This window comes from Yonghaparkia sp. Soil809, assembly GCF_001429705.1.
Lineage (GTDB): Bacteria > Actinomycetota > Actinomycetes > Actinomycetales > Microbacteriaceae > Microcella.
Genome location: NZ_LMSV01000002.1, coordinates 916713 through 970253, shown reverse-complemented (window position 1 = coordinate 970253; position 53541 = coordinate 916713). Strand labels below are relative to the sequence as shown.

The 53541-nt window shown below is 71.4% G+C and carries 59 protein-coding genes and 2 pseudogenes (2 of these 61 running past the window's edge); 31 read left to right on the top strand and 30 right to left on the bottom strand.

The window, feature by feature from the left end; genetic code table 11:
- The 6 genes from ASG83_RS12110 to gdhA form a co-directional block, all read left to right on the top strand.
- A protein-coding gene (locus ASG83_RS12110; protein ID WP_055861820.1) for a hypothetical protein crosses the window boundary here: on the top strand, nucleotides 1-593 show its 3' portion. The gene continues 163 nt to the left of window position 1, outside the view; 593 of the gene's 756 nt are visible here — the last part of the coding sequence; the start codon falls outside the window, past its left edge; it ends in the stop codon at nucleotides 591-593.
- A gap of 146 nt (nucleotides 594-739) precedes the next feature.
- Nucleotides 740-1888, top strand: coding sequence for a hypothetical protein (locus ASG83_RS12105; RefSeq protein ID WP_156711099.1), 1149 nt, complete (start codon nucleotides 740-742; stop codon nucleotides 1886-1888).
- Nucleotides 1885-2712, top strand: coding sequence for a TatD family hydrolase (locus tag ASG83_RS12535; RefSeq protein ID WP_082599225.1), 828 nt, complete (start codon nucleotides 1885-1887; stop codon nucleotides 2710-2712). Before ASG83_RS12105 ends, ASG83_RS12535 begins: the two co-directional genes overlap by 4 nt.
- Nucleotides 2709-2900, top strand: a complete 192-nt coding sequence (locus tag ASG83_RS12100) for a hypothetical protein (RefSeq protein ID WP_055861815.1) — start codon at nucleotides 2709-2711, stop codon at nucleotides 2898-2900. The genes ASG83_RS12535 and ASG83_RS12100 overlap by 4 nt, the downstream gene beginning before the upstream one ends.
- Nucleotides 2901-3003: 103 nt before the next feature.
- Nucleotides 3004-4032, top strand: coding sequence for an SDR family oxidoreductase (locus tag ASG83_RS12095; protein ID WP_055861812.1), 1029 nt, complete (start codon nucleotides 3004-3006; stop codon nucleotides 4030-4032).
- A 122-nt stretch (nucleotides 4033-4154) separates the two neighbouring features.
- Entirely contained in the window at nucleotides 4155-5504 is a 1350-nt protein-coding gene (gene gdhA / locus ASG83_RS12090) for an NADP-specific glutamate dehydrogenase (RefSeq protein WP_055861809.1), read from the top strand.
- A 304-nt stretch (nucleotides 5505-5808) separates the two neighbouring features.
- Here gdhA and ASG83_RS12080 read toward each other — a convergent pair whose 3' ends face one another.
- The 4 genes from ASG83_RS12080 to ASG83_RS12065 form a co-directional block, all read right to left on the bottom strand.
- Nucleotides 5809-6417, bottom strand: coding sequence for a response regulator transcription factor (locus ASG83_RS12080; RefSeq protein WP_235451472.1), 609 nt, complete (start codon nucleotides 6415-6417; stop codon nucleotides 5809-5811).
- Between the two features lie 62 nt (nucleotides 6418-6479).
- Nucleotides 6480-7526 (bottom strand): sensor histidine kinase, encoded by a 1047-nt coding sequence (locus ASG83_RS12075; protein ID WP_055861798.1) that lies wholly within the window; start codon nucleotides 7524-7526, stop codon nucleotides 6480-6482.
- A 236-nt stretch (nucleotides 7527-7762) separates the two neighbouring features.
- Nucleotides 7763-8608 carry an ABC transporter permease gene (locus tag ASG83_RS12070; RefSeq protein WP_055861795.1) on the bottom strand — a complete coding sequence of 282 codons (846 nt, stop codon included), beginning with the start codon at nucleotides 8606-8608 and terminating at the stop codon, nucleotides 7763-7765.
- Entirely contained in the window at nucleotides 8605-9540 is a 936-nt protein-coding gene (locus ASG83_RS12065; protein ID WP_055861792.1) for an ABC transporter ATP-binding protein, read from the bottom strand. The genes ASG83_RS12070 and ASG83_RS12065 overlap by 4 nt, the downstream gene beginning before the upstream one ends.
- Nucleotides 9541-9561: 21 nt before the next feature.
- Between ASG83_RS12065 and ASG83_RS13280 the strand changes: the two are divergent.
- Together ASG83_RS13280 and ASG83_RS13275 are read left to right on the top strand one after the other, a co-directional pair.
- A pseudogene (locus ASG83_RS13280) lies at nucleotides 9562-10423 on the top strand (hypothetical protein); the annotation flags it as partial.
- A 1-nt stretch (nucleotide 10424) separates the two neighbouring features.
- Nucleotides 10425-10875 (top strand): annotated as a pseudogene (locus ASG83_RS13275) (lipase); the annotation flags it as partial.
- Between the two features lie 35 nt (nucleotides 10876-10910).
- On the opposite strand, the gene ASG83_RS12055 reads toward ASG83_RS13275, so the two are convergent.
- The 4 genes from ASG83_RS12055 to ASG83_RS12040 form a co-directional block, all read right to left on the bottom strand.
- Entirely contained in the window at nucleotides 10911-11675 is a 765-nt protein-coding gene (locus ASG83_RS12055) for a MerR family transcriptional regulator (protein ID WP_055861786.1), read from the bottom strand.
- On the bottom strand, nucleotides 11675-12619 hold the full coding sequence (bla, locus tag ASG83_RS12050; protein ID WP_055861783.1) for a class A beta-lactamase: 945 nt from the start codon (nucleotides 12617-12619) through the stop codon (nucleotides 11675-11677). The genes ASG83_RS12055 and bla overlap by 1 nt, the downstream gene beginning before the upstream one ends.
- A 44-nt stretch (nucleotides 12620-12663) precedes the next feature.
- Nucleotides 12664-13377 (bottom strand): CPBP family intramembrane glutamic endopeptidase, encoded by a 714-nt coding sequence (locus ASG83_RS12045; protein WP_055861780.1) that lies wholly within the window; start codon nucleotides 13375-13377, stop codon nucleotides 12664-12666.
- A 101-nt stretch (nucleotides 13378-13478) separates the two neighbouring features.
- Nucleotides 13479-14036 (bottom strand): LysR family substrate-binding domain-containing protein, encoded by a 558-nt coding sequence (locus ASG83_RS12040; protein WP_055861777.1) that lies wholly within the window; start codon nucleotides 14034-14036, stop codon nucleotides 13479-13481.
- 54 nt (nucleotides 14037-14090) lie between these two features.
- Here ASG83_RS12040 and ASG83_RS12035 point away from each other — a divergent pair, with 54 nt between their 5' ends.
- The 3 genes from ASG83_RS12035 (at nucleotide 14091) to ASG83_RS12025 (ending at nucleotide 16290) form a co-directional block, all read left to right on the top strand.
- A complete protein-coding gene (locus ASG83_RS12035; protein ID WP_055861774.1) occupies nucleotides 14091-14555 on the top strand; it encodes a DUF5997 family protein in 465 nt (154 codons plus the stop codon).
- A gap of 100 nt (nucleotides 14556-14655) precedes the next feature.
- Nucleotides 14656-14991 (top strand): YciI family protein, encoded by a 336-nt coding sequence (locus ASG83_RS12030; RefSeq protein ID WP_055861770.1) that lies wholly within the window; start codon nucleotides 14656-14658, stop codon nucleotides 14989-14991.
- A gap of 15 nt (nucleotides 14992-15006) precedes the next feature.
- On the top strand, nucleotides 15007-16290 hold the full coding sequence (locus tag ASG83_RS12025) for an RNA polymerase sigma factor (RefSeq protein ID WP_055861767.1): 1284 nt from the start codon (nucleotides 15007-15009) through the stop codon (nucleotides 16288-16290).
- Nucleotides 16291-16301: 11 nt separating this feature from the next.
- Here the strand turns inward: ASG83_RS12025 and ASG83_RS12020 are convergent, their stop codons facing one another.
- From ASG83_RS12020 to ASG83_RS12530, 3 genes are read right to left on the bottom strand one after another with little or no spacing between them, the layout of a single operon-like run.
- On the bottom strand, nucleotides 16302-17684 hold the full coding sequence (locus ASG83_RS12020) for a DUF2130 domain-containing protein (protein ID WP_055861764.1): 1383 nt from the start codon (nucleotides 17682-17684) through the stop codon (nucleotides 16302-16304).
- Nucleotides 17685-17735: 51 nt separating this feature from the next.
- Nucleotides 17736-18701, bottom strand: coding sequence for a serine hydrolase (locus tag ASG83_RS12015; protein WP_055861761.1), 966 nt, complete (start codon nucleotides 18699-18701; stop codon nucleotides 17736-17738).
- A 23-nt stretch (nucleotides 18702-18724) separates the two neighbouring features.
- Nucleotides 18725-19711 carry a bifunctional methionine sulfoxide reductase B/A protein gene (locus ASG83_RS12530; protein WP_369813397.1) on the bottom strand — a complete coding sequence of 329 codons (987 nt, stop codon included), beginning with the start codon at nucleotides 19709-19711 and terminating at the stop codon, nucleotides 18725-18727.
- Nucleotides 19712-19898: 187 nt separating this feature from the next.
- Here ASG83_RS12530 and ASG83_RS12005 point away from each other — a divergent pair, with 187 nt between their 5' ends.
- The 3 genes from ASG83_RS12005 to ASG83_RS11995 are packed head-to-tail and all read left to right on the top strand — an operon-like array spanning nucleotide 19899 to nucleotide 21141.
- Entirely contained in the window at nucleotides 19899-20315 is a 417-nt protein-coding gene (locus ASG83_RS12005) for a DUF1801 domain-containing protein (RefSeq protein ID WP_055861759.1), read from the top strand.
- Nucleotides 20312-20869, top strand: coding sequence for a DUF1697 domain-containing protein (locus ASG83_RS12000; protein ID WP_156376830.1), 558 nt, complete (start codon nucleotides 20312-20314; stop codon nucleotides 20867-20869). The genes ASG83_RS12005 and ASG83_RS12000 overlap by 4 nt, the downstream gene beginning before the upstream one ends.
- Nucleotides 20866-21141, top strand: a complete 276-nt coding sequence (locus ASG83_RS11995; RefSeq protein ID WP_055861753.1) for a hypothetical protein — start codon at nucleotides 20866-20868, stop codon at nucleotides 21139-21141. The genes ASG83_RS12000 and ASG83_RS11995 overlap by 4 nt, the downstream gene beginning before the upstream one ends.
- Here ASG83_RS11995 and ASG83_RS11990 read toward each other — a convergent pair.
- Nucleotides 21138-22136 (bottom strand): DMT family transporter, encoded by a 999-nt coding sequence (locus tag ASG83_RS11990; protein ID WP_055861751.1) that lies wholly within the window; start codon nucleotides 22134-22136, stop codon nucleotides 21138-21140. The genes ASG83_RS11995 and ASG83_RS11990 overlap by 4 nt on opposite strands.
- 73 nt (nucleotides 22137-22209) lie before the next feature.
- Between ASG83_RS11990 and ASG83_RS11985 the strand changes: the two genes are divergently transcribed.
- A complete protein-coding gene (locus tag ASG83_RS11985; RefSeq protein ID WP_055899284.1) occupies nucleotides 22210-23775 on the top strand; it encodes a flotillin family protein in 1566 nt (521 codons plus the stop codon).
- Between the two features lie 61 nt (nucleotides 23776-23836).
- Here the strand turns inward: ASG83_RS11985 and ASG83_RS11980 are convergent, their stop codons facing one another.
- Nucleotides 23837-24694, bottom strand: a complete 858-nt coding sequence (locus tag ASG83_RS11980) for an AraC family transcriptional regulator (protein ID WP_055861745.1) — start codon at nucleotides 24692-24694, stop codon at nucleotides 23837-23839.
- 182 nt (nucleotides 24695-24876) lie between these two features.
- Here ASG83_RS11980 and ASG83_RS11975 point away from each other — a divergent pair, with 182 nt between their 5' ends.
- On the top strand, nucleotides 24877-25338 hold the full coding sequence (locus ASG83_RS11975; RefSeq protein ID WP_055861742.1) for a VOC family protein: 462 nt from the start codon (nucleotides 24877-24879) through the stop codon (nucleotides 25336-25338).
- A gap of 23 nt (nucleotides 25339-25361) precedes the next feature.
- Here the strand turns inward: ASG83_RS11975 and ASG83_RS11970 are convergent, their stop codons facing one another.
- Nucleotides 25362-25958, bottom strand: coding sequence for a GNAT family N-acetyltransferase (locus tag ASG83_RS11970; RefSeq protein WP_055861739.1), 597 nt, complete (start codon nucleotides 25956-25958; stop codon nucleotides 25362-25364).
- 36 nt (nucleotides 25959-25994) lie between these two features.
- Nucleotides 25995-26153 carry an LPXTG cell wall anchor domain-containing protein gene (locus ASG83_RS12730; protein ID WP_156376828.1) on the bottom strand — a complete coding sequence of 53 codons (159 nt, stop codon included), beginning with the start codon at nucleotides 26151-26153 and terminating at the stop codon, nucleotides 25995-25997.
- 139 nt (nucleotides 26154-26292) lie between these two features.
- Between ASG83_RS12730 and argG the strand changes: the two genes are divergently transcribed.
- Complete coding sequence (gene argG / locus ASG83_RS11965) at nucleotides 26293-27735, top strand: argininosuccinate synthase (protein WP_055861734.1); 1443 nt, start codon at nucleotides 26293-26295, stop codon at nucleotides 27733-27735.
- Between the two features lie 31 nt (nucleotides 27736-27766).
- On the opposite strand, the gene ASG83_RS11960 is transcribed toward argG, so the two are convergent.
- Nucleotides 27767-28294, bottom strand: a complete 528-nt coding sequence (locus ASG83_RS11960; protein WP_162242511.1) for a helix-turn-helix domain-containing protein — start codon at nucleotides 28292-28294, stop codon at nucleotides 27767-27769.
- 105 nt (nucleotides 28295-28399) lie between these two features.
- Here ASG83_RS11960 and ASG83_RS12820 point away from each other — a divergent pair, with 105 nt between their 5' ends.
- Both ASG83_RS12820 and ASG83_RS11950 read left to right on the top strand, forming a co-directional pair.
- Nucleotides 28400-28765 (top strand): hypothetical protein, encoded by a 366-nt coding sequence (locus tag ASG83_RS12820; RefSeq protein ID WP_055861731.1) that lies wholly within the window; start codon nucleotides 28400-28402, stop codon nucleotides 28763-28765.
- A complete protein-coding gene (locus tag ASG83_RS11950) occupies nucleotides 28762-29676 on the top strand; it encodes an alpha/beta hydrolase (RefSeq protein ID WP_055861728.1) in 915 nt (304 codons plus the stop codon). Before ASG83_RS12820 ends, ASG83_RS11950 begins: the two co-directional genes overlap by 4 nt.
- Before the next feature lie 36 nt (nucleotides 29677-29712).
- Here the strand turns inward: ASG83_RS11950 and ASG83_RS11945 are convergent, their stop codons facing one another.
- From ASG83_RS11945 to ASG83_RS11940, 3 genes are all read right to left on the bottom strand, one after another.
- A complete protein-coding gene (locus tag ASG83_RS11945) occupies nucleotides 29713-29943 on the bottom strand; it encodes a hypothetical protein (protein ID WP_055861725.1) in 231 nt (76 codons plus the stop codon).
- Between the two features lie 54 nt (nucleotides 29944-29997).
- Nucleotides 29998-30168 (bottom strand): hypothetical protein, encoded by a 171-nt coding sequence (locus ASG83_RS12725; protein ID WP_156376826.1) that lies wholly within the window; start codon nucleotides 30166-30168, stop codon nucleotides 29998-30000.
- Between the two features lie 339 nt (nucleotides 30169-30507).
- Nucleotides 30508-32310, bottom strand: coding sequence for a DEAD/DEAH box helicase (locus ASG83_RS11940; RefSeq protein WP_055861722.1), 1803 nt, complete (start codon nucleotides 32308-32310; stop codon nucleotides 30508-30510).
- Between the two features lie 81 nt (nucleotides 32311-32391).
- On the opposite strand from ASG83_RS11940, the gene ASG83_RS11935 reads away from it, so the two are divergent.
- The 3 genes from ASG83_RS11935 (at nucleotide 32392) to rlmN (ending at nucleotide 34483) form a co-directional block, all read left to right on the top strand.
- Nucleotides 32392-32730 carry a helix-turn-helix transcriptional regulator gene (locus ASG83_RS11935; RefSeq protein ID WP_055861720.1) on the top strand — a complete coding sequence of 113 codons (339 nt, stop codon included), beginning with the start codon at nucleotides 32392-32394 and terminating at the stop codon, nucleotides 32728-32730.
- Between the two features lie 62 nt (nucleotides 32731-32792).
- The gene (locus ASG83_RS11930) at nucleotides 32793-33236 is read left to right on the top strand and encodes an SRPBCC domain-containing protein (protein WP_369813395.1); all 444 of its coding nucleotides are present in this window, start codon (nucleotides 32793-32795) and stop codon (nucleotides 33234-33236) included.
- A gap of 20 nt (nucleotides 33237-33256) precedes the next feature.
- Nucleotides 33257-34483, top strand: coding sequence for a 23S rRNA (adenine(2503)-C(2))-methyltransferase RlmN (rlmN, locus tag ASG83_RS11925; protein ID WP_055861715.1), 1227 nt, complete (start codon nucleotides 33257-33259; stop codon nucleotides 34481-34483).
- Nucleotides 34484-34536: 53 nt separating this feature from the next.
- Here the strand turns inward: rlmN and ASG83_RS11920 are convergent, their stop codons facing one another.
- Nucleotides 34537-34986: a YciI family protein gene (locus ASG83_RS11920; protein WP_055861712.1), complete on the bottom strand. Its 450-nt coding sequence runs from the start codon at nucleotides 34984-34986 to the stop codon at nucleotides 34537-34539.
- 154 nt (nucleotides 34987-35140) lie between these two features.
- Between ASG83_RS11920 and ASG83_RS11915 the strand changes: the two genes are divergently transcribed.
- Both ASG83_RS11915 and ASG83_RS11910 read left to right on the top strand, forming a co-directional pair.
- Nucleotides 35141-35473 carry a hypothetical protein gene (locus tag ASG83_RS11915; protein WP_055861709.1) on the top strand — a complete coding sequence of 111 codons (333 nt, stop codon included), beginning with the start codon at nucleotides 35141-35143 and terminating at the stop codon, nucleotides 35471-35473.
- A gap of 163 nt (nucleotides 35474-35636) precedes the next feature.
- Nucleotides 35637-37094: a glyceraldehyde-3-phosphate dehydrogenase gene (locus ASG83_RS11910; RefSeq protein ID WP_055861706.1), complete on the top strand. Its 1458-nt coding sequence runs from the start codon at nucleotides 35637-35639 to the stop codon at nucleotides 37092-37094.
- 260 nt (nucleotides 37095-37354) lie between these two features.
- Here the strand turns inward: ASG83_RS11910 and ASG83_RS11905 are convergent, their stop codons facing one another.
- Entirely contained in the window at nucleotides 37355-38518 is a 1164-nt protein-coding gene (locus ASG83_RS11905; protein WP_082599222.1) for an acyl-CoA dehydrogenase family protein, read from the bottom strand.
- Nucleotides 38519-38585: 67 nt separating this feature from the next.
- Between ASG83_RS11905 and ASG83_RS11900 the strand changes: the two genes are divergently transcribed.
- Together ASG83_RS11900 and ASG83_RS11895 are read left to right on the top strand one after the other, a co-directional pair.
- A complete protein-coding gene (locus ASG83_RS11900; RefSeq protein ID WP_055861700.1) occupies nucleotides 38586-39731 on the top strand; it encodes a CaiB/BaiF CoA-transferase family protein in 1146 nt (381 codons plus the stop codon).
- A gap of 163 nt (nucleotides 39732-39894) precedes the next feature.
- Entirely contained in the window at nucleotides 39895-41265 is a 1371-nt protein-coding gene (locus ASG83_RS11895; RefSeq protein ID WP_055861690.1) for an NAD-dependent succinate-semialdehyde dehydrogenase, read from the top strand.
- On the opposite strand, the gene ASG83_RS11890 is transcribed toward ASG83_RS11895, so the two are convergent.
- A complete protein-coding gene (locus ASG83_RS11890) occupies nucleotides 41262-42131 on the bottom strand; it encodes an EI24 domain-containing protein (RefSeq protein WP_235460196.1) in 870 nt (289 codons plus the stop codon). The two genes, ASG83_RS11895 and ASG83_RS11890, sit on opposite strands and share 4 nt — an antisense overlap.
- A gap of 81 nt (nucleotides 42132-42212) precedes the next feature.
- On the opposite strand from ASG83_RS11890, the gene ASG83_RS11885 reads away from it, so the two are divergent.
- Entirely contained in the window at nucleotides 42213-42728 is a 516-nt protein-coding gene (locus ASG83_RS11885; protein ID WP_055861686.1) for a flavodoxin domain-containing protein, read from the top strand.
- A gap of 45 nt (nucleotides 42729-42773) precedes the next feature.
- Nucleotides 42774-43499: a spermidine synthase gene (locus tag ASG83_RS11880; protein ID WP_235451468.1), complete on the top strand. Its 726-nt coding sequence runs from the start codon at nucleotides 42774-42776 to the stop codon at nucleotides 43497-43499.
- A gap of 15 nt (nucleotides 43500-43514) precedes the next feature.
- On the opposite strand, the gene ASG83_RS11875 is transcribed toward ASG83_RS11880, so the two are convergent.
- Genes ASG83_RS11875 through ASG83_RS11855 form a run of 5 tightly spaced genes read right to left on the bottom strand, consistent with a single transcriptional unit; the run spans nucleotide 43515 to nucleotide 48233 of the window.
- Entirely contained in the window at nucleotides 43515-44876 is a 1362-nt protein-coding gene (locus tag ASG83_RS11875; RefSeq protein ID WP_055861681.1) for an FAD-binding oxidoreductase, read from the bottom strand.
- Complete coding sequence (locus tag ASG83_RS11870) at nucleotides 44873-45568, bottom strand: hypothetical protein (protein ID WP_055861677.1); 696 nt, start codon at nucleotides 45566-45568, stop codon at nucleotides 44873-44875. The genes ASG83_RS11875 and ASG83_RS11870 overlap by 4 nt, the downstream gene beginning before the upstream one ends.
- 9 nt (nucleotides 45569-45577) lie before the next feature.
- Entirely contained in the window at nucleotides 45578-47029 is a 1452-nt protein-coding gene (locus tag ASG83_RS11865; protein WP_055861673.1) for a glycosyltransferase family 2 protein, read from the bottom strand.
- Nucleotides 47026-47865 carry a HEAT repeat domain-containing protein gene (locus tag ASG83_RS11860; protein ID WP_055861669.1) on the bottom strand — a complete coding sequence of 280 codons (840 nt, stop codon included), beginning with the start codon at nucleotides 47863-47865 and terminating at the stop codon, nucleotides 47026-47028. Before ASG83_RS11860 ends, ASG83_RS11865 begins: the two co-directional genes overlap by 4 nt.
- Nucleotides 47862-48233 carry a response regulator transcription factor gene (locus ASG83_RS11855; RefSeq protein ID WP_055861666.1) on the bottom strand — a complete coding sequence of 124 codons (372 nt, stop codon included), beginning with the start codon at nucleotides 48231-48233 and terminating at the stop codon, nucleotides 47862-47864. Before ASG83_RS11855 ends, ASG83_RS11860 begins: the two co-directional genes overlap by 4 nt.
- Before the next feature lie 99 nt (nucleotides 48234-48332).
- On the opposite strand from ASG83_RS11855, the gene ASG83_RS11850 reads away from it, so the two are divergent.
- The 3 genes from ASG83_RS11850 (at nucleotide 48333) to ASG83_RS11840 (ending at nucleotide 51829) form a co-directional block, all read left to right on the top strand.
- Entirely contained in the window at nucleotides 48333-50363 is a 2031-nt protein-coding gene (locus tag ASG83_RS11850) for an ATP-binding protein (RefSeq protein WP_055861663.1), read from the top strand.
- A gap of 141 nt (nucleotides 50364-50504) precedes the next feature.
- The gene (locus ASG83_RS11845) at nucleotides 50505-50792 is read left to right on the top strand and encodes a hypothetical protein (RefSeq protein WP_055861660.1); all 288 of its coding nucleotides are present in this window, start codon (nucleotides 50505-50507) and stop codon (nucleotides 50790-50792) included.
- A gap of 80 nt (nucleotides 50793-50872) precedes the next feature.
- On the top strand, nucleotides 50873-51829 hold the full coding sequence (locus ASG83_RS11840) for an L-lactate dehydrogenase (protein ID WP_055861658.1): 957 nt from the start codon (nucleotides 50873-50875) through the stop codon (nucleotides 51827-51829).
- 9 nt (nucleotides 51830-51838) lie between these two features.
- Here ASG83_RS11840 and ASG83_RS11835 read toward each other — a convergent pair whose 3' ends face one another.
- The 3 genes in view from ASG83_RS11835 to ASG83_RS11825 are tightly spaced (at most 31 nt apart) and all read right to left on the bottom strand, a layout consistent with a single transcriptional unit that may run on beyond the window.
- Nucleotides 51839-52240, bottom strand: a complete 402-nt coding sequence (locus tag ASG83_RS11835) for an RNA-binding S4 domain-containing protein (protein WP_055861655.1) — start codon at nucleotides 52238-52240, stop codon at nucleotides 51839-51841.
- Between the two features lie 31 nt (nucleotides 52241-52271).
- Nucleotides 52272-53246, bottom strand: a complete 975-nt coding sequence (locus ASG83_RS11830; RefSeq protein WP_055861652.1) for a DNA topoisomerase IB — start codon at nucleotides 53244-53246, stop codon at nucleotides 52272-52274.
- A 4-nt stretch (nucleotides 53247-53250) separates the two neighbouring features.
- Nucleotides 53251-53541, bottom strand: the final stretch of a protein-coding gene (locus tag ASG83_RS11825) for a glycoside hydrolase family 15 protein (protein WP_255358252.1). 1554 nt of this gene lie beyond the right edge of the window; the window shows 291 of its 1845 coding nt (coding positions 1555-1845); the start codon falls outside the window, past its right edge — the gene reads right to left on this strand; its stop codon occupies nucleotides 53251-53253.

The window sequence follows — 53541 nt, the reverse complement described above, 5'->3', positions numbered from 1 at the left end:
CAGCAGGCGGCGGGGGCGGCGGGGCCGGCGGTAGCGGCGGGGGCACCGGCCGCAAGCAGAGCGCCCCGCGTCGTGACGCTCGCGCGTACGCCGCGACCGCGAGCCGTGCTGCCAGACTCGCGCGAGCATTCCGCGAAGGTGATCGCGAGACCCTCGCGAAGGCCGGTCTCGACTTTGATTCGCTATCCGCCCTGCCTTCCCGAGCCGAAATGGTGCGAGCCATTCTCGACGTCGTCTGCGAGGCGCAGACTTCCAGCGACATCCCCGCCGAAGAGCAGCGAGACATCGCACATCATCTTCTCGAGTGGATGCTCGACACGGATGTGAACCCATCGACTCCGGACGCCGCAGCCACAGCTGAACACGCTATCGGCGTGATGATCGCCGAGATCTTCATCTCCGAATCAGACGAGTTCACCTCGACGGACTCGGTGTCGCGCGAGAACTTCATCGATGAGGTCTACGACGCGAGCCACCAGTTGGCCGCACGCGCCAATCTCTCGGATGCGGGTGCAAGTCCGGATGCTATCGACTCGGCTATCGAGCGTGGCCTTCGTAGTCTCCGCCGCATCTTCAAAGATGGGGTCGAGTAACGGTGTTCTCCTATGAGCTCACTGTCACGCCCGTCCCCTCCACGCCGACCTCCGACGCGGATCGAACCTTCTATTGGCATGACGCCCATTCCCACCGGTACTTTCGAGCCAACTACGGACCGCTGCTCGGAGGTCTCGGCGCTGTCATGGACCGCAACATCGATCTGGTCCGCGTTGCCATAGCCGTCCTCGCAGCAGACCGCTCGTCGCTGCGCTCGGGGAGACTGTCCAATTGGAACCAGCGGGACATCTCCATTGCCGTAGACGTGCTGGCGGCAAGTCCGTGGCAGACCGTCCAGCCTGAGCTCGAGAAGCTCCTCGGCTTCCTCACCGGAGATATCTGGCGGTTCACCTTTCGCGAGAACGCCGGAGCTCCGGAACAGATCGCAACCGTTGGACTTGGTGCAACGCGCGTCGTGCTGCTGAGCGGCGGGGCAGACTCAGCGACCGGCGCCTTGCTGTCCGCTGCCGACCTCGCTTCACACGGTGAACAACAGATCCTCGTCTCGCACTGGGCGTCTCCAAACCTGTCTCCAGTTCAGACTCGAGTCGCAGATGCGATTGAGGACCTCGCGCCTGGTACGACGGCCGATCATGTGAAGGTGCTGCTGGCGCGTGGCCGTCACTCCCCGACCGGCAAGGCCTACGGCAAGGAGAACTCGACGCGGTCTCGTTCCTTCCTGTTCATTGCTTTGGGGCTCGCGGTGGCTTCGGTCCACAAGGTGCCGCTCTGGCTACCCGAGAACGGCTATGCATCGATAAACCCGCCGCTCTCTCGAAGTCGTCGAGGGAGCCTCTCCACCAAGACAACGCATCCCAAGTTCCTCGGTGACCTGATGTCCTTGCTCGCATCGGTGGGGGCGCACCATGACCTGGTCAATCCGCACGCCGCCGAGACCAAGGGAGAGATGTTCCAGCGTGTGCGGGAGCTGCTTGGAAAGGAGCGTGCCAGCGCGTTCCTCAGTGACACGTCGTCGTGCTCGCACACGGGCGCGAAGTCGTACGGGATCTCCGCCAAGATCGCGTGCGGCGTGTGCTTTGGATGTGTACTGCGTCGGGCCTCGTTCGAGGCGGCCGCGCTGGACGACAGCACGCCCTACCTCGTCCCCGAGGGCGACGAGCAATTGGCCTGGGTGAAGGAAAAGTCCGTGGTTCCAGCCATGCGTGATTTCCTTCGCGAGTCATTCGGGGAATCCGATCTTGCGAAGCTCCAGCTCCCGTCGAGCATCGCTCTAGCCGACGCTCTCGAGCTGTGTCGGCGAGGACGCGAAGAACTGCGGGGACTTGACCCATGAGGGTCCCCGCACCGCTCGATACCCATGCGCACGTCGACCCGGGCATCGATGCCTCTGAATTTCGGAAGCTCGGGGCCTTCATCTTCGCGATGACTCGGTCGCTCGACGAGTTCGAGGCAGTGCGCTCACGTTCTGATCTCAAGGCACTCTGGGGTGTCGGAGTTCACCCGGGACGTGTCCGGGCGCAGAAAGCATTCACTGTCGAGCGTTTCCGACAGCAAATTCAGGACACGCCTCTCGTGGGTGAAGTGGGCCTAGACGGCTCGAGCCGGGTGCCGATCGAGCTGCAGACGACAACGTTCCGAAACATTCTTGAGGAACTCCAGCGTCACCCGCGGATTGTGAGCGTGCACAGTTCGGGCGCGCACCTTCGCGTGCTGCGAGAGCTACACCGCACTCCGGTCGAGGGCGTCATCCTGCATTGGTGGACCGGGGGAGTTGAGGTGACCGAAGAGGCAGTCCGGCTCGGGTGCTACTTCTCGCTGCCGCCAGCCATGATGTCCTCCGAGGAGACGATTCGCGCGATCCCACCGCATCGGCTGCTCACAGAAACCGATCACCCGTATGGCGATCGGCGTACGCGAGGGGCCAAGCCCGGTCGGGTGAGCGAGGTGGAACAGAATCTTGCTGGCCTCCGCGGCATCGAATCGCGCGTGCAGCGGATCGAAGTGTGGGCCAACTTCGCCAAGCTCGTGGACGCGGTCGGGATCGAAGCAGCCCTGCCGTCTGAGTGGCGAACGACGCTCCGCGGCGGTGACCGGCGAACCGTGGCCATAAGTGCTCCTCATTCCGCTCGAACGCACCGCCGGGGCCTTGGAAGTTGACGTGGCGCGCCGGGCTCGTCGAGGCGCTGCCGCCGGTCGTCGCCGAGGTCGGCATCTGGGTGATCGTGGCCTACTCGGCGGTGGGCATCGTCATGAACGGCATCTCGCGGTCGAAGGCAGAGTGGTGCACGATGACGCCGGTGTGCGTCGTGCTTTCGGTGCTGTCGCTCGTGGTCGCGCTCGGGTAGCGAAGTCCTGAGGAGAGTTGCCTGGCCGACCCGCCTGGGCTCCCCCTGTGCATGCCGCCCCCAGGGCTAGCGACACCGGCGAACCGCTTCCTACCGTTGCCGGATGACCAAGGGACTGAAGAAGATCAAGGGCGCCACCGTCGTCATCACGGGAGCGTCGTCGGGCATCGGCCGAGCATCCGCGCTGCGCTTCGCGAAGAAGGGGGCGAACGTCGTGCTCGCCGCCCGCCGCGAGGAGGCGCTGCGGGAGGTCGCCGCCGAGTGCGAGCGGTTCGGTGCGCAGACGCTCGTCGTTCCGCTCGACGTCACCGACGCGGCGGCGGTCGACGCGCTCGCCGACCGGGTCATCGCGACGTTCGGCCGCATCGACGTGTGGGTGAACGGCGCGTCGGTCACGATGGCCGGGTCGCTCACCGAGGTTCCGCTGGAGGACTTCCGGCGCGTGCTCGACGTCAACGTCATGGGATACGTGCACGGTGCGCGGGCGGCGCTGCGGGTGTTCCGCAGCCAGAAGCGGGGCGTGCTCGTCAACGTGTCGTCGGTGCTCGGCTCGGTGCCGCAGCCGTACACGGCGGCGTACTCGATGTCGAAGACGGCGGTCACGGCGCTGTCGGCGAGCATCCGCTCAGAGCTGCGGCTCGACAAGCTCAAGCACATTCACGTCGTGACGGTCATGCCCGCCGTCATCGACACCCCGATCTTCGCGCAGGCCGCCAACTACACCGGCCGCCGCGTGCTCGCGCCGCCGCCCGTCAATGCGCCGCAGCGCGTGGCCCGCGAGATCGTGAAGAGCACGCGGAAGCCGCGCGCGGAGGTGCCGGTGGGCAGCGGAGGGCGCGCCCTGCTCGCGCAGCACCGCGCGTCGCCGGAGTCGGCCGAGAAGTCGATGGCGACCTACGTCGACCAGCTGCACCTCTCCAAGACGGAGACGGCACCGGCCACGAGCGGCAACCTGTTCGAGTCGGCGCCGCTTGAGATGGCGACCGTCGAGGGCGGTTGGGGCGGCCGGCCTCGACAGGCGGGTCGACGGATGCTCGGGGGAGCGCTGCTCGTCGGCGCCCTCGCCGTGCCCGCCATTGCGCGGTCGCGCGGCCGACGCGCACGCGGGCCAGGGCGCCGCCGCTCGCGATGAAGCGAGCGGGCGACCGCGACGACGTCCCATCCGAGCAGTGCACGACACCTGTCGGGTGACCGGTACCCTGACCGTATCCGCGCACAACTCGCGGCTTTTTTCTGCTCCACGGAGGCCTCCCCATGCTCGCTCTCGACCCCGCTCTGCAGCCCGTGTTCGACGAGGTGGTGCACCGGAATCCGGGTGACACCGAGTTCCACCAGGCCGTGCTCGAGGTGTTCGAGAGCCTCGGGCCGGTCGTGGCGAAGCACCCCGAGTACGCCGACGCCGCGATCATGCAGCGCCTCGTCGAGCCCGAGCGGCAGCTGATCTTCCGGGTTCCGTGGGTCGACGATGCGGGGAGCGTGCAGCTGAACCGCGGCTTCCGGGTGCAGTTCAACTCGGCGCTCGGCCCGTTCAAGGGCGGTCTGCGCTTCCACCCCTCGGTGAACGTCGGCATCATCAAGTTCCTCGGCTTCGAGCAGACGTTCAAGAACGCGCTCACCGGCATGCCGATCGGCGGCGGCAAGGGCGGCGCCGACTTCGACCCGAAGGGCAAGAGCGACGCCGAGGTCATGCGCTTCTGCCAGTCGTACATGACCGAGCTGCACCGCCACATCGGCGAGTACACCGACGTGCCCGCGGGCGACATCGGGGTCGGCGGCCGCGAGATCGGCTACCTCTTCGGCCAGTACAAGCGTCTGACGAACCGCTACGAGTCGGGAGTGCTCACCGGCAAGGGCATCGGCTGGGGCGGCTCGCTCGTGCGTCGCGAGGCCACCGGCTACGGCGCGGTGTTCTTCGTCGACGAGATGCTGCGACGCCACGGCGGAAGCCTCGAAGGCAAGCGCGTCGTCGTCTCGGGCTCCGGCAACGTCGCCCTCTCCGCGATCGAGAAGGCGCACCAGCTGGGCGCGACGGTGGTCGCGTGCTCCGATTCCGGGGGCTATGTGGCGGATGCCCGGGGCATCGACCTCGAACTGCTGACCGACATCAAGACGGTGCGTCGCGGTCGCATCTCCCAGTACGCCGACGAGCGAGGTGGCGAGGTCAGCTACGTCGCGGGCGGCTCGATCTGGGACGTGCCGTGCGACATCGCGCTGCCGTGCGCGACGCAGAACGAGCTCGACGACCGCGGAGCGCGGGCGCTCGCTCGCAATGGCGCGAAGGTCGTGGCCGAGGGGGCGAACATGCCGACCACGCCGGCGGGCGTGCGCGTGCTGCGGGAGGCGGGCATCCTCTTCGCCCCCGGCAAGGCGGTGAATGCGGGCGGTGTGGCGACGAGCGCGCTGGAGATGCAGCAGAACGCGTCGCGCGACTCGTGGAGCTTCGAGCACACTGAGCAGCGGCTCGCCGAGATCATGCGGCAGATCCACGACCGGTGCCTCGAGACGGCCGACGAGTACGGGGTGCCCGACGACTACGTCGCCGGCGCCAACATCGCCGGGGTCACCCAGGTCGCCGATGCGATGCTCGCGCTCGGGGTGGTGTGAGGCCCCCCCGGACCTGAAAGCGACCACGTGTCGGTGGGTGCCCGTCGCCTCGAGCGGTAGTCGTGGCGCGGGTCATCCGTAATGCGCCGGCGGACGTCATCAGCGTCAAGGTCGGCGTCAACGTCGTCGNGCGGCTGCGCAGCTTCGTGCCCGCCGTCCACGGCTTCCTCGACACCATCCGCGACGGCCACCCCGTGCTCATCGGCGCCCTCGCCGTGCCGGCCCTCCTACGGTCGAGCGGCGTCGCACCTACCCGCCGAGCGACGCGAGCTCTCAGATCTCGGTGAAGTGCTCCCATCGGCCTTTAGGCCCCCGCCATGCCGAGCTCGTGGGCGAGGATCACGGCCTGAACGCGATCGCGGAGGTCGAGTTTCAGCAGGATCCGCCCGACGTGCGTCTTGACCGTCGACTCGGTCAGCCGAAGTTCGGCGCCGATTTCTCCGTTCGTCGCTCCGCGCCCGATGAGAAGGAATACGTCGCGCTCGCGCGCGGTGAGCGGTGCGAGTGCTGCCTCTGCATCGCGCCGGATGCGATGGGCGCCGGTAGCGAGGTGCGGGGCGGCCATCTCGATGAGCTTCGCCGTGATCCGGGGCGAGACCACCGCATCCCCTCGATGAACGGCGAGGATGGCGGTCACCAGCTCGGCGGGTCGGGTGTCTTTGAGCAGAAAGCCCGACGCGCCCGCCTGGAGGGCGCCGAACGCATACTCGTCGAGGTCGAAGGTCGTGAGCGCGAGCACGCGAACGCCCGGGAGACGGGAGGTAATTCTCTCGGTCGCGGCGAGCCCGTCGATGCCGGGCATCCGGATGTCCATGAGCACGACATCGGGGCGAAGCCGGTCAGCCGCCTCGACCGCCTCCAACCCGTCAGCGGCCTCGCCGACGACCTCGAGGTGCGGATCGGCGTCGAGCATAAGCCGAAAGCCGTACCGCACGAGTTCTTGATCATCGGCAAGGAGGACTCGGACAAGCGCCGTCACGATGTGCTCCTCTCCAGGGGCAGTGTCGCGCGGACCCGCCATCCCCTGGCGGACCGCGGCCCGGCCTCGAGCTCGCCGCCGTAGAACGCCACGCGTTTGCGCATGCCGAGGATGCCGCGGCCGACGTCGCCCGTCGTCGACGGCGCGGTGGGGCCGTCGTCTTCGATGACGACCTCGACGGTCTCGGTGGTCCAGGTGAGCGACACGCTCACCGATGTCGCCTGCGGCGCGTGTCTGAGCGCGTTGGTGAGTGACTCCTGGACGAGCCGGAAGACGGTCAGTTCCAACGCCGGGTCGCGGACGGGGGAGCCGCTCATGGAGAGCGACACGGGCAGGCCGGCACGCGTGAACTCGGTCACGAGCGCCGGCAGCTCGTCGACTCCCGGCTGCGGGGCGCGAGTGACCTGCTGGTCTCCGCCGTCACCGCGAACCGACCCCAGGAGCCGTCGAACCTCAGCGAGGGTGCGCCGCCCGGTCTCGGCAGCCCGGCCCATGGCATCCTGCGCTCGTTCCGGATGCTCGGGTGCGGAGGCGCGGGCTCCCTCGGTGAGCGCGATCATGACGGACAGGCTGTGCGCGATGACGTCGTGCATCTCCCGTGCGATGCGCTCGCGTTCGTGCGCGCTCGCGATTTCCGCTTGCGCGTCACGCTCTCTGGCCAGCTGCGCGGCCCGCTCGAGGAGTGCCGCGACGTATCGCTTGCGGCTGCCGACGTTGGTGCCGATGAGGGTTGCCACGAGGAGGAAGACGATGGCCGTTGCCGTGTTGTTGAACCAGACCCCCACGAAGTCTTGGCTCGCATCCGCAGCCGCGCCCGGGAGCGCCGGCGCGCGTGCAGCCGCGACGAGGCCCGCGACGATCGCTGCCGCCGAGCCGGCTCCGAAGCTGATCCACGCAGCGCGCGTGGGGCGGTAGACGCCGACGGCGTAGATCGTGAGCAGTGGCAGCAGAATCTCCGCCGTCGAGCCGATGGCCGAGCCGATGATGATCAGCACGTTGGCAAGGGCGAACATGAGGAGGGGGTACCGGCGTCGCAGCAGCACGACGGGCGCCCCTGCAACGCCAAGTGCGATGACCGCCCACAGCGGGGGCATGTCGGGTGCGACCGCGGCGACGACGGCGAAGATCGCGGCGAACAGCAGATAGACGAGGGCGACGAGGGAGTCAGTGAGCCACGGGTGTCGGTGCAGGTATCGACGGATGGTGCCAGGCGGGCGGGGGAGCGCGAGATCATCCGGCGCCCCCGAGGAGGCGCCGGATGATCCGTTCGTGGCGTGCGTCAGGCGTCCCTCCGGCGGAGTGCGATGGCACCCAGGGTAAGGGAGACGAGAGTCCACGCAAGGACGACCAGACCGCCGAGCCCGGGTTCGAGAAGGGTCTGGCCGATTGATTCTTCGACGGACTCCGTGGAGGGCAGGCGAGCCATGGCGACTCCGGCATTCGAGAAGATGTACGGCGCGACCTCATCGGCCCAGTCGACGGCGAGCGAGAGGAGGGGGAGCACCGTCGGGATAACCAGGATCACACCGAGCGACGCCGCGATTCCGCCGGCGGAGGAGCGCAGCAGTGTGCCGAGGCCCAGGGCGAACACGGCCGTCAACCCGAGGTACACAGCGGCGCCAGCGAGTGCGGGCGCGAGCCCGGGCTCGGCCAGTCCGACGGCAAGGCCCTGCGCGTCGAGCACCGGGTAGGTGGCGGCCCACGATCCGAACATGGTGATCGCGCCGACGGCGGAGACGAGCAGGAAGAGCACCAGCGACTTGGCGGCCAGCACGGGCAGTCGAGCAGGCACGGCCGCGAGGGTCGAGCGGATCATCCCGGTCGAATACTCGCCGGTGACCATCAGGACGCCGAGAACGGCCGCGATCAGCTGACCGAACGACACGCCGATCGTTGCCGTCGTCACCACTGCGCCGGGGTCAGGTGCCGATGCGCCCTCCATGCCGAAGCCCAGGGATGCGACGAGGAAGCTCAGTCCGACGCCGAGCGCGACGATGAGGCCGAGCGACCAGAGCGTCGAGCGCAGGCTCGTGAGCTTGATCCACTCCGATCGCAGGATGCGCGGGAACGTCAGTCGCGCATCCGATCGGACAGTGGGGCTGGGGGTCAGGGTTGCGGCGGTCATCGCGCAACCTCCTCAGGGGTTCGGGTGACGTGCGCGGAGCGGTACTCCACGTCGTCGGTGGTCAAGGTGAGGTAGGCGTCTTCGAGCGAGCCGCTCAGCGCTACGAGTTCGTGGATGGCGACTCCCGCGCTCGCGGCAGCGTCACCGATCTGCGTCGGCGTGAGACCGGAGACGACGGCGGCGCCGTCATCGAGCGTGGTGACGGTGACGTCGCCCGCAGCGATGGTGCGATGGAGCCTCGCCAGGTCGGGAGTGCGCACTCTCACCGAGGATCCCGTGGCCCGGGCGATCACCTCGTCCACCGTGGCGTCGGCGACGACCCGCCCCCGACCGAGCACGATGAGGTGGTCCGCCGTCTGCGCCATCTCGCTCATGAGGTGCGAGGACAGCAGAACTGTGCGCCCTTCCGCCGCGAGACCCCGGACGAGCGTCCGCACCCAGCGCACGCCTTCGGGGTCGAGCCCGTTGACCGGCTCGTCGAGGATCACGGTCGCCGGGTCGCCCAGGAGCGCTGCGGCGATACCCAGTCGCTGACCCATGCCGAGGGAGAAACCGCCGACCCGCTTATGGGCGACGGACTCGAGGCCCGCGAGCTCGATGACCTCGCGCACGCGTGATGCGCCGATGCCGTGGGTCGCGGCCATGGCGAGAAGGTGTCGGTAGGCGGTGCGGCCGGTGTGCACGGCTTTCGCGTCGAGCAGGATGCCCACTTCGCGGAGGGGCGCCCGGTGCTCGCGGTAGTGGCGCCCGTTGACCGTCACCTCGCCCGAGGTCGGGCGGTCGAGCCCCGCGATCATGCGCATGGTCGTCGACTTGCCGGCGCCGTTCGGGCCGAGGAACCCCGTGACCTGACCGGGCTGAACCCGGAAGTCGATGCCGTCCACGGCTGTCCGCTTGCCGAACTTTTTTGTGAGTGCGCGTGCTTCTATCATCCAAATGGCCTTTCGTATCGTGTGTCGCGAACCACGCTACGAATCACGGCGACGCGGGTCATCGGTCTGCAGGCCGATCTTGATCCGGACCTCGTGGTACCGAGGTACGACGGCGCGGCGGTGCCGTCGCCCACGTTGACGGAACGCATCCGGCACCCGCACGACCATGAAGGAGGCATCGTGATCACCATCCCCCTCACCCCGGATCTGATCCTGGGAGCGACGGAGCTGGAACGAACAGAGCGAGGCGTTCGCCCGCACCGTCTGCCGCGATCCGTGCGCGAACGCGACGCTGATCCGCAGCTGGCGATGATGGAGGCGCAACCCTCGGGTGTGCGGGTCCGATTCGCGACGAGCGCCACCTCGATCACCCTCGAGCTGCACGCCACGCGCGTCTTCTATCGCGGGTTCTCCCGCCCGCGCGGCGTCGTCGACGTCGTCGTGGACGGCGAGCTCGTGGCCTCGCACGAGCTGCAGGCGGGCGACGCCGTCGAGCTCGACCTGCAGACGGGCGGCCGGGAGCTGACGCCGGGGGAGCCCGATCGCATCGAGGTGTCGCTGCCCGGGGCGGGCGAGCGGGTCGTCGAACTGTGGCTGCCCCACAACGAGAAGGTCGACGTGGTGGCGCTGCACGCCCGTGCCCCGGTGTCGCCCGCTCCGCCTGTCGGCCCGGTGTGGGTGCACCACGGCAGCTCGATCAGTCACGGTTCGAACGCCGCCACCCCGACCGGCATCTGGCCCGTCGTGGCGGCCCGAAGCGCCGGTGTGCAGCTGCGCAATCTCGGGTTCGGCGGCAGTGCGCTCGTCGACCCGTTCATGGCGCGCGTCATCCGGGATGCTCCGGCCGACGTCATCAGCGTCAAGCTCGGCATCAATGTCGTCANGCGGCTGCGCAGCTTCGTGCCCGCCGTCCACGGCTTCCTCGACACCATCCGCGACGGCCACCCGGATACCCCGCTGCTGCTCGTGTCGCCGATCTTCTGCGGCATCCACGAAGACACGCCGGGGCCGGGGGCAGTCGACCCGACCGGTTTCGCGGCCGGCGAGATGCGGTTCATCGCGACGGGTTCGCCCGGCGACACCGCTGCCGGCCGACTGACGCTCACCGTCATCCGCGACGCGATGGAGCAGCTCGTCGCCGCACGCGACGACGCGAACCTCGGCTACATCGACGGCCTGTCGCTCTACGGCCCCGACGACGCCGAGCGGCTGCCGCTGCCGGACGGGCTCCACCCGAGCGCAGAGGCGCACGCGCTCATCGGCTCGCGGTTCGCCGCGCGGGCGTTCGGGGCGGCCGGCTCCCTGCGCCCGGCAGCGACCGCGCGCCTCGCCTAAAGCGGCAGTCTCGAGCGGCCTGCCCACCGCGCGGCTCAGTCAGCGACGTCTGAAGGGGGCTGCTCGCCGGCGGTGCGCATCTCCTCGGCGAGCTCGAGCGCCCGCGCGTTCGCGCGCACGAAGACCTCGAGCTGCGGGCGGTTGTACAGCGCTTTCATGCTTTCGGCGAGCGCTTCGCCGGCGGATGCCCGGTCACCGGTGAGCCGTGAGCCGGGGTCGGCGAGCCAGGGGTGCTCGATGATGCTGCGCACGAGGCTCGGCGCGAGCGCGTCGGCGAGCCGAGCGACGGTGGCCTCGTCAGCATCGGCCGGAAGACGGTCGATCTCGGCTTCGACCTCGCTGTCGCACAGCTCGACGCTCGTGCGCAGGTCGGCGAGCGCCTCCTCATCGAAGACGCGCGAGTAGAGGTGGATCATCGAGCGGTCGGCGTCCGACATCCGCGACGCCACCGATTCGAACCCGGCGGGCACGTCGGCCGGCACCTCTTCGCGGAGGATCGCCGCGATCCCCGCGCGTGCGCTCTGCAGCCGCTCGATGCTCTGCGCGAGCTCGGCGTCGACCTCGTGCAGCGCCTGGTTCGCGGCGGGCGTCGCACTGAGCTCGCGGATCTGCCCGAGCGGCACGCCGAGGTCGACGAGGCGCCGGATGCGCAGCAGCGCCATGAGGTGCGCGACCTCGTACTGCTTGTAGCCGTTGTGGCGTCGCTCCGGCTCGTCGAGCAGCCCGAGCTGGTGGTAGTGGCGCACGGTGTTCACCGTCGTTCCCGCCAGTTCGGCGAGCTCTCGCGTGCTCCACGCCATCAGCCGAGCTCCTCCAGCACGACGGCGGCGACGTCGGCGACGAGCGCGTTGTCGTACTCGGCGTCGGCGGCATCGCGCGTGGTGAGCACGGCGATGACGATGGGGTCGCCGTCGGGCGGCCACACGATGCCGAGGTCGTTGCGGGTGCCGTAGCCGCCGGCACCCGACTTGTCGGCGACGGCCCATCCCTCGGGGGCTCCGGCGCGGATGAGCGGGTCACCGGTCGCGTTGCCGCTCATCCAGTCGATGAGCGTCGCGGCCTGGGTGTCGTCGAGGAGCCCGTCGAGCGCGAAGCCGCGCAGCGTCTCGGCGAGCGCGCGCGGCGTGCTCGTGTCGCGCGTCTCACCCGGCACGGCCGTGTTGAGCTCGGTCTCGCGGCGCTCGGGCTGCGTCGTGCGGTCGCCGACGCGGGTGAGAGCGTCGGCGAACCCTGCGGGCCCGCCGAGCTCGTCCAGCAGCAGGTTGGCGGCGGAGTTGTCGCTCGTCCGCACGGTCGCCTCTGCGAGCTCGCGGATGCTCATCCCGCCATCCACGTTCTGCTCGGTGACCGGCGAGTAGTCGACGAGCTCGTCGGCCGAGTAGGTGATGACGCGGTCGAGGTCGTCGACGGTCTTCAGTACGACGGCGGCGAGCAGCGCCTTGAAGGTGGACGCGTAGGCGAAGCGCTCGTCCTCCCGGTAGGCGACGGTCTCGCCTGAGCCGGTGTCGACGGCGTAGACACCGACGCGGGCGTCGTACTCGCCCTCCAGGTCGGCGAGGTCGTCGTCGAGGTCGATGGTGGGGCTCGGTTCGGCGGCCACCGGGGCGGAGGGGCTCGGCGTCGGTGCTCCGCCGATGCCCACGGCCGAGCATCCGGACCCGACCAGCAGGACGAGGGCTGCCAGGCCCGCGGTCGTCGCGCGCACCGTCTGCGGGGCGCGTCTCGCCGTTCGGCGCGTCTGCATGCTGGACCTCGCTCGAGTCGTTCCGGGCCTCGGTTCGGCGCCCATCATGCCAGGCCCAGGTTGATCGCGAGCGGGACGAGAAAAGCGGTGGCGTTGTTGGTGGCGTGCAGCGCGACGCCCGGCCAGACCGAGCCCGACCAGCGGTACAGCAGCGCGGTGCTGACGCCGACGACGAATGCGATCGGCAGCACGGGATTGATGCCGTGCGCGACGGCGAAGACCGCGGCGCTCACGAGCACGCCGACCCACGCGCCGTGGCGGGCGATCAGGGCGTTCGCGAGCACGCCGCGGAAGAAGGCCTCCTCGCCGAGGGGAGTGATGACGGCGCCAGCGATGAGGGTGACGGCGAGCGACAGCCACCCGCCCGCCGCGGCCGCCTGGTAGCCCGCCTGCACGTTCTCGGCGTCGCCCGTGACGGTGATGTACGCGATCGCGACGAGCACGCCCAGCAGGTAGGTCGCGATGCCGAGACCGGCGCCGACGAGGATGCGGGCGGGTGTCGTGCGTCGGAATCCGAAGGCGTCGATCGATCGGATGCGCAGAAGCACGGCCGCACCGAACGCGACGAGCCCGAGCGCTCCTGAGGCGAAGAGCCCCGCGATGCCCTGCGTGGCCGGGTCGTCGATGAGGGGGAGCGTGAGCGCGATCGCGGCGAATGCGAGGAGGAAGGCCGCGCTGCCGGTGAGGATCTCGGGCCACCCAGGCGTCTTGGTGCGAGGTGGGGCGGTGGGTTCGTCGGTCGTGGACGGGGCGCTCATGGCGGCCTCCCGGAGGTCGTCGGAGTCGTGCGGGCGAACACGGTCGAGTGAACACCGTGTGGCTACCACAGGGTCAAACCCGCGGGGGTGGCCCGCGGAGGTCAGCGCGAGCTGTTCGCCGTGCGCCCGCGCACGATGCCGATGAACTCATCCGCGAGCGGGTGTGGGTCGTCGATCGGCCAGACGAGCGAAATCCCCGTGTCAGGCCCGCCAGCGAGGATGCGTGCGACGACGTCCTTGCGCGACTGCGCCCGCGCGACCGACTGCGGCATGACGGCGACGCCGACGTTCGCGGCGACGAGCGCGACGGCATCCTCGCCAGTGCCGTCGAGGAGGTCGACGGGGAGAACCGTCTCGTCCGCGAGATCCTCGAGCGTGGGCGCGGCCCGATCAGCGACGGGCGAGTCCTTGGGGGCGACGACGACCGCGGCCTCGCGGTACAGGGGGATGGCGTGCCAGTCGTCGGTCGCCGAGGTGTCGCGCAAGAGCGCCATGTGCGCGGTGCCGTCGCGGAGGGCGGTGAGAGCATCCGCCTGCGTCATGGGGGTGAGATCGATGCGACCGCGGGGGCGGCGCTCGCGCCAGATGCGCTCCCACTTGGTCGGCGTGACGCCGGGCACGAAGGCGACGCGCAGGGGCTCGGGGCGCGGTTCGGGCATGGGGTCAGGCTACCGGCGAGGCGGGCGGGCGCCGGGGTCGCCTACGCTCGGGGTATGACCGATGCGCCCCGCGAAGACCGCCGCCAGCAGCCGAAGCCCCCGAAGGAGCAGCTGCTCAGCCCGAAGACGGCCGCGAAGAAGCTCGGCGTGTTCCTGCCGGCGACGCCCGCGGAGTTCCAGGAGGCGCAGATCTCGCGCACCGCGCTGATGGAGCTGCAGGAGAACCCGCCCGAGTGGCTGACGTCGCTGCGCCGCGAGGGCCCGCACCCGCGGGATGAGGTCGCCCGCCGCCTGGGCGTGTCGAACTCGGCGCTCGCGCGCGGGGGAGTGAGCGACTCGATGACGACCGCCGAGATCAAGGCCCTGCTCGAGGAGATGCCCGAGTGGCTCGTCGTCGAGCGCGACAAGCACGCGCCGGGGACGGGCGTGAAGCCCGGCACGGCCGTCGGCGAGCGGCCCGCGTCGTCGACCTCGCGGTCGAACGATGACGTCGACGACGAGGACGACGAGCTGCTGTAGCGCCGACTTCGGGACCAACATCGCGCGGTGTGTCCTCCCGGCCCGCCCTTCTTCGTCGTCCTGGTGTAATCGACCTCGACTGCGACAGAAGGAGACGACCATGGAATACCTGCTGCTCATCATCAGCGATCCCGAAGCGCCCACGTACATCCCCGAGGAGGACAACATCGAGGAGTGGAGCGCCGACATCGAGCGCCGCGGCATCGCCCGCACCGGCAACCGCCTGCGCCCGCCGTCGGACGCCACCACGGTGACGGTCCGCGACGGCGCGACCATCCTCACCGACGGCCCCTTCGTCGAGACCAAGGAGTGGATCGCCGGCTTCGACCTCATCGACGTCGACAACCTCGACGAGGCCCTCGAGATCGCCGCCGCGCACCCGATGGCCCGCTTCGGCCGGGTCGAGGTCCGGCCCATCTGGCCGTTCGAGGGCTGAGCATCGAGACGACGGATGCCCGCATCTCGTGACGCGGCGACCGAGGCGAGCGCAGCCCTCGCCGAGGTCATCGCGTCCGAGCGCCTGCGCATCGTCGCAGCCCTGATCCGCCGCACCGGCGACTGGGATCTCGCCGAGGACTCCTTCCACGACGCCGTCACCCGAGCGCTGACGACGTGGCCCGAGCGCGGCATCCCCGACAGCCCCGGCGCCTGGCTCACGACGGTCGCGAGGAACGCGGCCACTGACGCGATCCGCAAGGAACAGACCGAGCGCCGAGCCACCGAGCGGCACGCCCGAGAGCTTGAGCCGCCGGCAGAGGAGGAGCCGACGATGCCGATCGACGACGACCGACTCCGCCTGATCTTCACGTGCTGCCACCCGGCGCTCGCGATGGAGGCCCGCGTCGCCCTCACGCTCCGCACCGTCCTGGGTCTCACGGTCGCCGAGACCGCGGGCGTCTTCCTCGTGAGCGAGCAGACGATGCAGAAGCGGCTGGTGCGCGCGCGGGCGAAGATCCGTGCCGCGAACATCCCCTACCGCGTCCCGCCGCTCCGGTTGCTGCCCGAGCGGACGGCGGGGGTTCTGGCGGTGCTGTACCTGCTCTTCTCCGAGGGCTACGCGTCCGGGAGCGGCGACGACATCGTGCGCCCGGCCCTCGCCGATGAGGCCATCCGGCTCACGCGCCTCGTGGCGTCGCTCATGCCGCAGCAGCCCGAGGTTCTCGCGCTGCTCGCCCTGCAGCTCTTCCAGCACTCGCGCACGTCGGCCCGGCTCGACGCGGATGGCGAGCTCGTGCTGCTCGACGAGCAGGACCGCACCCTCTGGGACGCGGCGGCCATCGCCGAGGCCGCCCGCATGCTCGCCGAAGCCGAGACGGCCCTCCAGGGGGTCGGCGCCGCCCCCGGCCCGTACCTGCTGCAGGCGCAGATCGCGGCCGAGCACGCGACGGCCCCGACGGCGCAGGCGACGAGGTTCGACCGCATCGCCGCCCTTTACGCGCGACTGAGCGAGGTCTCCCCGTCTCCCGTCATCGATCTGAACCGTGCGATCGCGGTGGCGCTCTCCGACGGCCCGGATGCTGGGCTCGCCCTGCTCGACACCCTCAACCTCGACGCCTTGCTCGCGGAGTACCACCTCCTCCACGCCACGCGCGCCGACCTCTGGCGCCGCCGGGGGGAGGACGCGGAGGCGCTGCCGCACTACCACCGCGCCCTGGCGCTCGCGCCGACCGCGGCCGAGCGCCGGTTCCTGCAGCGACGCATCGACGAGATCGAGGAGCGCGCAGCGCGGGCCTGAGCGGCGGTCGCTCAGTCGACCTCGGCGACCGCGACCTCGCCCTTCTCGAGCTCGGCGAACTTCGCCGCCATCGTCGGGTTGCCCCGCGTGAGCGACTTGATGGTGAGACCGTCGGCCTTGTCGTTCGCCAGCCGCAGGTTGTTCGCCGACTTCATGAGGGCATCCTTGACCCTCTCGAGGTCCTTGATCGCCTCGTCGATGCGCTTCACCGCCTCGCCGAACTGGTCCGATGCGAGCGAGTAGTTGCGGGCGAAGCCGGTCTTGAAGACCTTCAGGCGCTCCTCGAAGTTGGTGATGTCGACGTTCTGCTCGCGCACGCGGGCGAGCTCGCTCTTCACCTGCTCGGTGCTGAGGGCGGCGTTGCGCAGCAGCGTGATGATCGGCAGGAAGAACTGCGGGCGGACGACGTACATCTTCGGGTAGCGGTACGAGACGTCGACGATGCCCTCGTTGTAGAGCTCGCTGTCGGGCTCGAGCATCGAGACGAGGACGGCGTACTCGCAGCCCTTCGCCGTGCGGTCCTTGTCGAGCTTGTCGAAGAAGTCCTCGTTCTTCTTCTTCGACGCCGTCGCGTCGGCCTCGTTCTTCATCTCGAACATGATCGAGATGACCTCGACGCCCTCGTCGTTCGACTCGCGGAAGATGAAGTCGCCCTTCGTGCCGCCGCTCGCGTCGTTGTCCTTCTCGAAGTAGGCGCGCGGGAAGGCGCCGGAGCGGGCCCGGTTGAAGACGATCTCGCAGTGCTGCTCGAGCGTCTCGCCGAGCATCTTCGTCGACTGCTTGGCCTTGAAGTCCTTGTAGGTCTCGATCGTCTCCTGCAGCAGGGCGACTTCGGTGCTGTGCTGCTCCTTGAGGGAGGCCTCGAGCAGCTTCTGCTCGGTCGCCCGCAGCTCGAGGTCGCGCTTGAGGTCGTCGCGCTCCTTCTCGAGGGCGCTCGTTGCCTGGGCGAGGGCGAGCTGGCGGGCGACGTCGGCGGCCGACAGCTCGGCTTTGAGCTTCTCGACCTCGGCGTGGGTCTGCGCGACCTCCTTCTCGAGGGCGCTCTTGAGGGCATCGCGCTCGCGCTCGACGGCGGCGAGGGCCTCGCTCACGGCGAGCTTCTGCGTCGTCTCGGTCGACCGCAGCTCGGCCTTGAGGCGCTCGATCTCGGCCTGCCGCTCTGCGGCGGCGTGCTCGAGCTCGGTCTGCCTCTTGGCGGCGTCGCGCTCGAACTTCGCCGTGAGGGTCGCCTCGGCGAGGGCGATCTCGGTCTGCTTCTCTCGCGCGGCGAGCTCGAGCCGCTCGTGGAGCTCCTGCGCGAACTCGCGGTCGCGCACCTGCTTGAGGATGTCCGCGTAGCCGGCCTCGTCGACCGTGAAGGCCTTGCTGCAGTGCGGGCAGATGATCTCGTGCATCGGTGGATCCTCCGGGTCGGTCGAGCACACCCTACGTCGCTGCGGCGACGTTCATGAGGAGGGCGCGTGCTCGCCGAGCAGTCCGAAGCCGGCACGATCGACCGAGCGGGCGCACGCGGTGAGGATGGCGGCTCCGGTGCCCGAGGCGCGATCGACGCCGATCCAGCTCCGGAAGCCGCCCGTGCCGCCGTTGTGCCAGGTGAGGCTCCGCCCGTCGCGGCCGATCGTGATCCAGCCGGCGCCGATGCGTACCCCCGGCGCGTAGGCGGTGTCGGGGTCGAGCGCCGAGGTCCCGGGGGCGGAGCCGTCGAGGATGCCCTCCAGGAGCGCGCGCATGGTTCCGATGCCGGCGCGGATGCCCCCGGCCAGTGCGATCGCCTCTCCCGTCCACGCCTCCCGTGGCCGGCCGCGACGCGAGACCCCCCGAAGGCTCGAGGGTCGAAGCTCGTCTTCGGTTCGAGGCGCCCAGTCGCCCGGCCCGAACCGGCTCTGCAGCAGCTCGACGTAGCTCGTGCCCTCGGCCGCGGCGACCGCATGCCCGAGCAGCTGGAAGCCGAGATTCGAGTACCGGCCGCGCGCCGCGCCGAGCCGCACCCCGCGGCACTGCTCGAGCAGCTCGGCGAGCGAGTCGCCGTACGGGTTCTCGCCGCGCGTCCACAGGCGCCACGAGCGCCGCATCGGCTGCATGCCGGGAGGGAGGCGGGGGAGCCCCGAGCGGTGCGTCGCGAGCGCCTCGAGCGTCACGCGCTCGAGAGCGCCGTGCCCGTCGAGCGGGAGGAGCTCGGCGAGCACGGTGGTCGGGGTGACCCGGCCGCGGTCGATCGAGTCGCGGTAGAGCATCCCCGTCATCGCTTTCGAGATCGAGCCGATCTCGGAGTCGGCGCCTTCGGAGACGCCCCGCCACGCCGTCGCCGAGCCCTGCGGGGTCACGAGCGCGACGGCCGCGCGCGGGTGGCTGCTCCCGAGCAGTCGGTCGGCGGTCGCCAGGAGCGATGCGTCGCCCGACCAGCTCGTCATGGCCGCAAGGCTAGCGGGGGCGCCTAGCTCGCCGCCGCCTCGTCGCGCCGCGGCAGGGTCCAGCCCGGCCGCGGGTAGTGGCACGTGTAGCCGTTGGGGTGCTTGATCAGGTAGTCCTGGTGCTCCTCCTCGGCCTGCCAGAACGGGCCCGCCTTCTCGATCGTCGTGACGGCGGGGCCGGGCCAGCGGCGCGTGGCGTCGACGTCGGCGATGGTCTCGCGGGCGACGTGCTCCTGCTCGGGGGTGAGCGGGAAGATCGCCGAGCGGTAGCTCGAGCCGACGTCGTTGCCCTGGCGGTCCTTCGTCGACGGGTCATGGATCTGGAAGAAGAACGCCAGGATGTCGCGGTACGTCGTCGCGGTCGGGTCGAAGACGATCTCGACCGCCTCGGCGTGGCCCGGGTGGTTGCGGTAGGTGGCGTTCGCGTTCGCCCCGCCGGTGTAGCCGACGCGCGTGCTGATGACGCCGGGCTGCTTGCGGATCAGATCCTCCATGCCCCAGAAGCAGCCGCCCGCGAGGACGGCCGTCTCGGTGCCGGAGGTGCGAGTGATCTCGCCGGTGCTGAGGTCGATGGTCATGGGGTCTCCGTTCGCGGTGGTCGTGGTGCCGGCGCTGTCGTTCGTGAAGTGGGCGACGTAGTCGCCGTAGCCCTCGGCCTCGAGCTCGGCGACGGGGATGAACCGCAGCGATGCCGAGTTCATGCAGTAGCGCAGGCCTCCGGCCTCGCGCGGGCCGTCATCGAAGACGTGCCCGAGATGGCAGTCGGCGCCCGAGGAGCGCACCTCGACGCGCTTCATCCATAGCGTGCGATCGGTCTTCGTCGTCACGGCCTCGGCGCTGATCGGCTTCGTGAAGCTCGGCCAGCCGGTGCCGCTGTCGAACTTGTCGCGACTCGAGAACAGCGGCTGGCCCGAGACGATGTCGACGTAGAGGCCCTCGGCCTTGTTGTCGTGGTACTCGTTGCGGAACGCGGGCTCGGTGCCGTCGTTCTGCGTCACCTTGCGCTGCATGGGGGTGAGGCGGGCGATCGCCTCGGGGGTGGCGCGGTACTGATTCGTCATGGCGGGTCCTTCCGACGGGGCCGCGATCGGCAGCCACTGGAGACAACACTGCAGGGCTCGTCTGCGTTCCCGCCGCCGTGGGCCTGTGCGTGCGCCATGATGGCGGCACGGGTTCTCGACGCGAAGGGGCGATCAGATGACGGATGCTGCGCCGCTGCCGCCCGCGATCGAGCAGTTCCTCGGCACTGTGCCGCAGCCCGAGGCCGCGCGGGCACTCCGCACGCTGTGCGCGCTCATCCTCGCCGCGGAGCCGCGGCTCGGAGCCGCCATCAAGTGGAACGCCCCGAGCTTCACGCTCGACGGCCGCGATGTGGTGACCACCGGCGTGAACCGCGATGGGAGCATCCGCCTGGTTCTTCATCGGGGCGCCGCGAGAGCCGCACCCGGCACGCAGCGGCCGACGATGGACGACCCGGATGCCCTGCTCGAGTGGCGCGGTGTCGATCGTGCGATCGCGACGTTCGCCGACGACGGCGCGGTCCGGGGGAACGCGGATGCCGTGCGCGCCCTCGTCCGGCAGTGGGTCTCGACTGCGGAGCCGACGACGGCATGAGGCACGTCCTCCTCATCCGGAACGTCAATGTCGGCCAGCGCGGTCAGCCGAGCACGGCCGACCTGCTCGACGGCGTCGCCGCGGCGGGCGCGGTCGACGCGGTGAGCGTGCAGAGCAACGGCACGGTGGTGGTCGAGTCGGGCGACCCGTCGGCGCTCGCCGAGGCGGTGGAGGATGCGCTCGGGAGCGCGACGGGCATCCGCCGCGAGGTCTTCGCTCTGCCGATGGAGGTGATCGAGGCGATCGCCGACGACCACGGCGACCGGCCGGACGCCTCGCGCCGCGAGCTGACGGTGCACGCCGCGCCCGCCGTCGACCCCTCGACCGCGGCGGCGGAGTCCGCGCAGCGTCTCGGGGGCTGCTGCATCGTGGCGACGGGCGAGCATGCCGGGAGCGCCTGGGCGGTCGTGCTCAACGACGTCGAACGGCAGAGCAACGGCACCCCCGTGATCGAGAGGGTCGCAGTGACGCCGGCGACGTCCCGCAGCCTCGCGACTCTGCGGCGCGTCGTGGAGCGCTTCGGCGACGGCGGCTCCGTACTGTCACCGACATGACGAATGTTTATCTGCGGTGGCTCGGTGCCATCGCGATCGTGCTCCCGTCCATCGCGGCGTTCCTGTGGGTCGTGGGCATCGCGCGCGACGCCCAGGAGTTCGGCGCGGGGGCGCTCGACTTCGCGATCGCCGGCTCCCTGCTCCAGTGGGGTGTGCTGTCGCTTCTGCTCTGGCTGGTCGGCCGCGGCATCACTGCACATCTTCCGCCGTTGACCACCGGGGCCGGCGCGGAGGATATCCCCGACGTCGCATCGGCCCCGGAGCCGGCCTAGCGGACGATCGGCTCCGTCGGCGGCATCGCCTCGTCGAGCACCTCGTCGAGCGACGGATGCTCGGGCTGGGTCGCGGGGGAGGCCTCGGCATCAGCATCCATCGCCTGATCGCCGGTGCCGGCGGCCGCTCGCCCTCGAGGGTCGGGCCGCGTCACGAGCGCGCAGCCCGCGAGGATCGTGACGAAGCCCACGAGCGTCCAGATCGTGATCGCCTCGCCGAGGAAGAGCGCGCCCGCGAGCACCGCGACCGCCGGGTTCACGTAGGTGATCGCCGACATGCGAATGGGGCCGACCTCCGCGACGAGCGCGAACATCAGCAGGAAGGCGACGGCGCTGCACAGCACGGCGAGGACCACGACGGACACGATCGTCATCGTCGACGGCACTTCGGTCGGCCACCCGCCGGTGAGCGCCACGATCGGGAGGTAGGCGAGCGCGCTGAGTCCGAGCGCGACGGCGATGACGCCGACGCCGGGCAGGTCGTGCATCCAGCGGGCGAGGATGGCCGGGCCGATCGCGTAGCCGATGACGGCGACGGCGAGCTGGGCGACGGCTCCGAGGTCGGAGCCGCCCACGTCGAGGCCGACGATCGCGGCGACGCCGAGCATCCCGAGCGCGACCCCGACCCCGTTGACCGCCGTCAGCCGGTCGCGGCGGCCCATCCCGAACGCGACGACGATCGCCACGAGGGGGATGCTCGCCAGCAGCAGCCCGACCGTCGAGCTCGGCAGCGTCTGCTCGGCGGCGTTGATGAAGTACCAGGCGAGAACGATCTCGAACAGGGTGAAGGCGAGGAGCGGCCTCCAGCGGCGCAGCACGGGGCGGATCGCGCGGTGGCGGGCCGCGATGGGCAGCAGCAGGGCGGCGGCGAGGGTCGTGCGGGCGAGGACGAGGAACTCGGGGCTCAGCTCGGCGATCGCGATCTTGATGAACAGGTACGGGATGCCCCAGATGACGCCGAGGGAGGCGAAGAGGATGAGGCCGCGGCGTGTCATGTGCTCATTCTGGCGCGCCGCGCGGAGCGGACGGATCCTCGTCTTCAGCCCGCTCCTCGGCCATACTGGCGCCATGCCCCCAGCACTCTCCAGCGAAGCCCTGTCCACCGCGATCGGCATCGGAGCCGTCGTCCTCCTGCTCGCGATCGTCACGATCGTCCTCCTGCGCGGCATCAAGGTCGCCAAGCCCGACGAGGCGATCATCGTCACGTCGCGCCAGAAGGCGACCACCGAGCGCCCGCAGAACAACGAGTTCGACAACGTCGGCCAGAAGGTCGTCTTCGGCTCGCGCGTGTTCGTGAAGCCCATCATCGAGGCGTACTTCAAGCTCAGCCTCCGCAGCCGCCAGCTCAACGTGCAGGCGACCGCGCAGACGAAGGACGCCATCACGATCAAGGTCAACGCCGTCGCCGTCGTCAAGGTCGGCGGCAGCGAGACCATGGTCCGCGCCGCCGCGCAGCGATTCCTCAACCAGCAGGACCAGATCGAGTCGTCGACCGAGGAGGTCCTGAGCGGCTCGGTGCGCTCGATCGTCGGCCAGCTCACCGTGACCGAGATCATCACCAACCGCTCGGCCCTGCAGGAGCAGGTGCTCGAGGCCGTGCGCGAGGCGCTCGACATCCAGGGACTGCAGATCGACACTCTGCAGATCAAGGAGATCGACGACGACAACAACTACATCCGCGACCTCGGTCGCGCCGAGGCGGCGCGCGTCAAGCAGGTCGCCGAGGTCGCCGAGGCGATCGCGCAGCAGGCGTCGGAGGAGGCCCGCATCGCCGCGGCCCAGGCGATCGCCGAGCAGCAGCGCAAGCTCGATCTGCGGAACGCCGAGATCCAGAAGGAGACCGACAAGGCCCGCGCCGAGGCCTCGGCCGCGAAGCCGCTCGCCGAAGCGATCGCCCAGCAGGAGGTCGTCGCGCAGCAGGAGGTCACGGCCGCCAAGCGCGTCGGCCTGCGCAAGCAGGAGCTCGACGCCGAGGTGCGCGCCGTCGCCGACGCGCAGGCGTACGCCCTCGAGAAGGAGGCGAGCGCAGCCGCCGCGGCGGCCGTCGCGAGCGCCGGCGCCGACAGGGATGCCCGTCGTGCGGCCGCCGAAGCCATCGAGTCGGAGGGCGTGGCCGAGCGCAATCGCCGCCGCAGCGCCGCGGAGGCCGTCGAAGCCGAGGGCATCGCGGAGAAGAACCGCCGCATCGCCGCCGCCGAGGCGCTCGCCGCGGAGGGCGAGGCCGAGGCCGGAGCCATCCGTCTCAAGGGAACGGCCGAGGCCGACTCGACGCGGGCCCAGGCCGAGGCGCTCGCCGAGCGCGCCGAGGCGCTGCTGCGTCAGCGCATCATCGACCAGCTGCCCGCGATCGTGCGCGCGGCCTCCGAGCCGCTCTCGGCGATCTCGTCGATGACGGTCATCTCAAGCGACGGCAAGGGCGCCGGGCAGATCGGCGACTCGGTCGCCGGACAGCTCGCGACCTCCACGAAGCTCATCAAGGAGCTCGTCGGCATCGACATCGCCGAGATCATCCAGGGACGCGCCTCCGGCGAGGCCGCGGGCGAGGCCATCGGCGCGGCGCTCGCGGGCAGCGGCGCGCGCGGCTCGGGCTCGCGCGGCAAGCGCGCGAGCGGCTCCTCCACCCCGGCCGAGTAGCGAGGGGCGGATGCTCGGCGCTGGTCGAGCATCCGCCCCTCGTGCCGATGGGCCGAGACGGTCAGCTCGCGGGCTCGACCGGTAGCCACAGCTCGCCGCGCGCGCGTCCGTGTTCGAGGGGTTCGACCGACAGCAGCTCGGGGCCGGGGCGGAGCCGGTAGGGGTTCGCGGGGAGCCACTCGGCATACGCGCGCGCCCACAGCTGCTGGATCGCTTCGGGCGCCTGCCCCTCGCCCTCGATGACGAGCCAGGAGCCCGCGGCAACTGCGACGACGTCGTCCTCCGGCGACGGCTCGGCCATCGTCGCGACGCCGACGGTGTAGCGCAGCATCGAGCCCTCGACGCGCTCGTCGGCGAACTCGTCGCAGACCGACAGGACGCCCGTCGGCTCGCGGTCGGAGAGCGCGGCGAGGCGCGCCCGCTCCGTCGCGCTGACCGATCGCTCAAAGGACTCGATCGCCGGGTTCGGGCCCGAGAAGACGATCGGCGCGCGCGTGCTGCGCCCGACGATGCGGAACTCCTCGGTCGTGACGATGCGGTACTCCATGTCGGTGCTCCCTTCGATCGTGAGGTGGAATGACAATCGCGGCTGCGAGCGCAGCACCGCGCCGGGTCGACGGGCCTGCTCGGGCCCGATTCCATGCACTGCGCTGAACGCGCGCGAGAACGAGTCGGCGGAGCCGTAGCCGAAGCGCACGGCGATGTCGCTGAGGCTCTCGCGCCCGTCGCGTACCGCAGCGGCGGCGACGGTGAGCCGCCGTCGGCGGATGTACTCCGACAGCGGCATACCGGCGAGCGTCGAGAACATGCGCCGGAAGTGGTACTCGCTCGTGAGCGCGACGCGCGCGAGCTCGGCGGCGTCGATGTCGCCGCCGAGGCGCTCATCGATCAGCTCGATCGCGCGATTCCAGCCCTCCATGCGCACTCCTCACCTCGGTCGTCGACCGCGCGGTGTCGCGTCGGTCGTGATCCACGCTAGGCGCGCAGCGCGGCCCGTGCCCGATGATCGGTGCCCGGGTCGGCCGGGCCGCGCCGCCGCAGCGCCTGCGCCGAGCATCCGCCCCTTGTCGGCGGAGCGCGCCGGGCGTAGCGTCGCGCTCCATGAGTGTCGTGCCGTGCCTGTGGTTCGAGTCGGAGGCGGCGGAGGCCGCCGAGTTCTACGTCGGGCTGCTGCCCGGCTCGCGCCTCACCGGGCGCATGGACGGGCCGCCGGGGCAGCCGCCGGTGAGCGTCGACTTCGAGCTCCAGGGGCAGCGGATGCTCGCGCTCAACGGGCGCTCCGCCGGGCAGCCGGGCTTCACCGATGCGCTCTCGCTGCAGATCGAGGCGGACTCGCAGGAGGAGATCGATCGGCTGTGGGATGCCCTCATCGCCAACGGGGGAGCGCCCGGCCGCTGCGGCTGGCTCCGCGATCGCTTCGGGGTGTCGTGGCAGGTCGTGCCCGCCCGCTGGGCGGAGCTGCTCCAGCAGCCGGATCCGCAGGCGGCGAAGCGGGTCATGGAGGCGATGATGCGGATGGACCGGCTCGTGATCGCCGAGCTCGAGGCGGCGGCCGCGGGCTGACCCGTCGGCGAGCGAGCTGCCGCTCAGGCGTCGAAGTCGAGCCGCATGACGCGGCGGCGCTTCGTCGGCCGCGAGACCTCGGTGAAGCCCGCCGCGAGGAACGGCCCCACGGGGCCGACGCTCAGCTCGTCCCACGTCACCTCGGCGCCGCCCGTGACCATCGGATAGCCCTCGACGGCGCGCGCTCCCTGCGCGCGCGCGTGCTCGGCGGCGGCCGCGACGAGCGGGTAGGTCAGGCCCTGATGCCGGAACCCGTGGCGCACGACGAGGCACGCGATCGCCCAGACACCCTCGTCGTCCTTGTCCTCGAGGCGACCGGCCCACGGCACGGGGGAGTTGCGCAGGCGGCGGTAGGCGGGGCGGGCATCCACCGCGACCCAGCCGGCCGGCTCGTCGTCGACCCACGCGACGAGGCCGACCGTGCGCGTGGCCCTCGGGTCGTCGCAGCCGGCCGCCTCGCGGAGGATCGCCGCGCGCTGCTCGACGGGGGCCGCGTACCAGTCGTGGTCGCCGAGCCGCTGGCGCGTGCACTGGCAGCGGCCGGCGGTGCCCGTGAGGATCAGCTGCAGCTCGACCCAGCTCGCCTCGTTCGCCGGGGCGATGCGCAGCGGTGCGGTCATGCGCCGAGCGTACTCAGCCCGCCCCGCCGCCGTCGGTCAGTCGCGCGTCGCGCGGCGCCGGAACCAGCCCCACACCGCGGTCGCGACGAGCAGGACGAGGCCGAGGAACGCGAGCCAGAGCAGCCCCTCGATCACGAAGCCGATGACCGCGAAGGCGGCCCAGATGACGAGCAGGACGACGATGAGCTTGAGCATCCGAGCGACGATAGCCGAGGGCTGCGGATGCCCGCCAGCGGGCTGCACGGGCGATGCCCAGCCGCGCCCGCGCATCCGTCGCCCGCTCGTGCCGCACGGCGGCACCGGGCCGGCCCGGCCGCCGATAGAATCGGGGATCGTGTCCAAGGTCCTGACTTCCCTGCCCGTCGGCGAGCGCGTCGGCATCGCCTTCTCCGGGGGCCTCGACACCTCCGTCGCCGTCGCGTGGATGCGCGACAAGGGCGCGATCCCCTGCACCTACACGGGCGACCTCGGTCAGCCGGACGAGCCCGACGTCGAGGCCGTGCCCGGCCGCGCCAAGGAGTACGGCGCCGAGATCGCCCGCCTCGTCGACGCGAAGGCCGCCCTCGTCGAGGAGGGCCTCGTCGCCCTCGCGTGCGGCGCCTTCCACATCCGCAGCGGCGGCAAGGCCTACTTCAACACCACGCCCCTCGGGCGCGCCGTGACCGGCACCCTGCTCGTGCGCGCCATGAAGGACGACGGCGTCGAGATCTGGGGCGACGGCAGCACCTACAAGGGCAACGACATCGAGCGCTTCTACCGCTACGGCCTGCTCGCCAACCCCCGCCTGCGCATCTACAAGCCGTGGCTCGACGCCGACTTCGTCACCGAGCTCGGCGGCCGCCAGGAGATGAGCGAGTGGCTCGTCGCGCACGGGTTCCCGTACCGCGACTCGGCCGAGAAGGCCTACTCGACCGACGCCAACATCTGGGGCGCCACGCACGAGGCGAAGACGCTCGAGCACCTGGACGTCTCGCTCGAGACGGTCGAGCCGATCATGGGCGTGCGCTTCTGGGATGAGTCGGTGCAGATCGAGACCGAGGATGTCCGCATCGCGTTCGTCGAGGGCCGCCCGACCGCGATCAACGGCGTCGAGTTCGCCGACGCGGTCGAGCTCGTGCTCGAGGCGAACCGCATCGGCGGCCGCCACGGCCTCGGCATGAGCGACCAGATCGAGAACCGCATCATCGAGGCCAAGAGCCGCGGCATCTACGAGGCGCCGGGCATGGCGCTGCTGCACATCGCGTACGAGCGGCTGCTCAACGGCGTCCACAACGAGGACACGATCGCGAACTACCACGCCGAGGGTCGCCGCCTGGGCCGCCTCATGTACGAGGGCCGGTGGCTCGACCCGCAGTCGCTCATGCTGCGCGAGAGCATCCAGAAGTGGGTCGGATCGGCCGTGACCGGCGAGGTGTCGCTGCGACTGCGCCGCGGCGACGACTACACGATCCTCGACACGACCGGCCCCGGCCTGTCGTACTCGCCCGAGAAGCTCTCGATGGAGCGCGTCGGCGACGCCGCCTTCGGCCCCACCGACCGCATCGGCCAGCTCACGATGCGCAACCTCGACATCGCCGACTCGCGCGCCCGCCTCGAGCAGTACGCGGCGCAGGGCATCATCGGCGGCGCGACCGCGCAGCTCGTGGGCCGCATCACGGCCGGCCACGCGGACGAGGTCACCGAGTCGGCCGCCCCGTCGTCGTCGGCGGATGCGGCGCTCGCTCACGCGGTTGACGCGGCGAACGAGGCCTCGGCCTTCGATTCCGGCACCGACTAGCTCGCGGTGAGCGCCTGCGGCTCCCGTCGAGTCAGTCGACCGGGAGGCTGACGGTTCCAAGGATGCGGCGACGCGCGCCGTCGGGCGCCTCCGAACGCTCGATGAGGGGGAGCAGGGCATCCCGGATCGTCGCGGCGACCGCCCGCCACTCGTCGTCCGTGGCGACCACGGCGACCTGTCGGAAGCCGACGAGATCCTCCTCCAGGGTGGACCGAGGCGCGGCGAGGTAGTCGTCGAAGGCCGCGGCGAGCGACGCCAGGTAGGCGAGGAAGCCGGCGCGTGCGCGTTCGTCGTCCGCGAGCCCCTCGTCGTGGGGGTCGACGCTCGCCCTCGAGAGGTTGAGTCTCAGGGCGCGCTCGCTGGCTCCGCGCACGCGCGTTTCGGAGACGACCTCGATCACGCCGCCGTCGACGAGCGCGGCGACATGACGGTAGAGGGTCGCCGGGGCGACATCGCCGAGCCGCTCGGCCAGCTCACGCGTCGTGATCTGCTCGCGACCGAGCATCGCCTGCACGATGCGCAGGCGGACGGGGTGCAGGAGGAGCGTCGAGGTGGTCACAGGGTCCTTCCCGCAGTGCGGAGGTCGAGTGCGGCCCACTGTATCAATTTCAGGAATGTTATCAACGCTGATAACATTGTGATCGACGACTCCCGAGGAGGATGCATGCCGACCACCATCCACGCCGACCCCAGCGGATTGACACTGAGACTGGGGTGGCTCGACCGCGTGCTCGCGCTCCGCGGCGATGTCAGGATCCATGCTTCCGACATCGACGTGATCGCTGTCGTCCCCGATGGGCTGGCCTCGGTCGCCGGCATCCGTGCTCCCGGGCTGGGGATCCCGGGGGCGCGGAAGATCGGCACCTGGCGCCGGCGTCAGGGGGCGACCGTCGCTGTCGTTCGCGGGCGGGGGCCTGCTCTGTCGATCACAGCGACCGGCGGTCCCGTGCGCAGGATCGTGCTCTCGGCTCCCGATGCCGCGGAGCGCGCAGCAGCTCTGCAGGCTGCGCTCGCAGGGGAGCGCTCGTGACGACGTCGGCCGTCGAGCAGCCGTTCGAGCATCACGGCGCCGTCCGGCTGGTCGGGGTGCGGCGACGGGTCGAGACGCCGAGCGCCGTCGCCGTGCTGCTTCCCGGCAGCGGACCGACCGATCGCGACGGCGATGCGCGCGGCCTCGCACTGGGCATCCAGCGTCAGCTCGCCGAAGGGCTCGCCGAGCGCGGCCTCGAGAGCGTCCGATGGGACAAGCGGGGCGTCGGCGAGTCGGAGGGGGAGTTCCTCACGACGGGCTTCGACGACCTCCTCGACGATGCACTCGCCATCGTCGACGATGTGCTCGAGAGCGAGCTCCCCGTGATCGTCATCGGCCACAGCGAGGGGGCATTCGTCGCGGCTCGCATCGCCGCGCGTCGGCCCGTCATCGCCGGATTCGTCATGCTGAGCGGCTCCGCGCGCTCGGGTCTCGAGGTCCTGCGGTGGCAGTCGCGCGCCATCGCGGCCGACGTGCCCGGTCTCGTGCGCGGCCTGCTGCGACTGCTGCGCACCGACGTCGAGCAACAGACCGAGAAGAACCGGCAGCGCCTGCTGCGCACGACCGGCGATGTCGCGCGTATCGGCGGGGCTCGCGTGAACGCGCGCTGGTTCCGCGAGTTCATGGCCTACGACCCGCGCGCCGACCTCGACGCGGCGCCCTCGCCGCTGCTCGCGATCACCGGCACGTTCGATCTGCAGTCGCCGCCGGAGGATCTCGCCGTGATCGCGGCCCGCACGGGAGGCCCGACCCGCACGATCGCGCTCGAGGGCGTCAGCCACATCCTGCGCACGCAGTCTCGGCCGACGCTGCGCACCTATCGAGCGGATGCCCGGCGCCCGATCGACGAGCGCGTCGTAGCCATCATCGCCGCGTGGTGGAACGAGCTCAGTGAGGCCGCTTCGCGATAGAGCGTCTCGAGACTCGGCCTTCGACTCCGGCGCCGACTAGACGTCGGGAGCCGTCGCGCGCGCGGCGCCTGCGCGCGCTGCATCGCGCCGGGCGCGTTCGCGCCTGGTGACGAGTCGCAGCACCACCGCGCCGATGGCCAGCACCGCGACGACTCCCGCGATGAGCGGCAGCCACGCATTGAGGGGCGAGTTGAGGATCTCCACCGTGTCGTCGCAGTACACGGTCGGATCGACGCACGAGGCGAGCAGCTCGGTCCACCGGCTCATGCGGTCAGGCTACGCGCGCGAGCGCGGATCGGGAGTGACGATCGCGTCACGATATCAGCGGCGGGAGCGGCGCCGCAGAACCCGCTCGATGAGCAACGTGAGCACGACGACCACGGCCACGAGGGCGGCGCCGATGAGGATCAGGTCGAGCTGATTGCCGAAGAGGTCGGCTGTGTCATCGCAGCGCGGGTCGCCCATGGCGCAGGCCTCGAGTATCGCTCGCATCCTCGCACTCTACGGCTCGGAGTAGCCGGTTGGCCGCGGCGCGTGCACCAACTCAGGAATCCCGGCGCGCCCGCCGCGCTGGGCCCCGTCTCGTGCGGGGAGCGCAGCCGGATCTCCGGAGAACGTGCACGCCGGGCTCCTGCGCAGACGTGGGCTGGACGAGCGACTCGCTCGTGAGCGCATTCGTGACGGCGTGCGGGTCACGCCGCGCGTCTATCGGTCACTCGTTGCGCCGCCCACTGGGCCTCACCCCAACAACTGACCGATAGACGAGCTCGCGTACGTGACGGGCGCACGCCTTACCGGCACCGCCGCCCACGGCTCGCGCAGCGGCGCGGCTCAGTGGCGCGGCTTGCGCGCCGGGCGGTCGTCGCGGTCGCCGCCTCGGCCACCGCCGCGCTCGTCGCGCGAGGCGCCGCGGCGCGGGCCGCGATCAGGCTTGAGCTCGATGAGCCGGCCGCTGATGCGGGTGGACTCGAGCTTGCGCAGCGTCGCCGGGGGCAGCTCTGCGGGCAGCTCGACGACCGAGAAGTCGGGCATGATCCTGATCGCTCCGAAGTCGTCGCGCGACAGCCCGCCCTCGTTCGCGAGGGCGCCGACGATCTGGCGCGGCTCGACGCGGTGGCGCTTGCCGACCTCGATCCGGTAGGGGGCGAGGGCCGGGCCGCCCTCGCGGCGCGGGCGACGCTCGCCGCGATCGGAGCCGGCACCGCCGCCGGACGCGCCGCCGGCCGAACCGCGAGCGTCGGCATCCCGGCTGAACTTGGGCGGGCGGATGTCCTCCTCCGTCAGCAGGAGCGGCGAACCGCCCTGCGCGACGACCGCGAGCGCGGCCGCGACGTCGGCTTCGGGCACGTCATGGTGCTCGACGTAGTGGCCGATGATGTCGCGGAAGACCTCCATGAGGGAGGAGTTCGAGAGCGCCTCGCTGATGGCGTCGTCGAAGCGCGCGAGGCGCGTGGCGTTGACGTCGTCGACGCTCGGCAGCTGCATCTGCGTGAGCGGCTGGCGCGTCGCGCGCTCGATCGCGTCGAGCAGGCGGCGCTCGCGCGGGGTGATGAAGCTGATCGCGGCGCCCGAGCGCCCGGCGCGGCCGGTGCGGCCGATGCGGTGCACGTACGACTCGGTGTCGACGGGGATGTCGAAGTTGACGACGTGGCTGATGCGCTCGACGTCGAGTCCGCGCGCGGCGACGTCGGTCGCGACGAGGATGTCGAGCTTGCCGGACTTCAGCTGCTCGACCGTGCGCTCGCGCTGCACCTGGGCGACGTCGCCGTTGATCGCCTGCGCCGAGTACCCGCGGGCGCGCAGCTTCTCGGCGAGCGTCTCGGTCTCGTTCTTGGTGCGGACGAACACGATCATGCCCTCGAAGTTCTCGACCTCGAGGATGCGCGTGAGGGCGTCGACCTTCTGCTGGTACGACACGACGAGGTACCGCTGCGAGATCGTCGAGGAGGTCGTGGTCTTCGTCTTGACCGTGATCTCCTCCGGGTCGCGGAGGTACTGCTGCGAGATGCGGCGGATCGACGCGGGCATCGTCGCCGAGAACAGCGCCACCTGCTTGTCGGTCGGAGTGTCGGCGAGGATCGTCTCGACGTCCTCCGCGAAGCCCATCTTGAGCATCTCGTCGGCCTCGTCGAGCACGAGGTACTTGAGCTCGGTGAGGTCGAGCGTGCCCTTCTCGAGGTGGTCCATGATGCGGCCGGGGGTTCCGACGACGATGTGCACGCCGCGGCGCAGCGCCGACAGCTGCACGCCGTAGCCCTGCCCGCCGTAGACGGGGAGGACGTGGACGCCCTTGAGGTGGGCGGCGTACTTCTCGAACGCCTCGCACACCTGCAGGGCGAGCTCGCGCGTGGGGGCGAGGACGAGGGCCTGGGGCGACTTCTGCGACAGGTCGAGTCGCGACAGGATCGGCAGGGCGAACGCCGCGGTCTTGCCGGTGCCGGTCTGGGCGAGGCCGACGACGTCGCGACCCTGAAGCAGCGGCGGGATGGTCGCCGCCTGGATCGCCGACGGGGTCTCGTACCCGACGTCGTGGAGGGCCTTCATGACGGCGTCGCTGAGACCCAGAGACGAGAAGGGGATGCTCGGGGGCGCGCTGTCGGCCTCGGTCGCGGTGGTCGAATCAGCAGAGGTCATGGCTTAACGGTATGCCCCGAACGCTTCGCACGCTCACCCGGGCCTTGACGGGGCGGGGGAGCGAGCGTAACGTGCAACCAAATGGTTGTAGATACGCTCTCTCCTGACGAGGTCGATCGCCTGTTCCAGGCGCTCGCCGACGGCACGCGCCGCGACATCCTCACGCGCGCGCTCACCGGCGAGCACTCGGTCACCGCGCTCGCCGCGCGCTACGAGATGAGCTTCGCGGCCGTGCAGAAGCACGTCGCGGTGCTCGAGCGGGCATCCCTCATCGCCAAGGCGCGGCACGGGCGCGAGCAGCTCGTGCGGGCGAACCCCGCCGCGATCGAGCGCGCCCGAGCCCTGCTGCAGTCGTACGAGGCGCTGTGGCGGCACCGCTCCGCCACGATGGACGCCATCCTCGCCGCCGATCGTCCCTGACCCGTCCGGAGGACAGACCCATGCCCGTGATCAGTGCTCGCACCGACCTCGACGCTCTCAGCATGACGTTCGTCACGGAGCACGACGCTCCCGTGGACCGCGTCTGGCAGCTGTGGGCGGACCCTCGGCAGCTCGAGCGCTGGTGGGGCCCGCCCGAGTGGCCCGCGACCTTCACCCGCCACGACTTCGTGCCAGGGGGATGGTCGACGTACGTCATGACGGGGCCGAGCGGCGAGAGGGCACCGGGGTGGTGGATCGCGACGCGCGTCTCCGCGCCGCACCGGTTCGAGTTCGACGACGGCTTCGAGGGGCAGGACGGCGAGCCCGACCCCGCGATGCCCGCGATCTCCTGCACCGTCGAGCTCGACGACGTCGGCGGCGGTCGGACGCGCATGACCTTCACCTCCCGATTCCCGACTCCGGGGGATCAGGCGATGCTGAACGGCATGGGCATCGAGGAGGGCACGCGAGCCGCGCTCGGCCAGATCGACGAGCTGCTCGCCTAGACCCCCGTACCCTGGAGGGCATGGCAGGCATCCGCAACAACGGCACGACACGACCGGTGGCGGACGCCCGGCCGCAGGTCCGCCCCGCGACCGAGGGCTGGCAGCAGAAGCTCGACGGGGAGGGCCGCCCGCTCCTGCAGTTCGCGTCGCCCAAGCGCGGCAAGCCCCCGGTGCACTGGGCGGACCTCGACCTCGAAGGCCGCGTCGCCGCGGTGCGCGAGCGCGGGCTGCCCGCCTTCCGCGCCAAGCAGATCTCGACGCACTACTTCACGCACTACACCTCCGACCCCGCGGCGATGACCGACCTACCCGCGGCGGGGCGCGACGAGCTCATCGCCGGGCTTCTGCCGCCGCTGCTGACGGAGGTGCGCCGGCTCACGACCGACAACGGCGACACCATCAAGTTCCTCTGGAAGCTCCACGACGGCGCCCTCGTCGAGAGCGTGCTCATGCGCTACCCCGGCCGCATCACGCTGTGCGTGAGCTCGCAGGCCGGCTGCGGCATGAACTGCCCGTTCTGCGCGACGGGTCAGGCGGGGCTCACGCGCAACATGTCGGCCGCCGAGATCGTCGACCAGGTCGTCGCCGCCAACCGCGTGCTCGCCGAGGGCGGACTCGGCGGGCGCAGGAAGGGCGATGAGACCCCCGACCGCGTCGGCAACATCGTCTTCATGGGGATGGGCGAGCCGCTCGCGAACTATGCCCGGCTCATGAGCGCGGTGCGCACGATGGTCGCGCCGCAGCCCGACGGGCTCGGGATGAGCGCGCGCAACATCACCGTCTCCACCGTGGGCCTCGTGCCGGCGATCCGGAAGCTCGCCGACGAGCAGATCCCCGTGACGTTCGCCCTGAGCCTCCATGCGCCGGATGACACGCTGCGCGACGAGCTGATCCCGGTCAACTCGCGCTGGAAGGTCGACGAGGCGCTCGACGCCGCGCGCGAGTACTTCGACAAGACCGGTCGTCGTGTCTCGATCGAGTACGCCCTCATCAAGGACATGAACGACCACGCCTGGCGCGCCGACCTGCTGGCCGACAAGCTCCTGCAGCGCGGGCGCGGTTGGGTGCACGTCAACCCCATCCCGCTCAATCCGACGCCCGGGTCGATCTGGACGGCGTCCGACCGCGACGTGCAGAACGAGTTCGTGCGCCGCCTCAACGCGGCGGGCATCCCCACGACGCTGCGCGACACGCGCGGCAAGGAGATCGACGGCGCCTGCGGGCAGCTCGCGGCGGCCGACGCGTAGTCGGCGCGCGGGGAACCGCGGCCGGCGGGCGGCCCGTGCCGGGCATCCGTCGCCTACTGCTCGCGCTGCGCCCTCTTCTCGGAGAGCTCCGCCGCCCAGCCCTCCTCCTTCCGGATGTACTCGTTGTCGGCGAAGTCGGCGAAGTCGCTCTCGTCGGTGATGCGCCGCACCTCGATCGCGTTGCCGGGGCCCAGCGGGCACTTCTTCGCCCACTCGACGGCCTCCTCGAGCGAGGCCGTCTCGATCGCCCAGTAGCCGTTGAAGAGCGCGGCGGTCTCGCCGTAGGCGCCGTGCGCGACCTCGCTCGCGGCGCCGCTCTCGCCGAAGCGCACGACGGCGCCCTGCGCGGCATCGGCCAGGCCCGCGCCGCCGGTCATGACGCCCGCCTCCATCATCGACTCGTTGTACCTCCCCATGGCCGTGATGACCTCCTCGAAGTCGACCTCCTTCGAGGCCGCGAGCGCCTCGTCGGTCGAGCGCATGATGAGCATGAACTGGGGCATGGCGTCTCCTTCGTCGCTGCGGGGGATGCGCGGGTCGAGCCGGGCTCGCATCGCGCGCTCCCACTATGGCCCGATGCGGGCGCGGGAGGAACCGGGCATCCCCCGCTCGCAGGCCGGAGGAGTACCGTGAGGCCCCGACCGCAGAGGGGGAGCCATGACCGACCCGCACGACGAGCGCTGGGAGGTCGACCCCACGCTCGTGCGCAACCAGGGCTCGCTCACGACCTCCGAGGGCACCGTCTGGATCGCCGCCGCCTCCGTCGCGGCCGTGCTCGTCGGCGCCATGCTGCTCGCGCTGTGGTGGCGGCTCGACGCGCCCCTCGCCCTCGCCGGAGCCCTCGTCACCGCCGTCCTGCTGCTGACGATGATCATCGTGCGCTACGCCGTGCGCGCTCGCCGATCGCGCCTGGTCGCCCTCGCCGCGCTCTTCTGGCTCATGGTCCTCACCGACCTCGCCATCGTTCTCGCGGTCGCGATCGGCTCGTAGCCGGCCTCCGGGCTTTCGCGCGCGGCAAGAACGGCCATTCTTGCGGCGGATTCCCGCCCCGATCCTCGCGGGCGGGCATCCGTCGATCGCTACGATCGCCTCGACCCCCTGAACGAGCCGCGAGCGGCGCGATGACCCGCGCCCGCCGCAAGGAGTGAACGTCATGATCGACGCCGTCGCCGCCCACCGTGAGGCCTGGAAGGCCCGAGAGACCCTCGCCGAGCACCTGATCCCCCTGATCGGGCGGCTGTATCGGGAGCACGGGGTGGTGACGAGCATCCACGGCCGCCGCCTCATCAACCAGTCGGCGATCGGCGTGCTCAAGGCGCACAAGTACGCCGAGCACGTCACGGGCGAGCCGCTCGCGCTCGACGACACCGAGCGCGTGCTCGGCGCGCTTCTCGAGATCGGGCCGCGGCCCGCGTCGCTCGACATCGCGCGCCTCATCACCGGCTACGCCGAGGCGGGGGCAGGCCGCTCGCTCGTCGAGTACGTGCGCGACGAGCTCGATCTCGTGTGCGCCGACGCTGCCGCGGACGGCGAGCCCGCGGGCACCGACGTCGTGCTGTATGGCTTCGGGCGCATCGGGCGACTGCTCGCGCGCATCCTCATCGCCCACGCCGGCAACGGGGGAGGGCTGCGCCTGCGCGCGATCGTCGTGCGCCGCGGCAGCGACAACGACATCGTCAAGCGCGCGAGCCTGCTGCGCCGCGACTCGGTGCACGGGCCGTTCGAGGGCTCGATCTCGGTCGACGAGGAGGCGGGGACGATCCTCGCCAACGGCACGCTCATCAAGGTCATCTACTCGGACTCGCCGACGAGCGTCGACTACACGGCGTACGGCATCCACGACGCGATCGTCGTCGACAACACCGGCCGCTGGCGCGACGAGGAGGGGCTCGCGCAGCACCTGCAGTGCCCGGGTGTGGCGAAGGTGCTGCTCACCGCACCCGGCAAGGGCGCGCTGAAGAACATCGTGCACGGCATCAACCACGAGACGATCCGGCCCGACGACCGGATCGTGACGGCCGCGTCGTGCACCACGAACGCCGTCACGCCCGTGCTGAAGGTGATCGACGACGCCTGGGGCATCCGCCACGGGCACGTCGAGACCGTGCACTCGTACACGAACGACCAGAACCTGATCGACAACTTCCACAAGGGCGACCGCCGCGGCCGCTCCGCCGCGCTCAACATGGTCATCACCGAGACCGGCGCCGCGAAGGCCGTCGCGAAGGCGCTGCCCGAGCTCGCCGGCAGGCTCACCGGCAACGCCATCCGCGTGCCGACGCCCGACGTGTCGATGGCGATCCTCAACCTCCAGCTCGAGCGGCCGACGACGCGCGAGGAGGTCAACGAGCACATCAGGCAGATGTCGCTGCACAGCGACCTCCGCCAGCAGATCGACTACATCGAGAGCCCCGAGGTCGTCTCCAGCGACTTCATCGGCTCGCACCGCGCCGGCATCGTCGACGGGCTCGCCACCATCTGCACGGGCGACTCGGTCATCGTCTACGTCTGGTACGACAACGAGTTCGGCTACAGCTCGCAGGTGATCCGCGTGCTCGAGACGATGGCGGGGTCGCACCCGCGGGTGGTGCCGGCGCGCGTTCGGGCGTAGCGCGGCGCGAGCGCAGCATCCGCCGCCCGGCCGCGGCGTGCCCCGGGTCCGCCCCGGACGGCTGTGCGCCCGACGATGAGCGGGTTGGCGCACGAAGAGTCGGTTCGAACCCGCTCTTCCTCCGCAATCGGGCGCAGCGTCGCGGCCTCGAGCAGCGGCTCCCCGGGCCCGCAGCCCTCGTGCGCCCCGTGCGGCAGCGGCCGGGCACTCCGGGCGGCCGATGCGCGGCGCGGTGTCACGAGGCGCCGAGCCCGGGCGCCCTACCGGAACGCGGGGATGCCCGTGATCGCGCTGCCGAGGATGAGCGTGTGCACCTCGTCGGTGCCCTCGTAGGTGCGCACCGACTCGAGGTTGTTCGCATGCCGCAGCGGCGAGTGCTCGAGCGTCACACCGTTCCCGCCGAGCATCGCGCGGGCCTCGCGCGCGATGTCGATCGCGACGCGCGCGTTGTTGAGCTTGCCGACCGAGATCTGGTGCGGCTGCAGCAGCCCGGCGTCCTTGAGGCGCCCGAGCTGCAGGGCGAGCAGGAACCCCTTGTCGATCTCGAGAGCCATGTCGACGAGCTTCTGCTGCGTGAGCTGGTAGGCCGCGACGGGCTTGCCGAAGACCTCGCGCTGCTGCACGTAGTCGAGCGCCGCGCGGTAGCTGTCGAGCGCCGCCCCCATGACGCCCCACACGATGCCGTAGCGCGCCTGGTTGAGGCAGGTGAACGGCCCGCGCAGGCCCTCGGCGCCCGGCAGCTGCGCGCTCCCGGGAACGCGCACATCGTCGAGCACGATGTCGCACTGGATCGAGGCGCGCATCGAGAGCTTCTGCCCGATGGGGGTCGCGGTGAAGCCGGGCTCGTCCGTGGGCACGATGAAACCGCGGATGCCCGCATCGGTCTGCGCCCAGATGATCGCGATGTCGGCGATCGACGCGAGACCGATCCAGCGCTTCGACCCCGAGATGACCCAGTCGTCGCCCTCGCGGCGCGCGAAGGTCTGCATCGAGGCCGGGTCGCTTCCGGCGTTCGGTTCGGTGAGTCCGAAGCAACCCACGGCCTCACCAGCGGCCATGCGCGGCAACCACTCCTGCTTCTGCTCCTCCGAGCCGAAGCTGTGGATCGCGGTCATCGCGAGCGAGCCCTGCACCGAGACGAAGGTTCGCAGCCCGGAGTCGCCGGCCTCGAGCTCGGCGGCGGCGAGGCCGTACTCGACGGCCGAGCGCCCGCCGCAGCCGTAGCCCTGCAGGTGCATGCCGAGCAGCCCGAGCTCACCCATCGGGCGCACGATCTCGGTCGGGAAGACCCCGGCGTCGTACCATCCGGCGATGTGCGGCCGCAGCTCGGCGTCGACGTAGGCGCGCACACGATCGCGCGTCGCGCGCTCCTCGTCGCTGAGCAGGGAGTCGAAGCCGATGAGATCGAGGGGCGAGTCGGTCATGACGGTCCTTCCGGTCATCCTCATGCTGGCCCGTGACGCGCGATTTGTCCACCTGTACAGTTGCGGCATGATCCGCCCCCTCGACGGGATGCTCGTGGCCGACTTCAGCCGCGTGCTCGCCGGCCCGACCGCCGCCGTGCTGCTCGCCGACCTCGGCGCGCGCGTGATCAAGGTCGAGCGTCCGGGCGCGGGAGACGAGACCCGGGCGTGGGGTCCGCCGTGGGCCGGCTCCTCGAGCGCCTACTTCGAGGCCGCCAACCGGTCGAAGGAGTCGGTGGCCCTCGACTTCTCCGACCCGAGCGACCTCGCGCTCGCCCGCACGCTCGCCGATCGGGCCGACGTCGTGCTCGAGAACTACCGCACCGGCGCTCTCGAGCGCTTCGGCCTCGACGCCGCGAGCGTGCTCGAGCGCAACCCGCGCGCCGTCTACTGCTCGATCACCGGCTTCGGATCGACCGGTGAGGGCGCGACGATGCCGGGCTACGACTTCCTCGTCCAGGCGGTCGGCGGACTCATGAGCATCACGGGCGACGCCGGAGGCGAGCCGCGCAAGGTCGGCGTCGCGATGGTCGACCTGCTCGCCGCGAACCACGCCGCGATGGGCGTGCTCGCCGCGCTGCTTCACCGCGAGCGGACCGGGGTCGGGCAGCACGTCGAGGTCGCGCTCCTCTCCAGCCTCATCGCCTCGCTCGCCAACCAGGCCGCCTCGTACCTCGCGACCGGAGCCGCCCCGCGCGCACTCGGGAACCGCCACCCCTCGATCGCGCCGTACGAGACGCTGCGGTGCCGCGATGCGCTCCTCGCCGTCGCGGTGGGCAACGACGCGCAGTTCGCGGCGCTCTGCGGCGTGCTGGGGGATCCCGCGCTCGCGCGCGACCCGCGCTTCGCGACCAACCCCGCGCGGGTCGAGCACCGGGACGCCCTCCAGGCCGCGCTCGAAGGACTGCTGGCGGTCGACGACGCGGGCTCCTGGGCGACGCGGATGCTCGGGGCCGGGGTGCCCGCGGGCACCGTGAACGGCATCGACGAGGCGCTCGCCCTCGCGCGGCGGCTCGGGCTCGAGCCGACCGTCGACGTGGGGCCGGAGCATCCGCCCCAGCTCGCGCACCCCCTTCGGTACTCGGGCTTCACGCCCGCCGCGCCGACGCCGCCTCCCGCTCTCGACGAGCACGGCGACGCCGTGCGCGCGTGGCTCGCCTCGGCCGCCGACTGACGCGCGCCCCGAGCCGCCGCTGTACACACCGGCGAGACGGCTCCGAGAATCCGCCGAGGGGGAGTGCCGCGCGCAGCCTGCCGACTCATAGGGTGGGGGGAGGTGTGCAACGCTGCCGACCTCACCCGGGCGGATGCGTGCACCGCGATTCCCAAGGAGCCTCATGAGCAAGTACGCAGTGATCAACCCGGCCACGGGTGAGACGGTCAAGGAGTACGCGACCGCGACCGACGCCGAGATCTCCGCCGCCATCGACGCCGCCCACGCCGCCGCGCGGGGCTGGGCGCGGACGACCACCCGCGAGGAGCGCGCCGCCCTCGTCACGCGCGTGGCCGAGCTGCACCGCGAGCGCCGCCAGGAGCTCGCCGAGATCATCGTGCGCGAGATGGGCAAGCCCATCGGCGACGCCCTCGGCGAGGTCGACTTCTCGGCCGACATCTACCAGTACTACGCCGACAACGGCCCCGCCCTGCTCGCTGACGAGCCGGTCGACCTGGCCGAGGGCAGCGAGGGCTCGGCGTTCATCCGAAAGAGCGCCCTCGGCGTGCTGCTCGGCATCATGCCGTGGAACTTCCCGTACTACCAGGTCGCCCGCTTCGCCGGCCCGAACATGATCCTCGGCAACACGATCATCCTCAAGCACGCCGCGCAGTGCCCCGCGTCCGCCGAGGCGATCCAGAGGATCTTCCTCGACGCCGGGTTCCCCGAGGGCGCCTACGTCAACGTCTACGCGACCAACGACCAGATCGGCACGATCATCGCCGACCCCCGCGTCGCGGGCGTCTCGCTCACCGGCTCGGAGCGCGCCGGCGCGGCCGTCGCCGAGCAGGCCGGACGTCACCTCAAGAAGGTCGTGCTCGAGCTCGGCGGCAGCGACCCCTTCATCCTGCTCTCGACCGACGACCTGGATGCGACGGTCGAGATGGCCGTGAACGCGCGCGTGGACAACAGCGGCCAGTCGTGCAACGGCGCCAAGCGCTTCATCGTCGTCGAGGACCTCTACGACGCGTTCCTCGAGAGGTTCGTCGCGAAGATGGACGAGGTCGGCCCCGGCGACCCCATGGCGGGCGAGGCCGCATACGGCCCGCTGTCGTCGGCCGCCGCCGCCGAGAACCTCGAGGGCCAGGTCGCGAAGGCCGTCGAGGGCGGCGCGCAGGTCCTCACCGGCGGCACGCGCGAAGGCACGTTCTTCTCCGCGACCGTGCTCGCGAACGTGAAGCCCGGCAACCCGGCCTTCTACGAGGAGTTCTTCGGCCCCGTCGCGCAGGTGTTCAAGGTCGCGAACGAGGCGGAGGCGATCCAGCTCGCCAACGACACGCCGTTCGGCCTCGGCTCGTACCTGTTCACGACCGACACCGAGCAGGCGGCGCGCGTCGCCGACCAGATCGACGCGGGCATGGTCTACGTCAACTGCGTCCTCGCCGACAGCCCCGAGCTGCCCTTCGGCGGCATCAAGAACTCGGGCTCCGGCCGCGAGCTCGGCACGCTCGGCATCGACGAGTTCGTCAACAAGAAGATGATCCGCATCGCCTAGTCGGCTGCGGGGGAACGGCCGGGCGCGGCATCCTGCGCCCGGCCGTTCCGCGTCTCCAGCGCTCCGTCCCGCGTCCCGGCTCGCTCCATCAGCTCCCGCGCGAGCAGCGTCGAGCCCACGACCGCCGCGGGCATGACGATGATCGCGCCGCCCGGGATCAGGAACGTCAGCTGCGTCATGACCCCGAACCCGAGCTCGCGGGCGCGCGACCCGCGCAGGAGCTCGCGCCGGGCATCCCGCCCCATGCCTCTGGCCTGGAACGGACGCTGCGTGAGCTCGCGCGCGATCAGATGCCCGCCGAGGAGAGCGCCCACGACGGGGCCGGCGACCGCGCCGACGACCGGGATGAGGCCGACCGCGAGGGTCGTGAGCCCGTACCCGATCGCGCGCAGCACGAGCAGGATCGCGTCGCCGACCGACCGCCAGAAGCCGAACGGGGCGGGGGAGTGCGCGCCGAGGTCGGCCTCCGCGCGGCGCCAGATGCGCTCGTAGAACGGATCGCCGACGAGCAGGGTCAGGGTCGTGAACGTGGAGAGCGCCAGCACCAGCAGCCCCACGACGACGAGCGTGCCGGCGGCGCCGCGCACGAGCTCGCTCTCGTTCTCGCCCCACGACTCCGCGAACGGGGTGAGCCAGGCGCCGATGCCGGCGACGTTCGCGGTGAGGGCGATGACGAGGGCGATGACGACGGCGGCCACGATCGCGGCAGGCACCATGCCGAGAGCCATGACTCCCGGGCGGCGCCGCCACATCCCGAAGCCGCGCCACAGCAGGCCGGCCCCCGCGAGCAGCTCGCCCGCGATGCCGAGGCGCGCGGGGCGGGACGAGCCGGGCCTCCGGGGCGCGGCATCACGGCGGCGGATCACGCGACCACCCTAGTGAGCGGCCCTCGCACCCGGGACTTTCGCCCCTGACCCGCGCGCCCCGCCCCGCGTACGCTCGGCGCCATGACGGTGCTCGTGGTCTTCGAATCGCACTGGGGCAACACCGAGCAGATCGCCCGCTCGATCGCGGCGGGCATCGAGGACGAGGGCCCGGCCGTGCGCGTCGCGAGCGTGATGGATGCTCCCACGACGCTCGACGGCGTCGAGCTCCTCGTCGCGGGCGGTCCCACCCACGCCTTCTCGATGTCGCGCGAGTCGAGCCGGCTCAGCGCCGTGAGGCAGGGATCGACGACGGGGTCCGCGGCGATCGGCCTGCGCGAGTACCTCCAGGCCCTCGTCGATCACCACCAGCACTCGCGCATCGCGACCTTCGACACGCGGGTCCTGGCCGCGCGGCGCTTCCCGGGGTCGGCGGCCCGTGCCGCGGTGCGGCTCGTCCGCCGCGAGGGCTTCGCGGTCGACCACGAGCCCGAGAGCTTCTGGGTGCGCGACTCCTCCGGTCCGCTGGAGGAGGGCGAGCTCGATCGCGCCCGCCGGTGGGGGCATGACCTCGCCGCCGGCCTGCGCCGCCTAGGCTGAGGCCCCGGAGCGCGGTCTGTCCCGCGCTCGCGACGGGAGACGGGCGTGCAGAACTTCGAGGAGCTCGCTTTCGAGCAGACGCCTATGGGCGAGCTCACGCTGCGCCGCCGGTTCGAGCCGGCCGCCGACGCGGAGGTGTTCGAGGTGAAGCTCGGCGACGAGTACCTCATGTCGAGCCTGTTCACCGTTGCAGAGGAGGCCCTCGCCGACCTCGGCCTCGCGGCGATCGACGCCCCCCTCGCCGGCGACGAGTGGGACGTCCTGGTCGGCGGGCTCGGTCTCGGCTACACCGCCGTCGCCGCCCTGCGCGATCGCCGGGTGCGGTCGCTGAGCGTCGTGGATGCCCTGCCCGAGGTCATCCACTGGCACAGCCGTCAGCTGCTCCCCGTCTCGGCCGAGCTCGTCGACGACACCCGCACGCGCCTCGCCCACGTCGACTTCTTCGCCCTCATGCGCGGCGAGCCGGGCGCGGTGCCCGACCTGCCCGCGGTCTTCCACGCGATCCTGCTCGATGTCGACCACACGCCGAGCTTCCCGCTCGCCGAGTCGCACCGCGACCTGTACACGGTCGACGGGCTGCGCCGCATGGTGCGGCATCTCGCGCCCGGAGGCGTCTTCGCGCTGTGGAGCGACGAGGTGCCCGAGGCGGGCTTCCTCGGCACGCTCGCCGAGGTCTTCGTCGAGGTGCAGGGGCACATCGTGCCGTTCGCGAACCCCGTCACGGGCGGCACCTCGCAGAACGGCGTGTACGTCGCGCGGACGCCGCGCTGAGGGCCTGAAGAGCCCCTAGAAGACCTTCCCGGGGTTCATGATCCCGAGCGGGTCGAAGACGGCCTTGATGCGCCGCTGCAGGTCGAGCTGCGGCGCGCCGAGCTCCTCCTCGAGCCACTGCCGCTTGAGGGTTCCGACGCCGTGCTCGCCCGTGAGGGTGCCGCCGAGGCTCATGGCCGTGCGGAACAGCTCGCCCGCCGCCTCCCACACCCGCGGCGGCACCTCGTCGCCCGCGAAGAGGAAGTTGGGGTGCAGGTTGCCGTCGCCCGCGTGCGCGACGGTCGGGATCTCCAGGTCGTGCCGCGCCCCGATCTCGCGGATCGCCGCGAGCATCTCGGGCAGCGCGCTGCGCGGCACGGCGACGTCCTCGATGAGCACGTTCGCGGAGGCCGCCATGGCCGGGTGGAACGCGCGGCGCACCGCGAGCATCCGCTCGCCCTCGTCGGGGTCGGCGGTGAGGGCCGCGGCGCCGTCGTGGGCCCGGATGATCGCGAGCGCCTCCTCGGCCTCGGCGATGGCCGCGGATCCGTCGGTCTGCACGAGCAGGTAGGCGCTGCCGGGGGCGCGCTCCGGCAGGCCCAGGTGGGCGAGGATCCGCGCGAGCGCGACCTCGTCGATGAGCTCCATGACCGCGGGGCGCAGGTGGGCGGCCGTGATGGCGGCGGATGCGGCGGCCGCGTCGACGACGGACGGGAAGTACGCACCGATGGTCGCCGGCGATCCCGCCGGGAGCGGCATGAGCCGCACGGTCGCCTCGACGACCACTCCGAGCGTGCCCTCCGAGCCGATGACGAGCGCTGTCAGGTCGAGCCCCGTGACACCCTTGACCGTGCGGTGGCCGAGCTCGAGGAGGGTGCCGTCGGCGAGGACGACCTTCAGGCCCAGCATCGCCTCCCGGGTCACCCCGTACTTCGCGCACAGCAGCCCGCCGGCGTTCGTCGCGATGTTCCCGCCGATCGTCGAGATCGCGCGGCTCGCGGGGTCGGGGGCGAAGAAGAGGCCGGTCGGCTCGAGCGCGGCGTTGAGCTCCGCGTTGATGACGCCGGGCTCGACGACGGCGAGCTGGTCGGCCGGCGACACCTCGATGATGCGCGTCATGCGCGCGGTCGACAGTACGAGCTCTCCCTCGCCGCCCATCGCGCCGCCGGTCAGGCCGGTGCCGGCGCCGCGCGGCACGACAGGAAGTCGATGCTCGGTCGCGATGCGCAGCGCCGCCTGCACGTCGGCGATCGTCCGCGCATGCACGACCGCGAGCGGGGTGCCGTTCCGCCGCAGCCCCGAGTAGTCGCCGCGCGCGGCCTCGAGCGCCGCCGGCTCGGTCGAGAGCGCGTCCCCGAGCGCGTTGCGTAGCGCCGTCAGCGCCGGATGCCCGCTCACCGGTTGCGCGTGCGGTCGGTCAGCCAGAACAGCCCGGCGATCATCGCGAACGTGGCAGCGATCAGCAGCGCGGTCGTGGGCGAGGCGGTCGAGGCCTCCGGCACCGCGCCGGGCAGCACCTCGGGCCCGACGAGCACGAGCCGCAGCGTGCCGAGCGCGAGACCGACCGCGGCGACGCCGAATCCGAGCGCCATGCCGACGACCGTGATACCGCGGTCGGTTCCCGCCGCCAGCCGCTTCACCCGGGTCCGGGTCCACTGGAGGGCCGCCGCGATCCAGACGACGAACGCGGCCGTGAACGGATCGAGCAGCGTGCCGGGCACGCCCTCGCCGGTGATGAGGAGGCGCGCCGCGATCGACAGGGTGGCGGCAGCGACGGCGGCCACGAGCAGCCAGCGGAAACGCTGATCGATCGCGCGCCACCGAAGCGCGTGCATGATGATCGGGGCCGCTGCGAACCACAGCACCGGCGCGACGTCGATGAACAGCAGGACGACCTGGCCGGGCCGGTCGAACGAGGTGTCGCCGAGCCCGAGCTGGAAGGCGAGGCCGCCGATGATCGTCCCGATGAGCGCGGAGAGCAGGAGCGACTGCATGACCGAGAACGGCCGAGGCGGCCGGGTCAGGACCGGGCGACTGGTCGCCTGCGCGGTGTCGGGCCGGGCATCCGCCCGCGATGCGTCGTCGCTCACGACGCGATGCTACGCCGCCTGCCCGGTAGTCGCCCGCTGCACGAAACCGGAGCGCTGCTGGACGCCCCACTCGGACGGTGTCGAGCGGATCGCCCGGATGAGCCCGATCGTCCGCCACAGCGCGTGCGGGAGGTAGAAGAGGATCGGCTCCAGGAACGCGGTCAGGATCAGTCGCCGCATCGAGCGGCCCGTCCGGTAGTCGGGCGTCGCTCCCAGTTCGATCGCGATCGCGAGGAGCGAGGTCGCGACGGCCACGAAGTAGGAGACGACGAGCGCGAGGCCGATGGCGATCCACGGGATGAGCCCGAGAGCCCCCGAGAGCGCTGCGAGCACCATCGCGACGATGACGAGCGGGGCGCCCCACTGCTCGAACAGCCAGAAGTACGGCAGGGTCACCATGCCGAGCGCCCCGTACCGCGGCCGCAGCATCATGTCGCGCGCGCCCCGCAGGAGCTCGCCGAGCCCCTGCGACCAGCGCTTCCGCTGCCGTGACACCGCCGACCACGTCGCGGGCACCTCCGTCCAGCACACCGGGTCGGCGACGAACACGATGCGGTACGGCTCGCGCTCGGTGCGGTGGTGGCGGTGCGCGGCGACGACGAGCTCGGCGTCCTCCGCGAGGCTCTCGGCGTCGAGCCCGCCGAGCTGCACGAGGGTGTCGCGGCGGAAGACGCCGAACGCCCCGGAGATGATGAGCAGCCCCTTGATCGCCGACCAGCCGGCCCGCCCGACGAGGAAGGCGCGCAGGTACTCGAGCACCTGGATGCGCTCGATGAGCCGCGACGGAACCTCGACGCGATCGACCTCCGCCTCGATGAGGACGGCGCCGTTCGCGGGCCGCACGATACCGCCCGAGGCGACGACGGTCGGGTCGTCGATGAACGGCTGCACGACGCGCAGCAGAGCGGTCGGCGACAGGATCGAGTCGCCGTCGATCATGCACACGAGCTCGTGCCGCGCGAACTGCAGCGCCGCGTTGACGGCATCGGCGCGACGCCCGACGGACGACTTCCTGATCAGCAGCGCGTCATGGTGATCGAAGCGGTGGATGCTCTCGATGACGCCGCCCACGGGCACCGGGCTGATCGGCTCCTCGTCGGTGGGCGTCATCGGGAAGGCCGCGCGCAGCACCTCCGACGTACCGTCCGTCGATCCGTCGTCGACGACGATGATCTGCACCTGCGGGTAGTGCAGCCGCAGCAGCGATTCGACGCACGCGACCGAGCCGGCGCTCTCGTTGTGCGCTGGGACGAGCACGCTCACGCCCGGGGTCAGAGGGCTCGCGAAGGTTCCGGAGAGCAGCTCGTCCGATGCCCAGCGCCGCTCGTCGGCGATCGCCCCGATCGCGCGGATGACGATCGTCACGTAGAGCAGCTGGTACAGCGCGAAGTAGATCCCGAAGGCGATCGTGACGACGACGAGCGACGCCGCGAGCCACGCCGCGAGCTCGGCGGGGATCACGCGCCGCCTCCGAGCGCGAGTATCGCCTCGTCGACGTGGCGGCGGGCGATGGGATTGGCCTCGAGCGTCAGACGCTCGCGGAGCGGCTCGAGCGATCGGCGGGTGCCGACCCGGCGCAGCGCGTCAGCGGCGGCGATGCGCACGAGGGGGTCGTCATGGGTCAGCGCAGTGATCGCGTGCGACTGCACTCCCGCGAGCCCGGCGGCGCTCCCGGTGCTGAGAGCCACGCGGAGTCCGTCCGGGTCGCGCGTGCTCCACGCCGCGTGGAGCGATTCCACATCGAGGAGCCGGCAGCGCATGATGGCGATCGAGGCGACGAGGGGGGGCAGGCGGCGCTCGGCGCGGCACGCCGCCGCGAGCACGGGCGCGATCGCCTCCGTGCTCCCCGTGGAGCCCCACTCGAGAGCCGCGACGCCCCGCACGCGCGGATCGGGATCGTCGAGCATCCGCACCATGAGGATCGACGAGGGCTCAGTGGTCGTCCGCACGTAGAGCCGGATCGCTCGAGCCCGCTCGATCGCCCGACGGTCTCGCATTCCCTGCTTCGCGAGCGCGGTCGCGCCGTTCGCGTCAAGCCAGCGCTGCAGGGACTCCCGGTCCTCCCCGTGCACGCGCGTCACGACCGAGGCGACCGCGTGCAGCGTCGAGGGCGATCGCGGAGCGGGCGCGATGCCCTCGTCGACGAGGAGCGTGCGCAGGATCGTGGAGACCTCGGAGCGCCGATGGCGGGTTCGTGAATCCAGGCGCGCGATGCGGGCGCGCACGATGAGCACCGTCGCGAGCAGCGCGAGGCACAGGAGTGCCGCCGCCGCGGTCGCGACGAGCAGTGCGGTCATAGCGGCCGGGAGAGGAGCGTCGCGACGCGCAGGACGAGCTCGCGCGGGCTGAACGGCTTCGTGATGTACTCCTCGGCGCCGGCCGCGAAGGCGCGCTCGACGTCGACCTCCTGGGCGCGCGCCGTCAGCATGAGGATGCGCGTGCGCGCGAGCCCCGGATCCGATCGCACCTCGCGGCACACCTCGAGGCCGTTGCGGCGCGGCAGCATCCAGTCGAGCACGATGAGGTCGGGCTTGTCGGAGATCGCGCGCGAGAGCGCGTTCTCACCGTCGACGACGCTCACGACCTCGTGGCCGGCGGCCTCGAGCTTCATCGTCACCAGGTCGTTGAGATCCTGATCGTCGTCGGCGACCAGAATGCGTGCCACGTCGTCCTCGATTCCCCCCGGGCGGCGATCGCCTCGCCGTGTCACGCCCTTCGCGTGCCTGAACACGACGATAATGCAGAAGAACTGAGGAGGGCCGCCGTGGTCGGAGCGAGTCTCGCGTCGACGGCGCGCCGGTGGAGCAGGCCGCGGCGACTCGCGATGCTCGCGGTCGTGCTCCTCGCGATCCTCGGCCTCTCGATCACCGGGGGAAACGCGACCGACGTGTCGATCTCGCGCGCAACCCTCGCGCCGGCGAGCGGCGTCATCGCCGTCCTGACGCTCATCGCGCGCAGCGGCTGGCGGATCCCGGTCACGACGGCGGGCGTCGCGGCCGTCGCGATCGGCAACGTCATCACGGGGCTGCCGCTCGACTATGTCCTCCAGACCGGTTTCCTGCGAGTGCTCGAGATCCTGCTGTTCTGCGCGATCGTCGAGCGATCGGGTCGTCTCCCGCGCCTCGACTCGGTCGCCCACAGCGTCCGGCTCGTCCTCGGCGCGACGATCTCCTCGGCCTTCTTCGCGGCCGGCGTCACGGTCGTCCGGATCCTCGCGGGGATCGACCTGGGCGACGCCTTCGCGAACGACGCGTTCGTGGCGAACCTCGTCTCCTTCGTCGTCGCGACGCCGCTCGCGTTCGCGCGCGTGCGCCAGGGGGCCATCGCGTCGCGGACCGAGGTGACCGCCCAGTGGCTGCTCATGGCCACCGCGCTGGTCGTGACCTTCACGCTCTCGATCAACATCTCCGTGTCCTTCCTCCCGCTCCCGCTGTTCGCCTGGGCGGCTCTGCGCCTCTCGGCGATCGGCGTGACGCTGCAGCTCCTCCTCGTGACGTTCGGCACGACGATCGCGACGATCCTCGGCTGGGGGCCGTTCGCGATGGCCGCCGACGGAACGCGCGACGCGATCGTCGTGCTGCAGGGCGGGCTGTTCATCTTCCTCAGCTCGACGCTCGTGCTGTGGTCCAAGCGCGTGGAGGGCGAGCTCGAGGTGGAGCGCGCGCTCGCGAAGGACAGGGTGCTGCGCCGGGCCGTCGAGCAGGCCCAGACCGCCTTCCTCCTCGTCGAGCCGATCGGCGACGCCTTCATCGTCGTGCAGGCCAACGACCACGGTCTGCGGGCGCTCGGGATGGACCCCAGCAACGCCTTCTTCTCCGCCTCCTCCGAGATCAACATCGCGCTGCCCGACGACCATCCGCTCATCGAGGGCCTCTCGGTCGTCGCGGACGGCGAGCCGCGGTGGCGCGGCGAGCTCGTTCTGGAGGCTTTCGCGGGCCGGGCCGACGCGGAGGTCGCGATCGAGCGCGCCGCCGGGGACAAGTCCGGCGTCATGTCCGTCGAGCTGACCGACGTCACCGAGAAGCGCCGGGAGGATCGCCGCCTGCGCGCGCTCGTCGAACGCGAGCGCGCGCTCTCCGCCCAGTACCAGGAGCTCTCGCGGCAGAAGGACGACTTCGTCGCGAGCATCAGCCACGAGCTGCGCACCCCGCTCGCGAGCATCGTCGGCTACGCCGAGACGCTCGACGAGACCGAGCTCGACCCGATGCAGCGCCGCTTCGTGGACACGATCGTCCGCAATGCCGGCCGCCTGCAGGAGCGCGTGGAGGAGCTTCTGTCGGCCGCGAAGCGCGCGGCCGACTCGGTCGACGACCCGCACCCTCTCGCTCTCGACCGCATCATCGGCGAGGTCGCGGACGACCTGCGCGCCGTCGCCGCATCGCGGCGCGTCGAGATCGTCGTCGAGACCTCGGCGACCGCCCTGCCGGAGGCCATCGGCACGGAGGACTCCGTGTCACGGGTGCTGACCAACATCATGAGCAACGCCGTCAAGTTCTCTCCCGACGACTCGAGCGTGGTGGTGAGCGCCCTCGTGGACGATGAGGCGATCGAGCTGTTCGTCCGCGACGCCGGGCCGGGCATCCCGCTCGCCGATCAGGAGCGCGTCTTCGATCGGTTCTACCGCACGGAGGACGCGACGGCGAAGGCGACCCCCGGAACGGGACTGGGCCTCTCGATCGTGCGCACGCTCCTCGACGGGATCGGCGGATCCGTCCTCGTCGAGTCGGACGGCGAGCGCGGCAGCACGTTCATCATCCGTTTCGCGCGGGCCCACGACCTCGACGCCGCCCCCTGAGGCGACACGCCCGGGCTTCCGCAGAGTCTCCGCAGGGCCTCGTGTGAGGAGCCTGGCAAACACGACCGCGCGGTTGAGTTGCCGCCGCATTCTCGGCATCGTGGCTGGCTCGACGACCGCGAGACAGGAAGGGGCACCCCCATGCTCACACTGACGCCGACCGCCAGCACCGTGATCGAGAACCTCGTCGCCCGCGAGGCCGACCCCCAGAGCGCCGGGCTCCGCATCGACGGAGCCGCGCAGCAGAACGAGTTCGCCGTGACCGTCGAGCCGGCGCCCCTCCCCGGCGACCACGTCGTCGAGGCCGGCTCCGCCCGCGTCTTCCTCGAGCAGCACGCCTCGGTGGCGCTCGACGACAAGATCCTCGACGCCCAGGTGAGCGACGAGGGCGCTGTTCGCTTCGCGATCGGCGAGCAGCAGGGGCTCTAGCCCTTCGTATCCGCGACGGCCGCACCCCCGGTTCGGGGTGCGGCCGTCGCCATGCGCGGCGACTCTGCCAGTCTTGAGGCATGCCCGTGATCGAGAACTCCCGCCTGGCCGTCATCGGTGCCGGCGCCGTCGGAACCTCCCTCGCCTACGCCGCCCTCATCCGCGGCTCCGCGCGCGAGGTCGCCCTCTACGACATCGACGCGCGCCGCGCCGAGGCCGAGGTGCTCGACCTTGCGCACGGCACCCCGTTCACGGGCTCGAGCCGCATCGTCGGCGGCGGCGATCTCGATGTCGTCGAAGGCGCGAACATCGTCGTCGTGACCGCGGGCGCGAAGCAGCACCCGGGCCAGAGCCGCCTTGACCTCGCCGCCACGAACGTCGCGATCCTCCGCGAGCTCATGCCCGAGCTCGTCGCCCGCGCACCCGAGGCCGTGATCATGCTCGTGACGAACCCGTGCGACGTGCTGGCCGTCGCCGCTCAGCGCTTCAGCGGCCTCGACCCGGCGCGCGTGTTCTCCAGCGGCACCGTCCTCGACTCCTCGCGCCTGCGCTGGCGGCTCGCCGAGCGGGTGGGCGTCGCCGCCTCGAGCGTGCACGCGATGATCGTGGGCGAGCACGGCGACAGCGAGTTCCCGCTCTGGTCGCAGTCGCGCATCGGTCCCATCCCCGTCCGCGACTGGGTGGGCGACGACGGCGAGCGACTCGCCGTCGAGGAGCTCGACGCGATCGCCGAGGAGGTCAAGAACGCCGCGTACACGGTGATCGCGGGGAAGGGCGCGACCAACTACGCGATCGGGCTCTCGGGCGCGCGCATCGTCGAGGCGGTGCTGCGCGACGAGAAGGCGGTCCTTCCCGTCAGCAGCGTGCTCGACGACTACCACGGGGTCAGCGGCGTCGCGCTCTCCGTGCCGAGCGTCGTCGACGCGGGCGGCGTGTCGCGCGTCATCGACACGCCGTTCTCCGCGGAGGAGGAGCGTGCGCTCCACGCGAGCGCGGCCGCGGTCCGCCGCTCGCTCGACGCGCTCGAGCTCGGCTGACGCGAGCTCTCAGAACGGGGGGATGCCCTCCTCGCGTCCCCGCAGACGCTCGATCAGTCGTCGGTCGCGCTTGGTGGGCCTGCCCGCGCCGCGCTCGCGGAGCACGTCGAGCGGCCGCTCGGCCCGGGGCGGGGGCGGGGGAGTGCGATCCTCGTAGTTCTGCTGCGCGAGCGGCGCGCTCGTCCGCTTGGTGATGAGTCCCGTGACGGCGACGATCCGCTCGCCGCCGGGGGTGTAGGCGCGCACCAGGTCGCCGACCCTCACGGTCTGCGAGGGCTTCGCCGTCGCCCCGTTGACCTTGACGTGCCCGGCCTTGCAGGCCGCGGTCGCCGCCGAGCGCGTAGCGTACAGCCGGATCGCCCACACCCACGCATCGACCCGCGCGCTCGTCGGAACGGGGGCGGGGCTCATCCCCTCAGGGTAGGCCGCACCGCGGTGCGCGTCAGCCCAGCAGCTCGGCCAGCGCCGCGTCGCTCACGCGTCCCCGGCTGAGCGCGGCGGTCGTGCCGCGGCGGTAGCGCTCGAGCACGAGCGGGTCGATGTACGAGCTGCGAGCGACGGCGGGAGTGTTCCGCAGCCCCTCTGCCACGACGGCGACCGCCTCGCGGATCGCCCGCTCCTGCTCCTTCCTCGTCGCGGCCGGACCGCACCGGGCGAGGTGCTCCGCGGCGAGCCGCGAGCCGCGCAGAGTCCGCAGGTCCTTCGGCGTGATCGCGCACCCGGTCGCCGTGCGCAGGTAGTCGCTGAGCGCGGCCGAGTGCACGCGATGCAGCCCCGAGTCATCGATCCACTCGGTGACCCGCTCGGCGCTCTCGCCGCCGGGCCCGCGCGCGCTCCGGGTGAGCACGAGCGCCGCGGCGAGGTCGTCGTCCTCGTGCTCCGCCTCCCAGCGCACGCCCGACTTCGCCGGGAAGTCGAACGCGATCGTCGACCCCGAGACCTCGACGTGCTCCCAGCTGAGGGTGAGCGCGCCGATCGTGCCGCGCTCGAGGGCGTAGCGCTCCTCGCCGACCCGCACGCCGAGCGCGTCGATGATGCGCGCGGCGATCGCGAGCGCCCGGGCCTGCGGGTCATCGCCGCGCAGGTCGCGCGTCACGCGCGCGCGCATCGCCCCGGTCGCAGCGGCGAGCTCGCGCACGCGCGCGAACTTCTTCACCCCGGCCCGCCGCGTCCACTCCTCGTGGTAGCGGTACTGGCGTCGGCCGTCGGCGTCGAGTCCCATCGCCTGCACGTGGCCCCGCTCGTCGGGGCAGATCCACACGTCGCTCCACGCGGGCGGGATCGCGAGCGCGGCGATGCGCGCGCGCACGTCCGCGTCCGCGACCGACCGGCCCCGGGCATCCAGATACCGGAAGCCGCGGCCGTGCCGCACGCGGCGGATCCCTGGCGCGTCGGGGGAGGATCGCTTCAATCGCATCGGGTCAGGATGCCCGACTCGGCACCGCGGGCGACACCCGCTTGCGCGCGGTCGCGATCGCATCCGCCGCCCGCACGAGCGCGAGGTGCGAGAGCGCCTGCGGCGTGTTGCCCATGTGCCGATCGTTCTCGACGTCGTACTCCTCGGCGAGCAGTCCGACCTCGTTCGTGAGGCCGACCAGGCGGTCCATGAGCGCGACCGCGTCGTCGAGCCGGCCTCCATAGGCGAAGTTCTCCACGAGCCAGAACGCGCAGGCCAGGAACGGGTGCTCGTCGCCGGGCAGACCGTCGACCCC

Bases quoted from the DNA above. Each gene is read 5' to 3' on its own strand.
- ASG83_RS12105 (WP_156711099.1), top strand. From the start codon at position 740: ATGGACCGCAACATCGATCTGGTCCGCGTTGCCATAGCCGTCCTCGCA.
- ASG83_RS12530 (WP_369813397.1), bottom strand. From the start codon at position 19,711: ATGCAGCGCAAGGTGACGCAGAACGACGGCACCGAGCCCGCGTTCCGC.
- ASG83_RS11835 (WP_055861655.1), bottom strand. From the start codon at position 52,240: ATGAGCCCCGCCCCCGTTCCGACGAGCGCGCGGGTCGATGCGTGGGTG.
- ASG83_RS11945 (WP_055861725.1), bottom strand. From the start codon at position 29,943: ATGAGCCGGTGGACCGAGCTGCTCGCCTCGTGCGTCGATCCGACCGTG.
- ASG83_RS11920 (WP_055861712.1), bottom strand. From the start codon at position 34,986: ATGCCCCAGTTCATGCTCATCATGCGCTCGACCGACGAGGCGCTCGCG.
- ASG83_RS11985 (WP_055899284.1), top strand. From the start codon at position 22,210: ATGCCCCCAGCACTCTCCAGCGAAGCCCTGTCCACCGCGATCGGCATC.
- ASG83_RS12040 (WP_055861777.1), bottom strand. From the start codon at position 14,036: ATGCCCGAACCGCGCCCCGAGCCCCTGCGCGTCGCCTTCGTGCCCGGC.
- ASG83_RS11860 (WP_055861669.1), bottom strand. From the start codon at position 47,865: ATGACCGCACTGCTCGTCGCGACCGCGGCGGCGGCACTCCTGTGCCTC.
- ASG83_RS12045 (WP_055861780.1), bottom strand. From the start codon at position 13,377: ATGAGCGCCCCGTCCACGACCGACGAACCCACCGCCCCACCTCGCACC.
- ASG83_RS12025 (WP_055861767.1), top strand. From the start codon at position 15,007: ATGCCCGCATCTCGTGACGCGGCGACCGAGGCGAGCGCAGCCCTCGCC.
- ASG83_RS12725 (WP_156376826.1), bottom strand. From the start codon at position 30,168: ATGCGAGCGATACTCGAGGCCTGCGCCATGGGCGACCCGCGCTGCGAT.
- ASG83_RS11900 (WP_055861700.1), top strand. From the start codon at position 38,586: ATGATCCGCCCCCTCGACGGGATGCTCGTGGCCGACTTCAGCCGCGTG.
- bla (WP_055861783.1), bottom strand. From the start codon at position 12,619: ATGCAGACGCGCCGAACGGCGAGACGCGCCCCGCAGACGGTGCGCGCG.
- ASG83_RS11975 (WP_055861742.1), top strand. From the start codon at position 24,877: ATGAGTGTCGTGCCGTGCCTGTGGTTCGAGTCGGAGGCGGCGGAGGCC.
- ASG83_RS12000 (WP_156376830.1), top strand. From the start codon at position 20,312: ATGAGGCACGTCCTCCTCATCCGGAACGTCAATGTCGGCCAGCGCGGT.
- ASG83_RS11845 (WP_055861660.1), top strand. From the start codon at position 50,505: ATGCTCACACTGACGCCGACCGCCAGCACCGTGATCGAGAACCTCGTC.
- ASG83_RS12020 (WP_055861764.1), bottom strand. From the start codon at position 17,684: ATGCACGAGATCATCTGCCCGCACTGCAGCAAGGCCTTCACGGTCGAC.
- ASG83_RS12730 (WP_156376828.1), bottom strand. From the start codon at position 26,153: ATGCTCAAGCTCATCGTCGTCCTGCTCGTCATCTGGGCCGCCTTCGCG.
- ASG83_RS12065 (WP_055861792.1), bottom strand. From the start codon at position 9,540: ATGATAGAAGCACGCGCACTCACAAAAAAGTTCGGCAAGCGGACAGCC.
- rlmN (WP_055861715.1), top strand. From the start codon at position 33,257: ATGGCAGGCATCCGCAACAACGGCACGACACGACCGGTGGCGGACGCC.
- ASG83_RS11830 (WP_055861652.1), bottom strand. From the start codon at position 53,246: ATGCGATTGAAGCGATCCTCCCCCGACGCGCCAGGGATCCGCCGCGTG.
- ASG83_RS11910 (WP_055861706.1), top strand. From the start codon at position 35,637: ATGATCGACGCCGTCGCCGCCCACCGTGAGGCCTGGAAGGCCCGAGAG.
- ASG83_RS12030 (WP_055861770.1), top strand. From the start codon at position 14,656: ATGGAATACCTGCTGCTCATCATCAGCGATCCCGAAGCGCCCACGTAC.
- ASG83_RS12820 (WP_055861731.1), top strand. From the start codon at position 28,400: ATGCCGACCACCATCCACGCCGACCCCAGCGGATTGACACTGAGACTG.
- ASG83_RS11905 (WP_082599222.1), bottom strand. From the start codon at position 38,518: ATGACCGACTCGCCCCTCGATCTCATCGGCTTCGACTCCCTGCTCAGC.
- ASG83_RS12070 (WP_055861795.1), bottom strand. From the start codon at position 8,608: ATGACCGCCGCAACCCTGACCCCCAGCCCCACTGTCCGATCGGATGCG.
- ASG83_RS11980 (WP_055861745.1), bottom strand. From the start codon at position 24,694: ATGGAGGGCTGGAATCGCGCGATCGAGCTGATCGATGAGCGCCTCGGC.
- ASG83_RS12005 (WP_055861759.1), top strand. From the start codon at position 19,899: ATGACGGATGCTGCGCCGCTGCCGCCCGCGATCGAGCAGTTCCTCGGC.
- ASG83_RS11915 (WP_055861709.1), top strand. From the start codon at position 35,141: ATGACCGACCCGCACGACGAGCGCTGGGAGGTCGACCCCACGCTCGTG.
- ASG83_RS11895 (WP_055861690.1), top strand. From the start codon at position 39,895: ATGAGCAAGTACGCAGTGATCAACCCGGCCACGGGTGAGACGGTCAAG.
- ASG83_RS11930 (WP_369813395.1), top strand. From the start codon at position 32,793: ATGACGTTCGTCACGGAGCACGACGCTCCCGTGGACCGCGTCTGGCAG.
- ASG83_RS11935 (WP_055861720.1), top strand. From the start codon at position 32,392: ATGGTTGTAGATACGCTCTCTCCTGACGAGGTCGATCGCCTGTTCCAG.
- ASG83_RS12095 (WP_055861812.1), top strand. From the start codon at position 3,004: ATGACCAAGGGACTGAAGAAGATCAAGGGCGCCACCGTCGTCATCACG.
- ASG83_RS12535 (WP_082599225.1), top strand. From the start codon at position 1,885: ATGAGGGTCCCCGCACCGCTCGATACCCATGCGCACGTCGACCCGGGC.
- ASG83_RS12035 (WP_055861774.1), top strand. From the start codon at position 14,091: ATGACCGATGCGCCCCGCGAAGACCGCCGCCAGCAGCCGAAGCCCCCG.
- ASG83_RS11885 (WP_055861686.1), top strand. From the start codon at position 42,213: ATGACGGTGCTCGTGGTCTTCGAATCGCACTGGGGCAACACCGAGCAG.
- ASG83_RS12015 (WP_055861761.1), bottom strand. From the start codon at position 18,701: ATGACGAGCTGGTCGGGCGACGCATCGCTCCTGGCGACCGCCGACCGA.
- ASG83_RS11840 (WP_055861658.1), top strand. From the start codon at position 50,873: ATGCCCGTGATCGAGAACTCCCGCCTGGCCGTCATCGGTGCCGGCGCC.
- ASG83_RS12055 (WP_055861786.1), bottom strand. From the start codon at position 11,675: ATGGCGTGGAGCACGCGAGAGCTCGCCGAACTGGCGGGAACGACGGTG.
- ASG83_RS11995 (WP_055861753.1), top strand. From the start codon at position 20,866: ATGACGAATGTTTATCTGCGGTGGCTCGGTGCCATCGCGATCGTGCTC.
- gdhA (WP_055861809.1), top strand. From the start codon at position 4,155: ATGCTCGCTCTCGACCCCGCTCTGCAGCCCGTGTTCGACGAGGTGGTG.
- ASG83_RS11990 (WP_055861751.1), bottom strand. From the start codon at position 22,136: ATGACACGCCGCGGCCTCATCCTCTTCGCCTCCCTCGGCGTCATCTGG.
- ASG83_RS11940 (WP_055861722.1), bottom strand. From the start codon at position 32,310: ATGACCTCTGCTGATTCGACCACCGCGACCGAGGCCGACAGCGCGCCC.
- ASG83_RS12080 (WP_235451472.1), bottom strand. From the start codon at position 6,417: ATGCTCGACGCCGATCCGCACCTCGAGGTCGTCGGCGAGGCCGCTGAC.
- ASG83_RS11970 (WP_055861739.1), bottom strand. From the start codon at position 25,958: ATGACCGCACCGCTGCGCATCGCCCCGGCGAACGAGGCGAGCTGGGTC.